Source organism: Tepidanaerobacter acetatoxydans Re1 (assembly GCF_000328765.2).
GTDB lineage: Bacteria > Bacillota > Thermosediminibacteria > Thermosediminibacterales > Tepidanaerobacteraceae > Tepidanaerobacter > Tepidanaerobacter acetatoxydans.
The window spans coordinates 173,014-230,684 of the sequence record NC_019954.2 but is presented as its reverse complement, the minus strand read 5'-3'; the positions used below and the strand labels follow the sequence as shown (position 1 = coordinate 230,684).

The following is a 57,671-nucleotide window of genomic DNA, read 5'->3' as shown; positions in this document are numbered from 1 at the left end:
ATCATATATGCAAGAGTTATTATGATTTTGGTTCTGGGGTCCAAGCGATGGACTATGGAATCTCCTGGAATATATTGTCCTATTGTTATTTCACGCAAGGCCCTTCCTCCTTATGTGTTTTGTGATTTCTGCTCTTGCCTCATCTACCGTTAAAATATCTGTCGATATGTTTTTGCCTCTTTCTTTCAGCTTTATCATCAGTTCAGTTATTTGCGGTATACCCAGACCTTTTTCGACAAGTCCCTCGTAATCCTGAAATATTTCTCTGGGTGTACCTTGGGAAACTATCTGACCGCGGTACATCACTGCCAGCTTATCCACCAGTTTTGCCACATCTTCCATGCTGTGAGAAACAAGAATTACTGTTAGTTTTTGTTTTTGCTTTAGTGTTACAATTTCTTCCAAAATCTCGTCTCTACCCCTAGGATCAAGACCGGCAGTGGGTTCATCCAGGATGAGTATTTCGGGTTTCATTGCCAAAACTCCGGCTATTGCAACCCTGCGCATTTGTCCTCCGCTAAGTTCAAAAGGAGATTTATCCTTAACTTCTTCGTAAGAAAGACCTACCAGATCAAGAGCTTCCTTGACTCTTTCGGTAACTTCTTCTTCAGCAAGCCCCATATTTTTGGGGCCAAAGGCTACATCCCGTTCAATAGTTTCTTCAAACAGTTGATGCTCAGGATATTGAAACACAAGCCCAACTTTTTGCCGAATAGACTTTAGACTGACACCTTTGCTGTGGATATTTATATCATTTATGAGAATTTCTCCGGAGGTTGGCTTTAAAAGACCATTGAGATGCTGAATAAGGTAGATTTACCTGAACCCGTGTGGCCTATTAGGCCCCAGAATTCTCCGTCCTTTACGGTCCAATTTATGTCTTTTATCGCAATGGACTCAAAGGGTGTATTGGGCATATATACATGTGTTACATTTTTTACATCAATTGACATAGGCAATCCACCATTTCTTCAACTGTTAATATATCGCGTCGCACAGGCACATTATCCTTTGTCAGTTTGTAGGCCAATTCTGTTACCTGAGGTACATCAAGACCAAGCTTTTTCAAGCGTTCCACCTGGCTGAATATCTCGTTAGGTTTACCTTCCATAACCACTTTACCCTTTTCCATAACTAAAACCCTATCGGCTTGCACTGCCTCTTCCATAAAATGGGTAATTAAAACTATGGTTTTGCCCTCATTCCGATTAAGCTTTTTAACTGTAGATATAACTTCTTTCCTGCCCACCGGGTCGAGCATAGCGGTAGGCTCATCGAGGATTATACAATCAGGTTTCATTGCAAGTATCCCCGCTATAGCCACCCGTTGCTTTTGACCTCCTGATAAAAGGTGAGGAGCTTTATCGGCATATTCTGTAAGCTCGACAATCTCAAGTGCTTCTTTGACGCGATGCCGTATTTCCTCCGGAGGAATACCAAGGTTTTCCGGTCCGAAAGCCACATCTTCTTCAACAATGGTAGCCACAATTTGGTTATCAGGATTTTGAAATACCATCCCGGCCTTTTGCCTTATTTTCCAGATATCGTCTTGATTTTTTGTGTTAAATCCAGCAACAAAGATATCTCCCTCACTGGGTGTATAAAGGCCATTGAAAAGTTTGGCCAGTGTTGATTTTCCGGAACCGTTAGGCCCTATAATCGCTACAAATTCTCCAGGTTCAATTCTTAAGTTTATATTTTTAAGTGCCAGATCACTGCTGGCGGCATACTGATAATAAACATCCAGCGCAACTATTTCGGCGGCTATTTTCACCGCCCCCTTTACATAAAATATCCTATGAATGTCTTATGCTATTGCTTATACTAATTCTAATATAGCCTTAGGTGCAGCATCACCTTGGCGTGGACCTACTTTCGTAATGCGGACATAGCCGCCATTTTGGTCCTTATATTTTGGTGCAATATTATCAAACAGGTTTTTCACCGTAGTTTCATCAAGCACCTCAGCCAAGACCAGCCTTCTTGCAGCTAAATCATCTTTTTTAGCCAATGTTATCATTTTTTCAGCCATGCGACGAACTTCTTTTGCTCGAGTTTCAGTAGTTTCTATCCTACCGTATTTCAGAAGATCCGTAGTCAAGTTTCTCAGCATCATTTTACGATGTCCGCTTGGCCTGCCTAGTTTTCTCATCTTTTCCCCTCCTTGCTAATCCTCTGGCTGTTTTAACGAAAGATTGAAAGTGCTAAGCTTAGTTTCCACTTCTTCCAAGGACTTTTTACCGAGATTGCGCACTTTCATCATGTCTTCTGCCGTCTTCTGAGTTAGTTCATATATTGTGTTAATTCCGGCCCGCTTTAAGCAGTTATATGACCGAACCGACAAATCCAACTCTTCAATAGGCATTTCCAGTATTTTTTCCCTATCATCCTTTTCTTCTTCTACAGGTGCATCTTCAACTTGAGGTTTTTCAGTCAAACCTGCAAACAGGCTAAAATGGTCCATAAGTATCTTAGCCGCAGCACTGACCGCATCATCAGGTTTTATAGTGCCATTAGTCCAAATCTCCATTATAAGCCTGTCATAGTCAGTTCTTTGACCTACCCTAGTATGCTCCACATTAAAATTAACTTTGTGTACAGGTGTAAAGATAGAATCGATAGCAATTACGCCTATAGGATGGTTGGGTTTTTTGTTTTTATCAGCCGTTACATAACCTTTGCCTTTTTCTAATGTAAGTTCCATAAACAACTTAGCATCTTTTTCCAGAGTAGCAATATGCAACTCCGGATTCATTATTTCTACATCTGCATCAGCAATGATATCCTTAGCTTTTACTTCGCCTTCGTCTTGGGCTTCTATTCGAAGTAGCTTTGGTTCGTCACTGTGCATCATAATTGCCAGTGCCTTGATATTCATTATAATCTCAGTAGTATCTTCGGTAACTCCTGGAATCGTAGAAAATTCATGCTGCACGCCATCAATCTTAATGGAAGTAACAGCAGCTCCCGGCAGCGAAGATAAAAGAACTCGACGCATGGAGTTGCCAAGGGTTGTGCCGTAGCCTCTTTCCAAAGGTTCTACGACAATCCTTCCGAAGGTATTATCCGCACTTGCTTCTATCAATTCAATCCTCGGCTTTTCAATATCCATCATCTAATACATTACCCTCCTTAAAATTAATTATTTTTTGGTGAGGGCTAATCAATTACTTGGAATAAAGCTCGACTATCAGATGTTCCTGAATCGGAACATCAATGTCTTCCCTCTTTGGCAGATACACAATCTCGCCGGTAAGCGTTTCAAAATTTACTGACAGCCATTCGGGAACTACCTTGGATGCTCCTTGTTCAGATACTTCCTTGAAAAAGTTGAGGCTTCGGCTGTTTTCTCTGATTGCTACTACATCTTTTTCTTTTACTTGATACGATGGTATAGTAACCCTCTTTCCATTGACCTGTACATGGCCGTACCTAACAAGCTGCCGAGCTTGAGGTCTTGAAGAAGCAAAGCCCATTCGAAACACTACATTGTCCAAACGGGTTTCGAGCAATCTAAGTAAGTTTTCACCGGTTACGCCTTTTTGACTGACGGCCTTTTCATAGTAATTCCTAAACTGCCGTTCCAAAACTCCGTATATCCTTCTTGCTTTTTGTTTTTCTCTCAGCTGTAATCCATACTCTGAGGGCTTACGGCGTAGTTGGCCATGCTGACCGGGAGCATAACCGCGCCTGTCTATAGCACATTTGGGGGAATAGCAGCGGTCACCTTTTAGGTATAGCTTCATGCCCTCTCTGCGGCATAGACGACAAACCGCATCTTTATATCTTGCCATCTCGTTTATACACCTCCATATATTAAACCCTTCTTCTCTTAGGTGGCCTGCAGCCATTATGAGGAATTGGGGTTACATCTTTAATCATGTTAACTTCAAGCCCTGCAGCCTGCAGTGAACGAATAGCCGCTTCTCTGCCGCCGCCCGGACCTTTAACAAAAACCTCTACAGATCTCATGCCATATTCCATAGCCTGCTTTGCCGCTGATTCCGCAGCCATTTGAGCCGCAAAGGGTGTACCCTTACGGGATCCTTTAAATCCTACAGACCCGGCGCTGGCCCATGTTACTGGTCTGCCAGCCTCATCGGCAATGGTAACTATGGTATTATTAAAAGTTGAATGTATATGTGCAGTTCCTTTTTCAATACGTTTTTTTTTCTTTGCGCCTTCTTGCAGGTTTTGCCATAGTTTTTCACCTCCGGATGTTTTTACTTACGTTTTGCGCCTACGGTTTTATTAGGGCCTTTGCGCGTTCTGGCATTGGTTCTAGTCCTTTGTCCTCTGACCGGCAGCCCCCTGCGATGGCGAATGCTCTATAGCAGCCGATCTCCGTAAGCCGCTTAATGTTGAGAGATACTTCTCTTCTAAGATCACCTTCAACCTTATGACGCTTCTCAATGATGTCTCTAAGTTTTGTAATTTCCCGCTCTGTTAAGTCTTTAACTCGAGTGTCCGGATTAACATCAGCTTCTTTTAGAATTTGCTTAGCTTTTGTATTTCCAATGCCATATATATATGTCAGTGCTACTTCTACACGTTTTTCTCTTGGCAAATCAACACCGGCGATTCTTGCCACTTGTCACACCTCCTTTTGTTTAGCCCTGTTTTTGCTTGTGTTTTGGGTTTTCACATATAACCATTACTCTGCCTCTACGTTTAATTATCTTGCATTTTTCGCATATCGTCTTAACCGAAGGTCTTACCTTCATAGGATTTCCTCCTTTTGCCGTTTTCTACTTGAAGCGGTACTTAATGCGGCCTCGGGTGAGATCATACGGAGATAACTCCACGGTAACCCTATCTCCCGGCAAAATCCTTATATAGTTCATACGGATTTTTCCCGAAACATGGGCTAAAATTACATGCCCGTTTTTTAATTCTACCCGAAACATTGCGTTTGGAAGTGGTTCTAAAACGGTACCTTCAACTTCAATAACATCTTCCTTAGACAAGGTCGCACACGCCTCCTCATATCTGTTCAGATACTTCGCCATCAAGGTTTGTATCTGACAGTTCTTTCAGGGCTTTTTTTACTTCTTCATTATAAATTTTACGTTTATTGCTGCATTTTTCTGCTATAAAGTCTATCCGTTTATTTAGCAGCTTTAAATGCTTTATTTTTTTCTTTTTGGGGTTTTCTACCCTGCGCAAATCCCCATCTACAACATAAACATAGTCATCGTCAATAATATCTATCACTACCATAAACCGCCCCTTGTCACGACCAGCAATAGATTTCGCCAGTTGTCCCAACATAAGTTGCGGCATATAAACACCTACCTAAATCATAGTCAATATTTCAGGCTCACCATCGGTTATCGCTATGGTATTTTCATAGTGAGCCGAAAGACTGCCGTCTTTTGTCACTACTGTCCAATTATTTTCAAGTGTGTATACTTCATATCCTCCCATATTCACCATGGGCTCTATAGCTAAAGTCATTCCTTGCCTTAACCTGGGCCCTTTTCCCGGTGGGCCGAAGTTCGGTATCTGCGGATCCTCGTGCATCTTCTGACCAATACCATGGCCTACATAGTCTCTAACCACTGAAAAATTATGAGATTCTACATATCTTTGCACCGCATTTGATATATCTGAAAGCCTATATCCCGGTTTCGCATAAGCAATACCTTCAAAAAAGCTTTGCTTGGTAACTTCTATAAGGTGCATAGCATCGCTTTTTACATTCCCTACGGGAAAAGTACGCGCCGCATCGCCATTATAACCCTCAAATTCTGCACCAACATCCACACTAATAATATCACCATCTTTAAGGATTTTTAATCCAGGTATTCCATGTACTACCTCTTCATTTACCGAAGTACATATAGCCGCCGGAAAACCTTGATATCCTTTAAAGGTTGGAGTGGCATTTTGGCTTAGAATAAATTCCTCAGCAATTTTATTAAGTTCCAAAGTGGTGATTCCGGGTTTTATATGCTTTTCAATTTCTTCTAATGCAAGTGCCGTAATCTTGCCGGCCTTTCTCATAAGCTCAAGTTCTCGCTGTGATTTAATTATAATCATGACCTTAATTCACCTTTTTTAGTTGGTCTACAATATCTTTGAAAACATCATCAATTGACCTGGATCCGTCTATATTTACCAGCAAATTTTTGCGTTTGTAGTAATCAATAAGCGGAGCAGTTGATGTTTCGTATACTTCTAAACGCTTTTTAACCGTTTCAAGCTTATCATCCTCGCGAATAATAAGTTTCCCTTTGCATTTGTCGCAAACTCCCGGCTCCTTAGGCAGACTAAATTTTACGTTATAGGTTGCGCCGCACTGCTCGCACACCCGCCTGCCGGTAAATCTTTCGATAAGCATGTCTTTATCCACTTCTATGTTCAATGCTGCATCTAATTGAATGCCTTTTTTCTGCATATATTCATCCAAGCTTTCTGCTTGACTTACAGTTCGCGGAAATCCATCCAATAAAAAACCATTCTCGCAATCACTCATATCAAGCCTGGATTTTACCATGGCTATTACAAGATCATCAGGTACTAAAAGCCCTTTTTTAATGTATTCGCCGGCTTGCTTACCTAACAGAGTTTCGTCTGCGATGGCTTTCCTTAAGATGTCTCCTGTGGAAATATGAGGTATACCGAACTTGCCAACTATTTTACTTGCTTGCGTGCCTTTACCTGCTCCCGGCGGACCCAGCAAAACTATTCTCACTTTTGCTCACTCCTATTTTAAAAATCCTTGATAGTGCCTCATAAGCATTTGGGCTTCGATAGCTTTCATAGTCTCCAAGGCGACACCGACAACAATCAAGAGGGCTGTACCTCCAAAGGAAATATTTACTCCTGATATTGCGGTCATAAAATACGGTAGTAAGGCAATAGCCGCCAAGAATATTGCTCCCACCAGGGTTATCCTGTTCATTATACGGCTTATATATTCCGCTGTAGGTCTTCCGGGCCTTAGTCCCGGTATAAATCCACCATATTTTTTCATATTATCTGCCACTTCGACAGGGTTAAATGTAATAGCAGTGTAAAAGTATGTGAAAAATACTATCAATAATGCATACAGCACTGCATATAGCCATCCGCTGGGGCTTAAAAACTCAGCAATACTTGTCATTATTTTGTTATTCGGAAAAAATCCGGCCAAAGTGCTTGGAAACATTAATATTGACATGGCAAATATTACAGGTATAACACCGGCAGCGTTAACCTTGATTGGTATATGGGTTGATTGACCTCCATATACTTTCCTGCCAACAACTCGCTTAGCATATTGTACCGGCACCCGCCGTTCAGCTTCCTGTACAGCTATAACCGCTACAATTACCACCACTCCTAATATGGCAAATATGGCTAGCATAAAGATATTTAATGTTCCTACTTTTAATAAAGAATAAACTTGCAAAACACTAGCCGGCAATCGCGATACAATACCAGCAAATATTAGCAGTGAGATACCATTTCCTATACCTTTATCAGTAATTTGTTCGCCTAACCACATTAAAAATGCCGTTCCTGCCGTCAGGCTTATTATAACAACAATGTTGCTGAGAATGCCGGGCTTCATGGCACTTTTAAAGCCGATTGAAAGGCCTGTGGCCTGGATCAAGCCTAAAATCACAGTACCATACCGCGTATATTGAGCAAGGACCTTACGTCCTGCTTCTCCCTCCTTTGCAAGCTCCTCCCACTTTGGAATAACAATAGTCAAAAGCTGTATAATAATGGAGGCATTAATATATGGCGTTATACTCATGGCAAAGACTGAAAATTGTTTGAATGCACCGCCGGAGATTATATCAAAAAAACCAAGCAGAGCACCCTTTTCAATCATAGCTCGAACTGCATTTGGATCCATACGAGGTACCGGCACAAAAGTTCCTACTCTAAACAGCATTAACATCAATGCAGTAAATTTAATCCGTTTTCTTAAATCCGGTATCTTCCAGGCATTTCTCAAGGCATCCAGCATTTTAAATCACCTCAGCCTTTCCACCGACCGCCTCTATCTTTTCTTGCGCTGATTTCGAAAAAGCATTTGCCTCAACGTCTAATTTGACTTTTAAATCGCCTTCGCCGAGAATCTTGATTCCATCTTTAACTTTCTTGATGATGCCCTTTTCGATTAAGAGCTCAGGGGTCACTTTTGTATTTTCTTCGAAAATATTTAAATCCTCAACGTTTACTACTGCAAATTCTTTTTTGAATATACTTGTGAAACCCCTTTTAGGAAGACGCCTATAAAGAGGCATCTGACCACCCTCAAATCCCGGACGAACACCACCACCGCTGCGAGCATTTTGGCCTTTATGACCTCTTGTGGAAGTCTTGCCATGGCCTGAGCTCATTCCTCTGCCTACTCTTTTGGATTTTCTCTTAGAACCCTCAGCGGGAGAAAGATCATGCAATCTCATTGGCTGCACCTCCTCTTTTCTTAACTATCCTAGTATTTCTTCAACAGTCTTGTTGCGAAGTTTTGCTACTTCTTCAGCCCTTTTCAGCTGCTTCAATGCTACTATTGTTGCATTTACCATATTTCTAGCATTAGCAGAACCTAAAGATTTACTTACAATATCCGTAATCCCTGCCAGTTCAACAACAGCCCTGACAGGTCCCCCGGCGATAACTCCGGTTCCTTCAGGCGCCGGCTTTAGGAGTACTTTACCGGCTCCAAAAATTCCAATGCTTTCGTGAGGAATAGTTCCGTTAAGTATCGGAACATCTATTAAATTCTTTTTTGCATCTTCTATGCCTTTACGAATAGCCTCAGGGATTTCTTGTGCTTTTCCTGTACCTACGCCAACCTTGCCTTTCTTGTTTCCGACAACTACAAGCACGGCAAAGCGGAAGTTCTTGCCTCCCTTTACGACTTTGGCCACTCGGTTTATAGAAACAATCTTTTCTACAAATTCACTTTCTTCGACATTTCTATTCCTATGTTGCAAAGTTCTGCCTCCCTTCTAAAAATCTAATCCGGCTTCCCGGGCAGCATCGGCCAGGGCTTTTATCCGACCATGATATATATAACCGCTCCGGTCAAAGGCCACAGCGTTTATGCCTTTTTCTAAGGCTTTCTTGGCAATAAGATCGCCAACTAGTTTGGCTGATTCTATATTTGCGCCGGTCACGCTTTCTTTAATAGCAGGATCAAGTGTTGATGCTGCCACTAATGTGTTGCCTTCTTCATCGTTGATAATTTGTGCATATATGTGTTTTTCGCTTTTGTAAACACATAAGCGGGGTCTTTCACTTGTGCCAAATGTTTTTTTGCGAACTCTAAGATGCCTTCTTTTCCGGGCAATGTTACGAGATTCCTTTTTTAACATGGTTATCCCTCCCTATAGCTTATTTTGCTCCGGTCTTGCCTTCCTTGCGCCGTACAATTTCATTTTCGTATCGAATACCCTTGCCTTTATAAGGTTCCGGCTCTCTAACAGCTCTTATATTTGCTGCAATTTGACCTACCAAATCCTTGTCAATGCCCTTAACTATAATTCTATTTGGCGCCGGCACTTCAAACTCAATATCTTTTGGCGGGTTAAATTCCACGGGATGAGAATATCCAACGGTTAAAACCAGCTTGTTACCTTGCTTTGCCGCTCTATAGCCTACGCCTTCAAGAACAAGCCTCTTTTCAAAGCCTCCTACGACCCCTACCACCATATTGTTTATTAATGCACGGGTTAAACCATGCAAAGCCTTATGATGCTTTTCCTCCGATGGTCTTTCAACAATTACCTTGGAATTTTCCGCTTTAACTATCATATCTTTGTGAAACTTTCGGCTTAAACTGCCTTTGGGACCTTTAACTGTAATCTGGTTGCCCTCAACAGTTACCTCAACTCCTTGAGGAATATCAACCGGCATTTTGCCAATTCTGGACATATCTTCACCTCCTAGTCATATCTACCATACGTAGCAGATTACCTCGCCGCCGATTTGCTCTTTTCGTGCCTCTTTATCTGTCATAATACCTTTAGATGTAGAAAGAATTACTGTTCCCATACCACCCATAACCTGAGGAATTTCATTCTTATTTGCATATATTCTAAGGCCTGGCTTTGATATCCGTTTGATGCCTGTAATAACTTTTTCTTTGTTTGGTCCATACTTAAGATAAATTTTTATAATCCCCTGCTTGCCATCATCGATAATCTCAAAACCCTTTATATATCCTTCATCTTGCAGGGTCTGAGCTATGGCCTTCTTCATATTTGAACAGGGAACCTCTACTTCAGGGTGACCCACATCACTAGCATTGCGAATGCGGGTTAACATATCTGCGATAACATCTGTCATAGCCAATGAAATAACCTCCCTTCATTTCGACTTACACTCACCAACTAGCTTTTTTTACACCTGGTATCTCGCCGCGATGAGCAAGCTCTCTAAAACATATACGACATACGCCATACTTGCGTAAATATGCATGAGGCCTACCACAAATCTTGCACCGATTGTACTTACGTGTTGAAAACTTCGCTTCTCTTTTTTGCCTAGCAATTAAAGATTTTTTGGCCAAGTCTTTTCCTCCTTCCTTCTATGCAAAGGGCATACCAAGATTTTTCAAAAGTTCCCGGGCCTCTTCATCGGTTTTTGCCGTAGTAACAATTGTTACATCCATGCCTCTGACGCGATCTATTTTATCATAATCGATCTCGGGAAAAATTAGCTGCTCCTTAATACCTAAAGTATAATTTCCCCTACCGTCAAACGCATCGGGAGATACTCCCTTAAAATCTCTTACTCTAGGAAGGTTTATATTAAAGAGTTTATCTAAGAAATCATACATTTTTTCTGCTCTAAGGGTGACCTTAGCTCCAACGGGCATACCCTCACGCAACTTAAAAGCCGCTATAGATTTACGAGCTTTTGTAACTACGGGTCTTTGGCCTGTAATTTGCGTCAAATCTCCGGTAGCTGCTTCAATTGCCTTTGCGTTTTCCCGAGCATCATTAATACCCATATTTATAATAACCTTTTCTATTCGGGGTACTTCCATGATGTTTTTATAATTAAACTTTTGCATCAAAGCAGGTACAACTTCGTTTAAGTATTTATCTTTTAACCTGGACATAATGCTACCTCCCTTCCTGTCTATCTATCCAAAACCTCTTTACATTTTTTACACACACGAACCTTTGACCCATCGGCAAGTATTGCATGACCCACTCGAGTAGGTTTATTGCATTTGCTGCAAACTATCATTAGTTTAGAGGTGTAAATAGGCAATTCCACCCCCATAATTCCACCTTGCGGCATATTAGCCGTAGGTTTTTGATGTTTAGTTGCCATGTTAACGCCTTCAACTATGGCTTTCTTTTTCCTAGGGAAAACTTTTATAACCTTGCCCTTTTTACCTTTGTCTTTTCCTGAAAGAACGCAAACAGTATCACCTTTTTTTATATGAACCTTTTCCAAGAAACACACCTCCTCGTAAAGCAACTTCATGTTTTTCCGATTGGAAAAATTACTCAGGGTTACAACACTTCCGGAGCTAAAGATATAATCTTCATATAGTCCTTTTCACGAAGCTCCCTAGCTACGGGTCCAAAAATACGTGTTCCGCGGGGGTTTTTATCATCGCTTATGATAACTGCGGCATTTTCGTCAAATCTAATATACGAACCGTCACGACGCTGTAAACCCTTTTTTGTTCTAACAATAACAGCCTTAACAACGTCTCCCTTTTTAACAACGCCGTCGGGTGTTGCACTTTTAACTGAGGCAACAATCACATCCCCTATATTGGCAAACTTACGCCCTGAACCGCCTAAAACTTTTATGCACATCAATTCCTTAGCACCTGTGTTATCAGCTACATTGAGTCTTGTTTGAACTTGTATCATGCAAAAACCTCCCTTCTCTACTGGGCTTTCCTTACGATCTTAACCAGTCTCCAGCGCTTATCACGGCTAAGGGGTCTTGTTTCCATGATGGTTACAACATCGCCCACTTTGCACTCATTGTTTTCATCATGAGCCTTGAATTTTTTGGTTCTCTTTATGGTTTTTCCATAAAGCGGGTGTCTCATTAACCTTTCCACAGCAACAGTTATGGTCTTATCCATTTTATCGCTGACCACAACTCCCGTGCGGACCTTTCTCTGATTTTTTCGTTCGGCCATGCATATCCCTCCTTCTTATATCACTTTTGGCTGCCAAGCTTTAGCTTTTCATTTTGTCTTTCCGTGAGGACTGTTTTTATCCGTGCTATGGTCTTCCTAACTTCACGAATCCTCATGGGGTTATCAAGCTGACCGGTGGCTGCCTGAAACCGGAGGTTAAACAGTTCGCCCTTTAAATCCTTTTCCTTTTGCAGCAATTCTTGATCAGTAAGGTCACGAATCTGCTTAAGCTTCATTTAAATCACCGCCCAATTCTAAGCGTTTTACTATTTTCGTTTTTATAGGCAACTTGTGGGAGGCGAGAGTCATGGCCTCCTTCGCTACTTCTTCCGAAACTCCGGCCAGCTCAAACATAATACGACCCGGTTTAACCACTGCCACCCACATTTCCGGAGAACCTTTACCGCTTCCCATACGTGTTTCTGCTGGCTTTTTGGTTACTGGCTTATCTGGAAATATCTTTATCCAGACTTTACCGCCTCTTTTAATATATCGAGTCATAGCTACACGGGCGGCTTCTATTTGCTGACTGGTTATCCATGCAGGCTCTAATGCTTGAAGACCGTATTCGCCATATGTTACCTGATTGCCTTTGTGTGCGTTGCCTTTGATTTTCCCACGCTGCTGTTTTCTAAACTTGACCCGTTTCGGCATCAACATTGTTTGTTTCTCCCCCTTCCTCGGGATTTTGTTTCTGTTTCACCGGAAGGACTTCACCTTTATATATCCAAACTTTAACACCAATTCTACCGTAAGTCGTATGAGCTTCTGCAAAACCATAATCTATATCTGCTCTTAGCGTTTGCAGTGGTATGGTTCCTTCATGATACATCTCGGACCTTGCGATTTCTGTGCCGCCGAGCCTACCGCTTACCATGGTTTTAATGCCTTCTGCTCCGGATTTTAAAGCTCTGGATATTGATTGTTTCATGGCCCTTCTGAAGGATATACGCCGCTCCAACTGTGAAGCGATATTTTCTGCTACAAGCTGAGCATCAATATCAGGATTTTTAATTTCAATTACGTTTATTGAAACCTGCTTATCTGTCATCTTTTCCAGTTCGCTTTTTAGTTCATCAACACCACTACCGCCTCTGCCGATAACCATTCCGGGTTTTGCAGTATTAATTGTTATTCTTATGCGGTTTGCAGCTCGCTCTATTTCAATTTTGGATATGCCGGACGTAAACAGCTTTTTCTTTATATATTCTCTGATTTTAAAGTCTTCTAAAAGCTGGTCGGAAAAATCCTTTTTTGAATACCATCTTGAATCCCAATCTTTAATTATTCCAACTCTTAACCCATGAGGGTGTATTTTTTGTCCCAAATTCTATCCCTCCTTTTCCTTAAGAACTATAGTAATATGGCTGGTTTTTTTGTGTATAGAGGCTGCCCTGCCCTGAGCTCTGGGACGAAATCTTTTTAAGATGGGTCCCTGGTCAGCATAGCATTCGGCAACATACAGGGCATCCATATTCATATCAAAGTTATTTTCAGCATTCGCTGCAGCTGAACGCAATAATTTTTCCAACGGTCGAGAAGCTGCTTTAGGTGTAAATCTTAATATATTTAAGGCTTCTTCCAATTGCTTTCCTCGAATGAGGTCTAAAACGACTCTCACCTTTCTGGGTGCAATCCTCACATATCTGGCCTGTGCCCTTGCTTCCAACTTATATACCTCCTTTACAAGGTTTATCATAACTTTAAAGTATCTTGAACAATTTATTTAAGTGCTGTGGATTTTTCAGTATGGGCCCCATGTCCTCTGAAAGTCCTTGTAGGTGCAAATTCTCCCAATTTATGGCCTACCATGTCTTCAGTTATATAAACAGGCACATGCTTTCTGCCATCATGAACTGCTATAGTATGACCAACCATCTCAGGAAATATAGTAGAAGCCCTGGACCAGGTCTTGACAACTTTCTTTTCCCTTTTCTGATTCATTTCGCTAATTTTAGCTAAAAGTTTTTTCTCAACGAAGGGCCCTTTTTTTGTTGAACGACTCATGAATTTACCTCCCTTCTACTTGCGGCGCTTGACAATATATTTATCCGATGCCTTATTCTTTTTCCTGGTTTTATATCCAAGAGTTGGCTTGCCCCAAGGTGTAACAGGACTTTTCCGCCCAATAGGCGATTTTCCTTCGCCACCGCCATGCGGATGATCTACAGGATTCATAACCACACCGCGAACATGGGGTCTTTTATTCATCCAACGCGACCTGCCTGCCTTACCGATAGAAATATTTTCATGTTCGATATTTCCAACCTGGCCGATTGTAGCTCGGCAGATTTCCGGCACCATCCGCATCTCGCCCGAAGGCAGTCTCAGTGTTGCCATGCCACCCTCTCTAGCCATAAGCTGTGCTGATGTGCCGGCAGATCTTACCATTTGTCCACCCTTGCCAGGAATAAGCTCAACGTTGTGAACTGTAGTGCCCACCGGTATGTTTGCTAATTTAAGAGCATTGCCCGGTTTGATATCTGCATTTTCACCCGATTGAACCGTATCCCCGACAGAAAGGCCTGCCGGTGCCAAAATATACCGTTTTTCGCCATCGGCGTAATGTAAAAGTGCTATATATGCAGTGCGATTTGGATCATATTCTATAGCTGCAACTTTAGCCGGCACACCATCTTTATCCCTTTTAAAATCAATAATCCTATATTTACGCTTGTGGCCACCGCCGCGATGCCTAATGGTTTCTCTGCCCTGCATGTTGCGGCCGGCTTTATTCTTTAAGATTTCTACCAAAGACCGCTCAGGCTCCTTTTTGGTAATTTCCTCAAAGGATGAAACACTCATAAATCTGCGTCCCGGCGTTGTAGGCTTAAACTTTTTTGTAGCCACATTATTCCCTCCTTCTCTGTATCAAATCAAACCCATTATTGCAATAAAACTACAAAACCTATATGGCTTCAAAGAATTCTATAGTTTTACTGTCATCGGTTAAGGTTACTATGGCTTTTTTCCAGTCTGGCCGTTTACCTTCAAATCTACCCATCCGTTTAACTTTTCCTCTTACATTTATAGTGTTGACCTTAGCAACCTTTACCCCGAAAATTGATTCTAAAGCATTTTTTATTTCAGTTTTGTTTGCTTTTCTGTCAACGATAAATACATATTTTTTTTGCTGCTGCATATCCATGGTTTTTTCTGTAATCCAGGGACGAATAATGATGTCATGCGGATTCTTCATCCTGCATACACCTCCTCCACCAGCTCAGCTGCCTCTTTTGTCATGATTAGATTGTCATGATTGAGTATATCGTATGTGTTCAAGGTGTTAACATATGTTGTCTTGACTGAGGGGAGATTGCGTGCAGATTTTTCTACATTTTCATCTTTTGCAGCTATTACTATAAGAGATTTTTTATCTGCATTTAAGTTCTTTAAAATTGAAACCATTTCTTTTGTTTTAGGTGCTTCCATCGATAGACTATCTATTACAATAAGTTCATTTTCGACAACCTTTGCACTAAGAGCTGATTTTAATGCAAGCCTCTTAAGCTTCTTAGGCATAGTTGACTTAAATGAGCGAGGCTTCGGCCCAAAAATAACGCCACCCTTTCTCCACAAAGGTGATCTTATGCTGCCGTGCCGTGCTCTTCCAGTGCCTTTCTGCCGCCAGGGTTTTCGTCCGCCACCGGCCACTTCGGCTCGAGTCAAGGTGTTTGCAGTTCCCTGCCTCTGGTTTGCTAAATAGTTAACTACTGCTCGGTGCATAATATCTGGCCGAACTTCAACGCCAAATACATCATCGGAAAGCTCAATTTCGCCTATCTGCTCTCCCGCTATGTTAAATAAAGTTACTTTTGGCATTGGGCTCCTCCTTTCATGATTATTTTCCGCTCTTTACGGTATTCTTAATAAAAAGCAGCGATTTTTTAGGTCCGGGTACAGAGCCCTTTATCATTAATAAATTTTTCTCCGGATCTACTTTCACTACTTCAAGGTTCTGTACAGTAGACTTTTCTGCTCCTAGGTGCCCCGGCCTCTTATTTCCCTTAAATACTCTGGCAGGAGCGGTAGCACCTCCGGAACCCGGTCTGCGATGGTACATGGAACCGTGAGCCATGGGACCGCGCTTAAAATTCCAGCGTTTTATTCCGCCTGCAAAGCCTTTACCCTTTGATATGCCGGTCACATCTACTTTATCTCCCGGCTGGAAGATATCTGCCTTTATTTCATCGCCAACATTGTACTTGTCTGCATCTTGCATCTTGAATTCTCTCATATAACGTTTGAATGCCAACTGGTTTTTTGTAAATTGGCCTTTTTGCGGTTTGTTCAATCTATTTTCTTTAATATCTTCATAGCCTACTTTAATTGCGCTATAGCCATCATTATTCACAGTTTTCTTTTGAATCACAAGGCATGGTCCTGCTTCAACTAAGGTTACAGGTAAAGCCTCACCCGTATCACTAAAAATTTGAGTCATGCCTAGTTTTTTACCTAAAATGGCTTTTGAAATCATCAAAATCACCTCCCGTTACTACAGCTTTATCTCAATATCGACTCCTGCCGGCAAATCCAGTCTCATAAGAGCATCGACAGTTTTCTGGTTTGGTTGTTTTATATCTATTAGTCTCTTATGGGTTCTGGATTCAAACTGCTCCCGGGCATCCTTATACTTGTGTGGAGCCCGAAGTATGGTTATGATACTCCGGTCCGTGGGTAAAGGTATAGGCCCCGATACTTTGGCCCCGGTTCTTTTAGCCGTTTCTATGATTTTCTTGGCCGATTGATCGAGTATCCCGTGGTCAAAAGCTTCAGACGTATTCTTATCTTTTGATGGGCCATTTATGTCCCTCCTTACGTTCGGATTTATGGATTGTTATACTTATTTTTCAATTATCTCAGTTACTACACCGGCTCCTACGGTTCTGCCACCTTCACGAATAGCAAACCTAAGCCCTGGTTCAATAGCTATGGGTGCTATAAGTTCGACATCCATGACTACGTTATCACCAGGCATTACCATCTCTGTGCCTTCAGGCAGGGTTATGGAGCCTGTTACGTCGGTTGTCCTGAAGTAGAACTGAGGCCGGTAGCCGTTGAAGAATGGTGTGTGTCTGCCGCCTTCTTCTTTCTTTAAGACGTATATCTGGCCTTTGAATTTGGTGTGGGGTTTGATGCTGCCGGGTTTGGCAAGTACCATTCCTCTTTCTACTTGGTCTCTGTTTATGCCTCTGAGTAATACTCCTATGTTGTCTCCAGCTTCTGCGGAGTCTAGGAGTTTCCTGAACATCTCTACTCCGGTTACTACGGTTTTTCTGGTTTCTTCTGCTATGCCTACTATTTCTACTTCGTCGCCTATTTTTACGGTGCCTCTTTCTACTCTGCCGGTGACTACGGTGCCTCTGCCGGTTATTGTAAATACGTCTTCTATTGGCATGAGGAAGGGTTTGTCTGTGTCACGTTCTGGTGTGGGAATGTAGTTGTCTACTTGTTCCATGAGTTCCCATATCTTGCCGCACCATTTGCAGTCTTTTTTGCCGCAGCCGCATTCTAGGGCTTTTAGGGCTGAGCCGGTTACTATTGGTATGTCGTCTCCGGGAAATTCGTATTCTGTAAGTAGTTCTCTTACTTCCATTTCGACTAGTTCTATTAGTTCTTCGTCGTCTACCATGTCGGCTTTGTTTAGGAATACTACAATGTAGGGTACGCCTACTTGACGGGCAAGCAGTATGTGTTCTCTTGTCTGGGGCATTGGGCCGTCTGCTGCTGATACTACTAGTATTGCTCCGTCCATCTGGGCTGCTCCGGTTATCATGTTTTTTACGTAGTCGGCGTGGCCGGGGCAGTCTACGTGGGCATAGTGCCGGTTTTCTGTTTCGTATTCTACGTGGGATGTGGCTATGGTTATTCCTCTTTCTCTTTCTTCCGGTGCTTTGTCGATGTTGTCGTAGTCTACAAAGTTTGATAGTCCCACATCTGATAATACTCTGGTTATTGCTGCTGTAAGGGTTGTCTTGCCATGGTCTACGTGACCTATTGTCCCTATGTTTACATGGGGTTTTTTCCTTTCATATTTCTGCTTTGCCATATTTATCCTCCTTAATATTGTTGTTCTTTTTATTTGTTAATTTTATTTGTTAATTTTATTTATTAATTATTGTATCTGCTATATTCTTTGGGACCTCATCATAGTGAGAAAACTGCATGGTATATATCCCGCGACCTTGAGTTTTTGATCTTAAAGCAGTTGCATATCCAAACATCTCTGATAGCGGCACAAACGCTCTAACTATCTGAGCACCCGATCGTGGTTCCATACCTTCCATTTGACCTCTGCGAGCATTGATATCTCCGATAACATCACCTAAATAATCTTCCGGTACTACAACTTCTACTTTCATAATCGGTTCAAGCAGCACTGGTGAAGCTTTTTTCATACCTTCTTTAAGAGCCATGGAACCGGCGATCTTAAAGGCCATTTCCGATGAGTCAACCTCATGGTAAGAACCATCATATAAAGTAGCCCTTATATCTACAACCGGATATCCGGCTAATACACCGCTGGTAAGCGCTTCACGTATACCTGCATCTACTGCGGGAATAAACTCCTTGGGAATTACACCACCGACAATTTTATTGACAAATTCATAGCCTTTACCTTGTTCCAGAGGTTCTAACTCCAGCCAAACATGTCCGTACTGACCTCGTCCGCCAGACTGTCTTACAAATTTACCTTCGGATTTTACTGTCTTGCGTATGGTTTCTTTATAAGCTACTTGTGGACGGCCTACATTTGCTTCCACCTTGAACTCTCTTAACATTCTGTCCACTATTATTTCCAGGTGGAGTTCTCCCATGCCGGCAATAATGGTTTGACCGGTTTCTTGGTCAGTATAGGTTTTAAATGTCGGATCTTCTTCTGAAAGTTTCTGCAAGGCCACACCTAATTTATCTTGGTCGGCTTTAGTTTTAGGTTCAATTGCTACTCTAATGACCGGCTCCGGAAATTGCATAGATTCTAAAATTATAGGATGATCTTCGCTGGAAAGGCTATCACCCGTTGCAGTATCTTTAAGGCCAACTGCCGCAACTATATCGCCGGTCATAACTTCATCAACTTCTTGGCGGTGATTTGCGTGCATATAGAGAATTCGCCCTATGCGCTCTTTTTTATTCTTCGTAGAATTATATACATATGATCCGGATTTAAGTGTGCCGGAATACACTCTAAAATAGGTCAGCTTTCCTACATACGGATCACTGACAATTTTAAAGGCCAGCGCTGAAAAAGGTTCATCATCACTTGCATGTCTTTCAATCTCTTCGCCGGTTTCAGGATTTATGCCTTTTATCGGCGGTACATCAAGCGGCGAAGGCATATAATACATTATAGCATCTAATAATTGCTGCACTCCTTTGTTCTTATAAGAAGAACCGCAGAGCACCGGTGTTAATCTAACCTCTACACAACCTTTTCTTATGGCGCGGCGTACATCTTCTTCAGGTATTTCTTCACCTTCAAGATATTTCATCATTATTTCATCATCAACATCCGATAGGGCTTCCAGCATTTTTTCTCGGTAATGCATGGCCTTGTCGCGGATATCTTCCGGTATATCTTCTTCCTCTATTTCAGTGCCCATATCATTTTTAAATATATAAGCCTTTTGATGAACCAAATCGACGATGCCTCTGAAATTTTCCTCACTGCCTATAGGTATCTGTATAGGAACTGGATAGGCTCCCAATCTTTCTTTCATCATAGATATAACATTTTCAAAATCTGCTCCGACAATATCCATTTTATTTATATAGGCAATTCTCGGAACCTTGTATTTATCGGCTTGGCGCCATACAGTTTCAGATTGAGGCTCTACGCCACCTTTTGCACAAAAAACAGCTACTGAACCGTCGAGAACTCGCAAAGACCTTTCAACTTCCACCGTAAAGTCCACGTGCCCTGGCGTATCGATAATATTTATACGATGACCTTTCCAATAACACGTTGTAGCAGCCGATGTTATGGTAATTCCTCTTTCCTGCTCCTGCTCCATCCAGTCCATTACGGCTGATCCCTCGTGAGTTTCTCCCATCTTATGAACTTTGCCGGTATAAAAGAGTATCCTTTCAGTTGTCGTAGTTTTACCGGCGTCTATATGTGCCATAATACCTATATTTCTTATCTTTTCTAATGTAACTTGCCTAGGCACAATTTTACACTCCTTTCTTATGCCAAGTCTTTACTGTTCAACGGCTGGCTACCATCTGTAATGTGCAAAGGCTTTATTGGCTTCGGCCATCTTGTGGGTTTCTTCCTTTTTCTTAACTGCTCCACCCATGTTATTAGCCGCATCCATAATCTCTCCGGCTAATCTCTCTGCCATGGTCCTTTCACTGCGTTTTCTGGCATAATCCACCAACCATCGCACTCCAAGTGTCAATCTTCTTTCCTGTCGGACATCTGAAGGAACTTGGTAGGTAGCTCCGCCAACCCTCCTAGGTCTAACTTCAAGAACAGGCATAACATTTTTCATGGCTTCTTGAAAAACTTCTATAGGATCTTTACCAGTTTTTTGCCTGATAATCTCAAAAGCCTCATAGCAGTTCTTCTGAGCCACGCCTTTTTTTCCATCATACATGACTTTGTTAATAAGTTTCGTTACCAGTTTATCGCCATATATCGGATCTTCTTCAACTGGCCTTCGAAATACATGACCACGTCTTGGCATTGTATCCCTCCTTTAACTATTTTTCTTAGGCTTTTTGGCACCATAAAGGGACCTGCCCTGCTTGCGATCTGCCACACCGGCAGCATCCAAAGCTCCTCGGATAATATGATATCTGACACCGGGAAGGTCCTTGACCCTACCTCCTCGAAGCAACACTACCGAGTGCTCCTGTAAATTGTGACCAATACCCGGAATGTATGCTGTAACTTCAATACCATTGGTAAGCCTTACCCTGGCAATCTTTCTTAAGGCCGAATTAGGTTTTTTCGGTGTAGTTGTCTTAACAACGGTACATACTCCTCGTTTCTGGGGTGAGCCTTTAAGGGCCGGAGCCGTAGATTTGTACTCTACTTTCTTTCTTCCCTGTTTTACCAATTGATTTATAGTTGGCAACTTGGCACCTCCTTCCATGTAATTGAATTAATAAGCAAAAATATATATATGCATTAAAAAGATGCCCCTATAGGGGCATCTTAAAAGCAATGCTATGAATTTAAGATTGCAGCAGAGGCTGCCCCTACCTGAATTCCACAGGCATCCCCCAATTCCTTCATAGTATTCACAGCTATAACTTCGATGCCTTTTTCTTTGCATATCCTTTTTAGTTCAGACACTATATGCTCTTCAGCATCTTCAGCTATGAAAACCATACAAACCTGATCCTTTTCGATAGCTTTTAAGGTTTGTTTGGTACCTATGGTTTTTTTGGAGGCCTTTTTTAATTTATCAAGCATTTTCTCGCCCTCCCCCTTTATTTATAAAGAGAGCCAAAAGACACACTCATATATTCTACCATCATAGGTTTTGACTGTCAATAAGTGAGCTTTCATCTGTACTTATTTCTTTTTCCACTTTTTCATCCGGAGTATGAATCTTTATATTTCTGTAACAACCCATCCCTGTTCCTGCCGGTATGAGTTTGCCGATAATTACATTTTCCTTTAAACCTAAAAGCGGATCTGTTTTTCCTTTAATTGCCGCATCAGTAAGTACCCTTGTAGTTTCCTGGAAAGAAGCGGCAGATAAGAAGGAATCAGTAGCAAGAGATGCTTTGGTGATACCTAAGAGCACCCTCTTACCCTCGGCCGGGGCTTTACCTGCAAGAATCATTTCGTTGTTTAACTCTTCAAATTCGAATACATCTATTAACTCGCCGGGAAGTAGTTCAGTATCACCCGGTTTTTCTACTTTAATTTTTCTAAGCATCTGGCGGATGATTACTTCTATATGCTTATCGTTGATATCAACACCTTGAAGCCTGTAAACTTTCAGCACTTCTTGAAGTAAATAGGTTTGCACTCCCCTTATGCCCTTTATCTTCAAAATATCATGCGGGTTTACCGAACCCTCGCATAGTTCATCGCCGGCTTCTACCACCGTACCATTCTCCACGGTTAGTCTTGCTCCGTAAGGAACTTGATAAGTTTTTGTTTCACCTGTTGGAGTTGTAATTTCTACTTCCCTTTTCTTTTTACCCTCAACAATCTTAGCTGTGCCGCCGACCTCAGTAATTACTGCCTGGCCTTTTGGTTTGCGAGCTTCAAATAACTCTTCGACCCTAGGAAGACCCTGTGTAATGTCTTGACCGGCTATTCCTCCAGTATGGAATGTTCTCATAGTAAGCTGTGTGCCCGGCTCGCCTATGGACTGAGCCGCTATAATGCCCACAGATTCGCCTATATCAACAGGTTTGCCCATTGCCATGTTTTTACCATAACATTTTACGCATACCCCGTGTCGTGTTCTGCATGTAAGCACCGAACGGATTTTAACTTCCTTCATGCCTGTTTTAACAATGCGGTTGGCCATGGCTTCGGTTATGAGCTCGTCTGCATGTACTATAATTTCACCTGTTTCAGGATCCTTTATGTCTTCTAATGCATATCGCCCTTCAATCCGTTCTTTGAGGTCTTCGATGATCCCACTACCATCTTTGATTGCTTTTACTGTTATACCATCAGTTGTACCGCAATCTACATCTCTTACTATAACATCTTGGCTCACATCAACCAGTCGCCGTGTCAAATATCCGGAATCCGCAGTTCGAAGAGCTGTATCTGCTAAGCCCTTCCTTGCACCATGTGTTGATATAAAGTATTCCAGCACCGTAAGGCCTTCTCTAAAATTCGCTTTGATAGGCAGGTCAATGATCCTGCCTGACGGATCAGCCATAAGACCCCTCATACCTGCAAGCTGTCTTATCTGCTGTTTATTACCCCTTGCTCCGGAATTTGCCATCATATACAGTGAATTGAAGTGGTCAAGGGAATCCATCAGTGCATCCGTAATTTTTTCAGTTGCGGCAGTCCAAATAGATAAGGTGTTCTCATATCTTTCTTCATCAGAAATGAGACCTCTCCTATATAAAAGTTCTACTTGGTCAACCTTTTCATCAGCCTCGGATAGGATTTTCTCCTTTTCTTCAGGAACTTCTATATCGGTAATGCCGATGGTTATTCCGGCTTTTGTTGCATAATCAAAACCTTTTTTCTTTATCTTATCCAAAACTTGAGCTGTAACCGTAGTTCCATGTAAGCGATAGCACCGTTCAATGATATCTCCCAACTTACTCTTATCAACCAAGCTGTTTAGTTCCAGCTCAAATAGATTTTCTTCTTTTGTTCTGTCTACATATCCTAAATCTTGAGGTATACCCTCATTAAATATTAAACGCCCCGGTGTAGTCTTTATAATCTTGTAACGTTCCTGACCGTCAATATTCCTTTTTATTCTAACATTAACAGGTGCATGAAGACCCACTTCTCCCATTTCATAAGCCAATACCGCTTCTTCAGGCAAGAAAAATATTTCCCTTCGCCTTTTTCGCCGGGTCTTTCTATCGTTAAATAGTATGAACCTAAAACCATATCTTGAGTCGGAGTAACTACCGGCTTTCCGTCCTGAGGCTTCAATATGTTATTTATTGATAGCATTAAAACCCTTGCTTCAGCCTGAGCTTCCGCTGAAAGCGGTAAGTGGACGGCCATCTGGTCGCCGTCAAAATCTGCATTGTATGCGGTACAAACCAGAGGATGTATCTGTATGGCTCGGCCTTCTACCAGTATAGGCTCAAAAGCCTGAATTCCCAAACGGTGCAATGTAGGAGCCCTGTTTAAAAGTACTGGATGCTCTTTGATAATATCCTCGAGCACATCCCAAACTTCAGGCCTTATCCGCTCTACCATGCGTTTTGCACTTTTTATATTATGTGCATGCCCTTCTGATACCAATTTTTTCATGACAAAGGGCTTGAATAGCTCCAAGGCCATTTCTTTTGGTAAACCGCATTGATATAATTTAAGTTCAGGACCGACCACAATAACCGAACGCCCGGAATAGTCAACACGCTTACCTAACAGGTTTTGTCGAAACCGTCCTTGCTTACCTTTTAGCATATCACTTAAAGATTTGAGTGGCCTGTTGCCAGGGCCTGTAACCGGGCGGCCTCGCCGGCCGTTATCAATAAGGGCATCCACTGCCTCTTGGAGCATTCGCTTTTCATTTCTTACTATGATGTCCGGTGCCCCTAAATCTAAAAGTCTTTTTAGACGGTTATTCCTATTAATAACCCTTCGATACAAGTCATTAAGATCTGATGTTGCAAAACGTCCGCCGTCTAACTGCACCATTGGTCTAAGGTCAGGCGGAATTACCGGAATAACTTCTAAAATCATCCACTCAGGTTTATTTTTTGATTTCCTGAAAGCCTCTACAACTTCCAGCCGCCTGAGAATCCTTATCCTCTTTTGGCCTGTAGCATCCTTTAATTCCGTCCTAAGCTCTTTAGATAATTTCTCGCAATCTATTTCAGTCAAAAGTTCTTTGACAGATTCGGCTCCCATTCCGGCTTTAAAAGCATCGCCGTATTTATCCCGATATTCTCGGTATTCTCTTTCATTTAATAATTGCTTTTTCATCAAGGGAGTATCGCCAGCATCAGTCACTACATAAGAAGCAAAATATATTACCTTTTCCAAGGATCGCGGTGACATATCGAGAATCAAGCCAATGCGACTTGGTATTCCCTTTAAAAACCATATATGGGAAACGGGGGCTGCCAGCTCAATATGACCTATTCTTTCACGGCGCACTTTAGATTTTGTAACTTCAACTCCACAGCGGTCGCATATAACACCTTTATATCTTACCCTTTTATATTTACCGCAATGACACTCCCAATCCTTTACAGGGCCAAATATACGTTCACAGAACAATCCCTGCTTCTCCGGTTTAAGAGTTCTGTAATTAATAGTTTCAGGCTTTTTTACCTCTCCTTTAGACCATTCTCTTATCTGCTCCGGTGAAGCAAGACCAATCTTTATGGAATCAAAATAATTGAGTTCCAGCAAGTGTTTCTCTCCCTTCACAACTTGGTTGGGGCTTTAAATATTATCTAATTCATCACCTTTATCCGCATCATCATCATCAAGGTCAATAAACTCCACTTCTATATCAGCCAAGTCAATATTTTCGTCCTCTGTATCATCGTCTTTATCATCATAATCATCATAAATGATGTCATCTTCATTAATTTCATCTGCATCATCCGAGTCTGAGTCTTCATCATTACTATTATTATTTATACCTGACTTTTCTTCATCGGCTTCCATACCCTCTAAGTTTACCTCTAGTACCGTTTCTTCTTCATCTTCATCATCGTCTTCCTTGATTTGTATTTCTCCTGCATCTTCAGACAAAATCTTTACATCAAGAGCTAGGGACTGAAGTTCTTTTATTAAAACCTTAAACGATTCAGGTATCCCTGGTTCGGGCACGTTTTCTCCTTTAACTATAGCCTCGTAGGTTTTTACGCGACCGAGAACATCGTCAGATTTTACCGTAAGCATCTCCTGCAAGGTATAGCTGGCACCATAAGCTTCCAATGCCCATACTTCCATTTCTCCAAATCTCTGGCCGCCAAACTGGGCTTTACCTCCCAGTGGCTGCTGAGTAACCAGCGAGTAAGGTCCAGTAGAGCGGGCATGGATTTTATCATCAACTAGGTGAGCTAATTTGAGCATATACATATAACCCACCGTCACCCGACGATCAAACGGAATACCTGTCCGACCATCCCGCAGCTCAACTTTGCCATCTTCTGAAACATTGGCTTTTTTAAGCGTGCTAAGGATTTCGCTTTCTTCAGCACCGTCAAATACAGGTGTAGCTACATACCAGCCAAGTGCTTTAGCCGCCCATCCTAAATGAGTTTCCAACACCTGACCGATATTCATACGTGAAGGAACACCGAGCGGATTTAGGACTATATCTACGGGAGTTCCATCTGGCAAGAAAGGCATATCCTCCGCAGGCATAATTCGCGAAATAACACCCTTATTACCGTGGCGACCCGCCATCTTATCTCCTTCGGATATTTTTCTCTTTTGTGCTATATAGACCCTTACCAGTTCATTGACACCGGGAGAAAGCTCATCATTATTTTCGCGAGTAAATATTTTTACATCAACTACAATACCATATTCCCCATGAGGAACCCTGAGCGAAGTATCCCTTACTTCACGAGCTTTTTCCCCGAAAATAGCCCTGAGTAATCGCTCTTCGGCAGTAAGTTCAGTTTCACCCTTAGGAGTAACTTTGCCTACCAGAATATCACCGGCTTGGACTTCTGCACCAATCCTGATGATTCCTCGGTCATCCAAATCCTTTAAGGCATCTTCACCAACATTGGGAATGTCCCTGGTAATCTCCTCAGGGCCCAATTTAGTGTCGCGGGCTTCGGCCTCATACTGCTCTATGTGAATCGAAGTAAATACATCATCTTTTACAAGCCTTTCAGAAAGTAATATAGCGTCTTCATAATTGTAGCCTTCCCAAGGCATAAAAGCTACTAAAACATTACGGCCCAAGGCCAGTTCGCCATGATCGGTAGACGGGCCGTCTGCTATAGGCTGCCCTTTTGCCACTCTTTCGCCTTTCTTTACAATTGGCCTCTGGTTGATACAAGTCCCCTGGTTAGATCTTATGAATTTACGAACTCTGTATACATCCAAACTGCCGTCACTATCCCGACGTACCACAATTTCCCGGCCTGTAACCCTTTCTACAACACCGCTGTTTCGTGCGAGAATCATTACACCGGAATCCATAGCAACCTTATGCTCAATACCTGTGCCTACAAGCGGTGCCTCGGTTATCAGCAGCGGAACTGCCTGCCGCTGCATGTTAGAGCCCATCAGAGCACGGTTGGCATCATCGTGCTCAAGGAAAGGAATCAGTGCAGTTGCCACTGATACCAGCTGTTTCGGAGATACGTCCATGTAATCCACGTCTTCAGCGGGAACCACAATTGTTTCATCCGCATACCTTGCAACAATCCTTTTTTGTACAAATCTTCCCTCTTCATCCAAAGGGGCATTAGCCTGTGCAATTATAAATGCATCCTCTTCATCTGCGGTAAGATAATCGATTTCATCAGTGACCACACACCGTTCCTTATCAACTCTGCGATAAGGAGTCTCAATAAATCCATACTGGTTTACCCTGGCGTATGTACTTAAGGAACCGATTAAACCGATATTAGGACCCTCAGGAGTTTCTATGGGGCACATACGCCCATAGTGAGAATGGTGAACGTCGCGAACTTCAAAACCGGCTCTGTCCCTGCTTAATCCTCCCGGTCCCAGTGCACTAAGCCTGCGCTTGTGCGTCAATTCCGCAAGAGGGTTTGTCTGATCCATGAACTGTGAAAGCTGGCTGCTGCCAAAAAACTCTTTAATTGAAGCAACTACAGGTCGTATGTTTATAAGGCCTTGAGGTGTAATAGTATCTACGTCTTGAATAGTCATACGTTCCTTGACTACTCTCTCCATCCTGGCAAGTCCAATACGGAATTGATTTTGCAAAAGTTCGCCTACCGAACGAAGGCGCCTATTACCCAGATGATCAATATCATCAATGCTTCCAATCTTATGAGGAAGATTTACAAAATAATTAACAGAAGCTATAATATCTTCAACCGTTATATGCTTTTCCGTCCTATTGCCTTCAGGACCCGGCTCTTGAGAATAGCCATTACTTACTATCTTGACAACCTTAGGATGATATTCTCCCTGCGTTCTGGATTCCGACCGGTCCGAAGGTAATTCTACTTTTAGTTCTTTTATTTTGAGGGATTCAAGCAATTCAGCCGCTTTGCGGCTAATCTTATCACCTTTTTTAAGGATGATTTCACCCGTTTCAGGGTTTTCCACATTTTCAGCACTTATTTTGCCTGTGATGCGGTCCTTTAGTCGTAGTTTCTTATTAAACTTATATCGACCTACATGTGCTAAATCATATCGCTTTGAATCAAAAAATAATGACTCAAGCAGTGATCTTGCATTTTCAACCGTAGGTGGTTCACCCGGCCGAAGTCGTTTATAAATTTCGATAAGGGCCTCATTCTGATTTTCTGTATTATCCTTTTCAAATGTGCGCAAGATTTTTTCATCTTCACCCATAAGTTCCAATATCTGGGCATTTGTTCCATACCCTAAAGCCCTTAGTAATACAGTAACAGGCATTTTGCGTGTCCTATCGACACGGACATACAAGACTTCATTGGAGTCCATTTCCAGTTCAAGCCATGCCCCTCTGTTAGGGATTATGGTTCCGGAAAATAACTCTCGGCCGTTTTTATCCCGCTGACTGCTAAAATATACCCCCGGGGAACGAACAAGCTGACTTACAATGACGCGCTCCGCACCATTAATAATAAATGTGCCGTTTTCGGTCATAAGGGGAAAATCCCCCATAAAAACCTCTTGCTCTTTCACTTCGCCGGTTTCTTTGTTTATCAGCCGAACTTTAACCTTGAGCGGAACAGCATAAGTTACATCTCTTTCCCGGCACTCATCTTCCGAGTATTTTGGGACAGTTTCAAGTTTGTGATCAATGAATTCCAATACCAGATTGCCTGTAAAATCTTCAATAGGTGAAATGTCTCGAAAAACCTCTCCAAGACCTTCATCAAGGAACCACTGATATGAATCCCTTTGAATTTCAATTAAATCAGGCATCTCCATAACTTCATTGATTTTCGAATAGCTCCATCGGGTGCGATCACCTATGGAAATAGGCTTAACCAAGTTTCCCTCACCCCTTTTTTATAAGTAAAAATAGCCAAAAGCTGTAGCACTATCTTGCTTTTGGTTTTAGGCAAAAATATCTATTATACTATCTCCTAAAACAGGAAACATTATACAATTATATAGAAAAATAAATATTGGCATAGTTTTTGCTTACGATTATGCAGTTTATTATGATACCATATTTTTTCAACTATGTCAATTAATTATCGCACATTTTCGCTAAGGCTAAATGCAAGTTAAAATGAAACACTTTTTAGAAGATATCCCTCCATTATATCCGTTTCGCTCGTTATAATTTGGTTAATATGAAGGTCCTCCATTATAGTCCTGACGATTAAAACCCCCGCCGTAATGATATCGGCTCGCTGCGGCTGAAGGCCTTTAAGTTTGCATCTTTCGTCTGCTGTCATAGACAATAATTTTGAAAAAATATCATCCGCAATCCTCTTATTAAGTACGTAGCCGTGTACTTTTTTTATATCATAAATTTCAAGCTCCTGTGCCATAGCCGAAAGTGTTGTTAATGTTCCCCCAACTCCTATGGTCGTAATAGCATTATTTATCTGAAATTGATTAAAATATCCGGCAAAGCCGCCCAAAAGTCGGCTAATAGCACTATGAGCTTCAACAATATCATCAAAATTTGGCGGGTCGGATTTAAAATACCTTTGAGTCCAACGTACTGCGCCTATTGGCAGGCTTTCACTTTTTTCTATATTACTCTCGCCTACAATCAGCTCTGTTGAATTTCCTCCGATATCTATAACCAAAGCCATCCCCTGTTGCTTAATGCCTGATTTTGCTCCCAGAAATGATAAAAGAGCCTCTTCTTGACCTGATAGAATCTTAATATTAAGCCCAATCCGTTTTGCACTGTTTAGAAAATCATTGCTGTTCTTTGCTTCACGCAGAGCACTTGTGCCAAAAGCCAAAGTCCTTTCACTCTGCAGGGATTTTGCCTTATTTTGAAAATATGTAAGAACTGATAAGGTATCGCTCATTGATTTTTCATCAAGCCGTTGGTTTTGGATAACTCCACGTCCTAAGCGTGTTGTTGCAAGCTCTCGATGTACAGGAACAACAGAACCGTTCAGCACATCTGCTACTAAAAGCCTTATTGAATTGGAACCTAAATCTATCACTGCACATCTCATAATTTAGCTTCCCTTCAAGAAATTTAAAATCCAGGGAATAACCCTGGATAGTTTCTCTTTTAAAATATGACTTAAAATAAATTCGACTTATAATATTTTCCTTCTTCCATATGACCCAGAACCGCGTTTAGATTCATTGTTCTTCTTAATATCAAGAAGTCTCTCCTCGCTGTCCTTTAAAAATTTAGACAGCTTATCCTCAAAACTAAGATCATTCTGCTTAGGCTTTCTATAACTGTTATTGGAATTTTCCTTGGTCTTGCGAATTGAAAGACTCACTTTACCGTCTGAAGAAATTGATATAACCTTTACCTTTATGATGTCATTTTCTTTTAGAAAATCATTGACATCCTTTACAAAACTATCAGCTACTTCAGAAATATGAACCAGTCCCGTAACTCCCTCAGAAATTTCTACGAAAGCCCCGAATTTAGTAATCCCCGTTACTCTTCCCTCTAAAATTTGGCCTACCTCAACAGGCATACTTAAAAAATTCCTCCTTTAAATCTCTTCGATACTGTTAATTATACTTTAACTTTTCACATTCGTCAATCAAGAAACTTATTCTTTTGGACTTTCAACACCTTTATATATGTATTCTCCAGGTTTTACCAGCCCTAACTCGTCGCGGGCAACACCTTCGATATACTCGTCGGTATGTAGAAGACTTATCTCCTCTTCAAGCTCTTCTCTTTGCTCTGTCACCTCTTTCATCCTGGCTTTTAGCTGTGCTTCCTGCTGTGCTAACTTAGTAATTTTGAACTGTTGCATCGCTAAGGTAGATGCCACATATATTAAAAAAAGCAAGAATAGTAAGTGACGGATTTTAAATTTCCTTTTGCCTTTCATGCTCATCAAACCTTCCAAGTGTTCTTGTATTTACACTTCGATGAAAATTCTCAAAGTCCTGCATTATTTCCGCTTTGTTTTTAAAAAAATTCGCCTAGCATCGGAGTATATCCTACCGACAATTCGAAAAAACTTGCACTTATATATTTTATTTATAAATGATAACATCTTTCGAACGATTATGCTTGCCAAAATATCTAACTCAATAAAAAAATAAATTACATATCGACTTATAAAGCGAAGATAAAAAGATAATCCGAGCATAATGCATAAAAAAATGTATCCGCGGACTTGACCTGAACTTACATCCAAAAGTGATGTAAACGTAATAATTGTTATGATTGCCCAAAAACACAAATCCCCGAGGACCGTAAGATAAAGTCCGGGGGAAAGTAAATTTCTTATGCGCCGATATATGTCAAACAACAGTCCTGTAACTAGTCCTATAATTAAGGAAGTCATTATGAGTATGACCTGTGGTTTTATCTCCCAAAGGCTCAATTAAATCATCCCCTGCCGGCTTTATTTTAATAAACGACTGAGTAAACTTTTTTCTTTCTGACCGGAAGTAGAACCCTCATGATAAGTCATAGACTTAACCAAGCCTTCTATAGCAATTACACCGGCATCTAAATTAAGTTGTTTCATATACATCTTTTCACCTTTGATGTTAAGCATCCCCTGGTCGGTTTCCAGCATTATATCTTCATCGGTAAATTTTTCGACATTAATTACACCATCAACATCCAGTGACTCTCTATTTGTCAGCACTATTTTGTGACGGGTATTCTCTTCCACGATAAAAACCCTCCCTTTTATTAAGTTCTTCCATTAATTTTATTCGGGAGGGTTTAAAAATATGTTATTCCCACAGCCTTACAATATTTATGTCTTTAAAATAGTATTTTATTATCTCCTCAGGCTTTTTCCCCTGTTTGGCCATAACATTTGCACCCCATTGGGATAAACCTACGCCATGGCCAAAACCTTTGCCTGCCATAAACACATTATCTCCTTCCACCTTGAAGCTTGTTAAAAGAGTTGACCTCATATCCATGCTCCCAAGGGCAATGCGAAGTTCTGGGGCCGATACCGTGGCATTTCCTATCTTAAGAAATGTAGCCCTTCCGGAAGGTCCTCGCTTAGCTACGCTGACACTGTCGATAGGCCCTGTTTCTAAACCCAGTTTATCTCTGATTGCCGAGCTGACTTCATCTTTTGTAAACGAGGCAGACCAGGTTCTCTTACCTATGGGCCCCACATCTGAATCCGGTGATTTTGTCACTTTTATATACGGAGGCTCTGCATCTTTGAAATTTAAGCCCTCTTTAGCAGTAGCAGTAAGTCCTCCTGCATGGGAGTGAAACCATGCCTTGATATAATTGCCTTTATATGCGGCCACCTCACCCCGTGTCATATTTACAGCCTTTATTACTCTGTCGTTTATATTTTCAGGATTCCATGCCTGTGCTTCTTCAAAATCTGTGGAAATGTCGGCATTGCCATATTTCGAGCCGCCCTTGTCCGATATAAATTCCAGTACATACGTTCTGGCTAAAATGGCTTGAGTTGCCAGAGCTTCTACAGGCCAGTAGTTTTCCATTTCTCCTGCTACGACACCTGCCACATAATCTTCCAGTTTCATTTCTTTGACGCTTTTACTCTGAACATCGTATACGCTAAGCACAGGTTCTTTTCCCGCTCCACGGCTTATTTTGTCAGGAATTTTAGGTGCAGCAGGTTTCTTGTCAGGGCCGGGTTTCTTAGCACATCCTCCGGTATAGATTACAAGCAATACCAATAGCATCGCCAAAACCATCCGCCTCTTATACATATAAAACCTCCTCCTCGTATAATAAAGTCATAGTTTAAAAACTATATTTCTTTTCTATCTCACTATTCTTGTGAGATAATAATTGTACAGATAGAGGTCGTAGTTTTCCTCCTTGAAGCCTAGTCTTCCTTTTCAAGGGTTACGCCTCTTCTTTACATCCATATGCGAATGAGCTGGATAGTACAAAAGTTACTGAATATCTAACGAGGTTGCATCATGTAAAGTAGAGAGGTCCTAGACTTTATCTGTAAATATATTAAAAGCTGGTGATTTTATGTTTTATGTTGGTATTGATATTGCTAAACAAAACCACGAAGCTTCTATTATTGATTCTAATGGTAAGCTTCTTGATAAAAGTATATCCTTTTCAAATTCTCAAGTAGGTTGCAATAAATTAATTGCCTTGCTTGAAAGATTTGAAGCTGATACTTCCAACACTGTTATTGGTATGGAAGCTACTGGTCATTATTGGGTTAGCCTTTATTCATATCTAATTGATCTAGGGTTTACTGTAAATGTTATTAACCCTATTCAATCAGATGCATTTAGAAAGATGTATATTAGGCAAACTAAGAACGACTCTAAGGATTCCTTTATCATTGCTCAAATTATGCGTTTCGATGAATTTTCCACTACTTCTTTAGCTGATGAAGATGTTATGGCCTTACGCCAATTATCCAGATACCGTCTCGCTTTAGTAGATGAATGCTCTGATTGGAAACGCAAGTGTATTGCTCTTTTGGATCAAGTTTTCCCTGAATACTCTAAGCTTTTTTCTGATACCTTTGGAGTAACTTCTAGGGAGCTGCTCTCTAAATATCCTACTCCAGAGGATATGTTATCCATAGATACAGGGACTCTTTCCAAACTTCTATCCGAAGCTAGTAGAGGACGTTTTGGTATTTCAAAAGCTTCTGAAATTCAAGAGTCTGCTACTAATACTTTTGGTATTAACTTTGCAAAAGATGCATTTGCATTTCAAATTAAGCAAATTATTGCCCAAATTAATTTTATCGAAGAACAGCTAAAAGAACTTGAAACTGAAATTTCTACACTCCTTCACCAAACCAATTCAGTTATTACTACTATTACAGGTATTGGTGATGTTCTTGGTGCTATTATTATCGGAGAAATTGGTGATATTTCCCGTTTTGAAGCTGCACCCCAACTTGTTGCCTATGCAGGTCTTGATGTAGCCGTAAAACAATCTGGTGATTTTGTGGGGACACAGACTAAAATTTCTAAACGTGGTTCTCCATATCTTCGTAGGGCAATTTGGTTAGCTGCTACTGTTGCAGCCTTCAAAGACCCAGCTCTGTCAGTCTATTATCAATCACTTAGGGCAAGAGGGAAACATCATTTAACTGCCATTGGGGCTGTCGCTAGAAAGATGTGTAATATTATCTTTGCAGTCCTTCGTGATAACAAACCCTATGTGCCTGATATTAAATAGGATTGGTAAAAACTAACCTGCTTTTACAACCTAAATTTTTTATTCTATATTTAGGTTTATTTGTTTTGCCTAATTTTACATAAGTATTTATGGCAGGTTCTGTCAAGGGATGCTTTTTCCCTTGACGGGTTCTGACAGAAATTTTATAATCACAAAGGCAAAATAAATTAAATTATCTCTTGACTTTTAATAGCTGGTCTTGAAATTTTTGATTTCCGTGGTTTTGTTGTGTATTTATATACCTTTATTCAAATTTAAAACTTCGATTTACTTTATACCTTTAGTATGGTTATTTAAAAAATAAATAATCTCTTACGAGGCATAAAAAAAGTAGACCTGTACAGGCCTACTTTTTTAAAGGGATACTTTTAGTTATTAATACTGTCTTTCAAAGCTTTACCCGCCTTAAAAGCCGGAATACTGGCTGCGGGTATATCGATTTCTTCACCGGTTTGAGGATTACGACCCTTTCTCGAACTCCTCTCCCTGACTTCAAATGTTCCAAATCCAACTAATTGAACTTTGTCCCTTTTTACGAGAGCTTCTTCGACTGATTCGATGAAGGCATTAAGGGCTTTCTCTGAATCCTTCTTCGTTAATCCACTCTTTTCAGCCATCGCGGTAATTAGTTCGGCTTTGTTCACAAGATTCCCTCCCTGATGTTAATTAATTACATATTGGATATTCTTCACTTATTGACAAAATCCTTCTTTCTAAAGGAAATTTACAATTTTTTTTCTTGATTTTTACTTTGCTCCCATAATATATCCATTTCCTGTAAATTCATTTCCTGTAAATTCTTGTCGGATTTTGCCGCTTCTGTTTCAACAAAATCAAATCTGCGTATAAATTTTTTTACAGCATCATTTACAGCAAGCTCCGGTTCTACTTCTAAGAAACGAGCCACATTTACACAAGCAAAAATTAAGTCTCCCATTTCTTCTCTTATTTTGTCACTATTTCCTATATTATATACCTCTTTAAGTTCTTCTAATTCTTCATAAACCTTATCGAATGCACCCTTTACATCGTCCCAGTCAAAACCGACTCTGGCCGCCTTCTCTTGTACCTTGAAAGCCTTCATCAGTGCCGGAAGGGTTTTAGGCAGATTCATCATACTCTGGGCTTCGGTTTTCATATCTTTTTCTTCACGCTTTATTTCTTCCCAATTTTTCAGAACCTCCTCTGTCCCATCTACCGTAATATCTCCAAATATATGCGGGTGCCGTCGAACCATCTTATTGCAAACACCGTTGATAACATCGCCTATATCAAAATCTCCTCTTTCCTGAGCAAGACGGCTGTGAAAAACTATTTGCAGCAAAAGATCACCGAGTTCCTCAACAAGGTCATCTTTATTATTTCTATCAATAGCATCTATTACTTCATAGGCTTCTTCAATGAGAAATGGCTTAAGCGTTTCGTGTGTTTGGGACTTGTCCCAAGGACAACCTGGATTTCCCCTAAGTTTTGCCATTATATCTACTAAATCATCCAATGTACGTTTTGCCAATTAATTTTACCCCCTAAAAACTCCAAATTTGCTCAAAAGCATGATTAGCCGCTGACCGCCGGGCAAAAGTTCTAAGTCCTTTTTCTTAATACCGCCAAAAACAATTAAGGCTACGGCATATATTGCAGCTCCTAAAGCTATCGCCAAAATAGTTGCTTTATTTTGTGTAATGCCGAAGTCCATGAACTTACCATGGGCCAAGTAAACACCGACACCCATTAGGCCGGCGGCAAAAGCAGGTTTAAACACCATATAATTTAAATCTATACCTAAACCGGTCCAGCTGACAACTGCCGTATAATTTAAAATAGACGGTACTAAATAACCTACAACTGTCCCCAGGGCAGCACCTTTTATATTGATAGAAGGAATCCCCGTGAGAAAGTAATTAATAGAAATTTTAATAGCGGCACCAATCAACATATTTTTTACCGGAATCATGGTTTTGCCTATACCCTGAAGTATTCCTGTCGTGGTTTGTGTAAGAGCTAAAAATATAACTCCCCACGAAAGAATCTCTAATGAAAGTCCAGCCTCAACATTATTATAGAGCAGCATTGTTATTGGTTTTGCCAACACATACATGCCCACTGCTGACGGCAAGCCGAAAATTATGCTCATTCTCATGCCTGTTTCAGCTCTTTCGGCAACCATCGACCGGTTTTTTAAAACAACAGCCTCTGAAATAGCGGGCACCAAACTGGCTGAAAGTGCAGTAGTTACAACAACAGGTAAATTTATTAGCGGAACCGCCATACCTGTTAATTGCCCAAAAAGCTCAGTTGCACGCTTGACGGAAAATCCGGCATCCTGCAGTCGGCTGCTGACAATGGCTGCATCCGCCATGCTCATAATAGGACTGATAAGCCCGCCCAGTGTTATCGGAACGGCAAACCAAAATAATCGGTTTATGATATGCGCAAAGCTCTCCAAATTTCCGCCTTCATCAAGATGGACCTTTTTAATCAAGGACCTCTTTCTGTTATAATACACCATAATAAGGACTGTAAGACCCGCAACCGCTCCTACCACCGGCCCGAAAGCAGCTCCTGCAGCAGCATATTCCACCCCGTAAGGCAGTAGTAAATCCGCAAGTATAAACACCGCTACCACTCGACCTATTTGCTCAACTATTTGAGATATGGCCGATGGCGTCATGTCTTGCAGACCTTGAAAAAATCCCCTGAAGCACGACATTATTGAAACAAAAAATATCGCAGGTGCAATGCTTATAATAGGATAAAAGGCTTTGGGATTTTTATAGACTTCTACCGCCAACCACTCGGCTCCGAAAGCTAAAACAAGAGTCAGACAAATTCCAACTCCGGCAAGCACTACCATAGAAGCCCTAAATATTCTATAAGCATTTTTAAATCTGCCCAGTACCACATCTTCTGATACCATTTTAGATATTGCCGTAGGTAGACCCGCAGTAGAAATTGACAGCAATATCAAATATATAGGATAAGCCATTTGATAAAGGCCCATCCCCTCATCTTTTATTAAACGTGCTAAGGGGATTCGGTACATGGCCCCCAATACTTTTACAATAAATCCTGCAGCCGCTAAGATTAAAGCACCCTTTAAAAAAGAATTCTTTTTTTCCGTCAAAAAAAATCCGCCTTTCATTTGAATTCCTTATTATTATATTCTATTCCGGGCAGGTCGGCAATATTTATCGGAAACATCACAATTCGTTTCGTATACAGGTACACCGTTTCTTTCGGTCAAATTCACAAAAAGCAGCAATGAGGCAGAGCTATCCTCGTTTTATCGCTAAATTTGGTAAATTAAACACTAGTAAGGTTATTAAAAATGTTATATAATAGAGTTTAATTATATTTTTTAGGAATTGGAGGTCTAACTAATGGATAAACTAGCTTCCGTAGGTCTTTATAACACTAAAAATGTTTACAAAAATCTATCAGTTGCACGCCTGGTTGAAGAGGCGTTAAAGAGGGAGGAAGGTTTTTTAACTGCAAGCGGTGCATTCAACGTTTACACCGGAAAATATACAGGTCGTTCACCTAATGACAAATTTATAGTTGACGAGCCTTCTGCCCATGACAAAATATGGTGGGGAAATAATAAGCCTATTGACGAAGAGCATTTCGAGAGTATATTGAAACGGCTTTTAGCATATCTCCAAAATCGTGATATCTTCGTATTTGATGGTTTTGCAGGTGCCGACCCCAAATATCGGCTGCCCATTCGAGTAATTAATGAGTTTGCCTATCAGAATCTTTTCTGTCGCCAGCTTTTCATCGTTCCAACAGAAGACGAGCTTGCAACCCACGAGCCGGGATTTACCGTCATATGTGCTCCGGGCTTTAAAGCAAATCCCAAAACCGATAAGGTAAACTCAGAAGCATTTATAATAATCAGTTTTGAAAAGAAGTTGGTTATTATCGGCGGCAGTCAGTATGCAGGCGAAATTAAGAAATCTGTATTCTCAGTAATGAATTATCTGATGCCGCAAGCAGGTGTGCTTTCCATGCACTGCTCCGCAAATGTGGGGAAAGACGGATCTACCGCATTGTTTTTCGGGTTATCAGGCACAGGAAAAACTACCCTTTCTGCAGACCCGAATCGCTTTCTTATAGGCGATGATGAGCACGGGTGGAGTGATGACGGCATATTCAACTTTGAAGGTGGCTGTTATGCCAAATGTATTAATCTTACCAGGGAAAAAGAACCTCAAATCTATGATGCTATAAAATTCGGTTCTGTATTAGAAAATGTCATAGTTGATGAACAAACAAGAATTCCTGATTATGACAGCGATAAAATTACGGAAAATACCAGAGCCGCTTATCCGGTAGAGTATATTCCGGGTGCTGTAATTCCCGGTATTGGAGGCCATCCTAAAACAGTGGTGTTTTTAACAGCCGATGCTTTCGGGGTGCTGCCTCCTATAGCAAAATTGAGCAGGGAGCAGGCCATGTACTACTTTATTTCAGGCTATACCAGCAAACTGGCCGGCACTGAGCGAGGAATCACCGAACCTCAAGCTACTTTTTCTTCCTGTTTTGGATCACCGTTTTTGCCGCTTTCACCGATGGTTTACGCCAAATTGCTGGGAGAAAAAATTGAAAAACACAATTCCAATGTATTTCTGGTGAATACCGGTTGGACCGGTGGAGCATATGGCACAGGTAAGCGTATGAATCTTGAATATACACGTGCCATGATAAATGCAGCCTTGGACGGCAAGTTAGATTCAGTTGAATATGAACCGGATCCCGTCTTTGGCTTAATGATACCCAAATCCTGCCCCGGCGTTCCAACTGAAATATTAAATCCCAAAAACACATGGAAAGATAAAGCTGCCTACGACGCAACAGCCGTTAAGCTTGCGGAAAGTTTTACAAAGAATATTGCAAAATTTTCCGGTATTGCTTCTGAGGTGATAGCAGCAGGACCTCAAAATAAAGGCAAAAATTGTTCCGACATTAACGAAAAAACTGCCAGTTAAAATATTTTTTAATTAAGTACAATAAAAAATAGCAGCCAAGCTGCTATTTTTTATTGCTCCATTTGTTTTGCCAGAAATCCCGCCGCTGTTTCGGCTATTTTAACTTCCATTTCTCCCATACTTATATTTGAGTCCTTGGACAAAAGTATAACCGCACCTATTGGATCGCCTTCGGCAATAATTGGGCAAATTACCTGGCTTGAGTATTTGATTTTACCCTCATCCTCATCCGCGGTAATTCGTACATAATCCTTTTCACTGGTTTTTGGTATAAGGACTGTTTTACGTTCATCCATAATCTTTTCAAGAGCAGGGCTTATGGACTTTTCCATATACTCCTTTTTTGGTGCTCCGGCAACGGCTATAATCGCATCTCTGTCTGAAATACAAATGATATGATCTACAGAATCATGAAGTGAATCAGCATATTCCCTGGCAAAATCGCCTAACTCCCCGATCGGAGAATACTTTTTTAGTATTACTTCCCCTTCCCGATCCGTGAATATCTCAAGAGGGTCGCCTTCGCGAATTCTGAGGGTCCGACGAATTTCCTTGGGTATTACTACCCTGCCGAGATCATCTATGCGCCGAACAATTCCTGTTGCCTTCAATTAATTCCCTCCTCACATTTTCTGGTTTTTCTTTCACATATAGTATATAACATATATGGCGGTTCTATTCATTGAAGGCAGCATATGATTATTTATAAATATTTTTCTATTTTCGATTGCTTTTTCCATTCGTCAAGATATTTATTAAACTCTTCTTCTTTTTTGCTGTTTTCTAAATTAGACTTTATATAATCTTTAGCATCGTCAAAGCTCAAAGACGTCCTTTCTCCTGTAACTTTAATTATGTGATAGCCGAATGTGGTTTTAACAACATCGCTTATCTCTCCGGGCTTTAATGCAAAAGCTGCTTTTTCAAATTCAGGATCCATCTTACCTTTAGAAAAGTAGCCTAAATCACCACCCAATTCTTTAGAACCCGGGTCTTTGGAATAATCCTTTGCCAGTGCAGCAAAATCTCCTCCTGCTTTAATTTCAGCCAAAATCTTTTTTGCCTCATTTTCCGTATCGACCAAAATATGGCTTGCCCGTATTTCCGGCGCCGGCAGCTCAAACATAGTTTTATTATCTTCATAGAATTTTTTAACTTCTTCATCAGTAATCTTAATATCAGATGTTAATTTTTCCTTAAATTGATTTATTACAAGCTGTTCCTTTACTAATTTCTCAAAAGAACTTCTATCCAATTCCTGTTGCTCCAAATATTTATCTAAAGCATCCTTGCCTCCGTGGTACTGCTCTAAGTCACTTATAGCCTGTTTAAATTCTTTTTCGCCCAATGTAATATTGTCCTTTTCCGCTTGCTGCAATATCAATTGGTCGTTTATCATGGATTCCAATACTTTTTCCCTAATCTCTTTTAATACCTTCTTACCTTCATCTGTAGAAAAATCTTGGCCATTAGCTTCTAATGCACTTTTAACCTGCAAAACCTGGCGGTCATAATCGGATTTTAGAATTAATTCATCATTGACCTTAGCAATGACCTCTTTGCCGTCAATGATTTTACCCTGTGTTTCAACTTTCTCTACATTTTGGCATCCTGCCATAGCTATAACACATATTAATAAAAGAATCGAAATTTTAATCGTCCTCATAAAATCCACCTCATCTCCAATTGCTCAGCATTTATTTTACTTATTATATTATATCATATTATTATACTACACTGCATACTTCCTGCATAGCCTTTAACTCTTCCAAAATCTTCTGTAGACGCAGTAAAAGTTTTATCCCTCCACTGCTTCTGGTTTTGACCGCAATTGTGGGAATCTTTGTTCCTATGATATTTACCTGGCTACCCATCACTGTTTTTATTCGCAGCAGCATCTCGGGCGTCAATTTGTTACTATCGTGAAATTTTATGTTAATAATATCGCCTTGTTGTATAATGCTGGCTATCCTGAGCTTAGCCGCCAAAACTCTAATACGCGATATCACAATTAAATTTCTTGTAGGTTCTGGAATGTCCCCAAACCTGTCTTCCACTTCTTCCTCCAAATCATCTACTTCTTCCATGGTATCTACCGATGCAATTCGCTGGTAAATTTCCATCTTTAAGGCCGGTTTGCTTATATACTTATCGGAAATATATGCATTGACATCAAGTTCCAACACAGGCCTTATTTCCTCTTCTTCCTTCTCACCTTTTAGTTCCTTCACCGCTGCTGCCAACAGTTTGGTGTAAAGATCATATCCTATTGCCATCATGTGACCATGTTGCTCGGCTCCAAGAATATTGCCGGCTCCGCGGATTTCCAAATCCTTTAAAGCTATTTTAAACCCGGATCCGAATTCCGTAAACTCACGAATTGCCGAAAGCCGTTTTTCCGCCGCCTCGCTTAATACCTTATCTTTTTTATAAGTCAAATAGGCAAATGCTTGCCGATTAGACCTGCCCACCCTGCCGCGCAATTGATACAGCTGCGAAAGCCCCAGTCTGTCTGCCGAAGTGACAATTAAGGTATTTACATTGGGTATATCAAGCCCGCTCTCTATAATAGTGGTGCATACCAAAACATCATAATCATGCTCATAAAATCCCAGCATTACTTCTTCTAATTCATCCTCATTCATCTGACCGTGAGCTACTGCAATACGAGCTTCGGGCACAAGCCGTTTAAGCTTTTGTGCCTCTTCGTGAATGGTCTGCACCCTGTTGTAAACATAGTAGACTTGCCCATTGCGGGAAAGTTCACGCATTATTGCATCTCTGATAAGTGATTCATTATGTTCTACCACATATGTTTGAATTGGAAATCTGTCTTCCGGCGGAGTTTCTATTATACTCATATCCCTTAAGCCACTCATGGCCATATGCAATGTTCTGGGTATAGGGGTAGCCGTAAGCGTGAGCACATCAACATTTTTCTTGAGTTGTTTTATTTTTTCTTTGTGAGATACCCCAAACCGCTGCTCTTCATCCACTACCAGAAGACCCAAATCCTTGAATTTTATATCTTTTTGCAATAACCTGTGAGTCCCGATAATTATGTCGATTTCTCCGGTTTTCAGTTTCGTTAAAATATGTTTTTGCTCAGTCGGCGATTTGAATCGGCTGATAGATTCTATTTTTACAGGAAAGGGTTTGAATCGCTCAGCAAATGTATGAAAATGCTGTTCGGCCAAAATAGTAGTAGGAACCAGCACTGCTACTTGTTTACCGTCCATTACTGCTTTAAAAGCCGCCCTCATAGCAACCTCGGTCTTGCCATATCCCACATCTCCGCAAAGCAGCCGGTCCATAGGTTTTGGGCTTTCCATATCACGCTTTACTTCTTCAATGGCGGCCAGTTGGTCAGGAGTTTCTTCATATGGAAACATGTCCTGAAACTCCTTCTGCCATGGAGAATCGGCTGAAAATGCAAAACCGCTCACAGACTCCCTTGTTGCATATAATTTTATCAATTCCTCTGCCATTTGTTTTATTGAATCTTTAGCTTTGCTTTTGGCCTTATTCCACTCATTACCGCCCAGTTTATGAAGTTTTGGAGGTGTATCATCCGCACCTACATATTTTTGTATTAAATCCACCTGGTTTGTAGGAACATAGAGTTTATCTCCTCCGGCATACATTAATGTAAAATAATCCTTTATATGCCCCCCTACTTCCAGCGATTCAATACCAAGATATTTCCCAATGCCATGGGTTATATGAACAACATAGTCTCCCACATCAAGCTCATTAAAATCTGTGATCCGTTTACCCTTTGCTTTAGGCCTTGCCTTGGTTTGCCGCTTTTTTGGCCTCCCATATATCTCCGAATCCGAAAAAATAGCCAGTCTTATATTAGGATTGTCAAAACCATGCTCTAATGAACCCGGCATTACTACTACTTGACCTGGCTGTAAAGGTCCGTCTTCATCGCTGTATATGCTAACTTCAATATCTTTTTCTCTCAGGCTTTTAGACAAATACTTCGCTCTCTCTGCAGTGCCGGAAAGCAGCACTATTCTGTAATTTCTACGCTTTAGCCTTAAGATTTCTTCGACTGCTAAATCCAATTTTCCGTAAAAAGAAGGAATTGATTGGAACTGAAAAGAATATAACTTACGAGATTCAAACTCTGGATGTATCTTAGGCAACATAGAAAAATAAACCGTTCTTTGCTGTTTTAATCTTTCCAGTATCTCAAAAGGACTACAGTAAATGTTGGCCTGGGATGCCAGAATTTCGCCTCTTTCCAAGAGTCCTTTGTAAGTTTCCTGCACTTCGAAGGCAGCATTTTTCTGGGCTTCCAAAATTCTGCCCGGTTCTACCAATACTGATATAAGCCGATTTTCAAAGTAATCTAAAATCGTACAAAGCCGAGGATATAAATGTGATATATACAGTTCTGCAGACTCAAAAAAAAGTCCATTGGACAGTTTCCCAATATGTTCCTCAACTTTTTCCGCAAGATGTTCGGCAAGCTCCGGATGTCCCAGAGAATTTAACAAATTCCGCCGCTGCTTTAATTCTTCTGCTATGGCTATTGCAGCCGATTTTGCCGTATCCTCATCATAAACTACTTCTCTTGCAGGGCCTACAAATATTTTGTCGAGTTTATCAATCGATCGCTGATCTTCCGTAAGGAACTCTCGTATAGAATCAATTTCATCATCAAAAAATTCTAAGCGGTAGGGATATTCTTGAGTGAGCGGATAAATGTCAAGAATTCCGCCTCGAACGGCAAATTGGCCTTGAGCCTCAATCATTTCCACGCGTTCGTATCCCATGGCCGATAGCTTAGATACAATATCATCCATAGCAATTATATCCCCAACTTTGAGCTCTAAAGTGAATTTTTTCACAATATCCGGTGCCACCACTTTTGTAAGCAGCGCTTGAATAGGAGCAACCACTACCATGGGTTTTTTCATCAATAAATTTTCCATTACCTTCAACCGTTTTGCCGTAAACTCCGGACTTCGTGCAGCCGTTTCATATGGCAAAACAGAACTTGCCGGAAAAACAGCAACCTCATCGGCACTTAAAAAAAACAAGAGGTCTTCCGCAAGTTTCTTTGCTTCCAGCGAGTCGGCAGTAACTACTAATATCTGCGGGACTGCCCTGTTCTTTAATGCAGCTATAAGATAGGCCCGCTGAGAGTCTGACACACCATAAGCAAATAAATGCGACATACCGCGGCTTAAGTCTTTTACCAATTTTTGAAATTCCGCTATCTCCTCGGTGGTTTTTAAAAGCTGTTTCATCAATATACTCCTGTTAAAATAAAAATAATAATTTTCAGTTAAATACCAAAAAGCCCTTTTCATTCTTTTAAACAAGGGCTGCTGGCTAACTTTTATTATAACCTAACTAAGTAACTATATCAATAAAAGATTAAAGTGATAAAATTACATCTGTGAATGTTGTTTTTTATTCAAACTTATAAATCTCACAAAATGCCTCGGTAAGCATTTTTTCAAAACTGTTTTCCTTTTTACCTTGAAAATCGTTAACTGTTATCTCATCTGCGATAAATTCATGGCTCATATCAAGCCACGAACGCCAAAGATATGTAAGCTCAAAATACTGAATACTCCCTCCATAGGGCGGATCCGTAAAACAATAATCTATGCTTTCATCAGGAATGTCGGAGAGGTTTTGTGCCTTAGTGTTTAATTTCATAAAAGTTTTGCCATTTAAAAGGCCATCGAAGTTTTCTGTCTGATTAAAATAATCACCTATAAGCCTGTTGGTTTCCTCTTTTCCTTGACAAACGCCCCAATGCCACTTGACTCGGTTTTCGAATCTATCCCAGACATTTTCCTCAATCCAGTCGTCCATGCAATAATAAGAATTTGCTGACATCGGCCTTAAGGTTTCACTCTTGAGTTTACTAACATGAAGCAGAGTATTGGAAAAGGCTAGGAGCATAAGCTCTCTTATGTTTTCATCCATGATTTTCTGTATTTCATGATATATAAGTGAAAGGGCGATTAAATTACGCTGTGTAAAAAGTTGATCAACGGTGTTAATACCGTCTTTTTTGAGCCTCATGGTTTCGCGCCCGTCGGGAAATGTATTTTGCGGAACCCAGTATGGTATTTCACGGCTTTCTACAGTTTCTATAAATGCCTTTTCTTCAGGCAAAAGCAATCTTCGTATATGGCCGCTTCGTCCGTGCCCTTTGCTGCATCTTGCTTCAACAATCCAATGGCCTTTAAGAGAAGGGCCGCGAACTACATGTTTTGAATAAAGCGGTGCACCACATTCCGGACAAGGTTCGGCTAGACGGTACATATCCATAATATTACTCTTAAGCTTCGTCTTAATCTTTATAAACTCGGCATCAAACTTCTTTAAATCTACAGGTGAGCGGCAAGTGTTTCCGGCAATAAATACAGCCATAGGATTTAAATCATTGAGCACCGCTTTCCTTCGATGTATCAACGCTTCACACCCTACTACACCACTGCCGCAGAAAGGGTCCAGCACGATTTCCCCTTCCCTTGTAAAATGTTTTATGTATTCAGCCACCACATACCATGGTTTAGCCGCCCAATACTTGTGCATCTTGTATCGCGCACAGTCTTTTTGAGGTGGAACGGCATAGTCTATCGGTGCTTTAATGCTCATGGATCCATCTCCATTGTAACTATTTAATACAGCCATGCGGTAGGAATAAGAAAAAACCATGGAGCTGTCAAAATTCCCACTGCAAGTCCTAAGCTGCGAGCTTCATCCGCACTGAGATTGAGTCTTTTTTTCCCAACACGGCGATGATGCTTGTAAATTAAAAAGCCTACTAATAAAGTAACTAAAATATGCATAAGACCGCTGACAAAATTTGACCAAACAAAGTATGTATCTATATACTTAGCGAGGCGGGCCGTTTCTAACAAGCCCACCATCAACATCCCGCCTAAGAAATCAGCAAAATATCCGAAAAGTGCGGCTCTGAAAGAATATCTCAAAACCATTCGGTTATCTATCTGCGGCTGAATCGTTTTTTCACTGCCAAAAGCTCTGAAGCAATATATCTTAGGATTATTGAGCTTTTTATGTTTTTTTAGATACAGCCAAATAACGGCTGCATCAATTACAAAATTTACAACAAAAACAATGGGAATACGAGCCGGAATAAAGGGAAATACCCATATGGGGAATATAAGATTATAAAGTACAGTCTTGCTTTTTGGAGAAGCGTTATCACATTTGTCTTTTTCAAATAGGGTCATGAAAAATGCCTCCAAAAAATATCCAATCATTATGTTCTTTAGAGCAAGCTCTTGCGGATTTTGGGAATTAGCTCCTATTTCAATTCTCACTTCTTCACAAGAGCTAATTCCGATACGACTAACTGTGTTAAACTATGCCATAGCCTGCTTCCACTGGCCGCCCGAAAATCTCTTGATTACAAGCAACATTCTCACTAACATATCTGCCACAACGGCAATCCATGCACCTATTAATGCCATTCCAAGCACGTCTGCCAATAAATAGCCTAATACAAGGCGAATACCCCAAACACCTATTGTGCTTATATACATGGTGTATTTTGTATCTCCTGCCCCACGTAAAGCTCCTGCTAAAATAAAATAAACTGCAGTAAAAGGTTGAGAAAGTGCCAAAATTTTTAAAGCACTTGCGCCCAGCGACATTACTTGCGCATCTCTTGTAAAGATTTCTATAGCATACTTGCCAAATGAGAAGAAGATTAGCCCAACTAAAGACATTAGGCATACGCTAATAATTGTTGACTGATGAGTTGCTTCTTCCGACAGCTCAGGCTTATTTGCACCTAAACCCTGTCCTACCAGCGTAGTAGTTGCCATTTGAAATGCCATAACAGGCACAAGTCCAAGGCCTTCAATATTTATTGCTATTTGGTGTGCAGCAAACATTATAGTGCCAAATCCTGCAATCAACCGTGCAAACAGCAGAGCACCACCCCTCATAATCAGCTGTTCTACCGCTGCCGGGATACCAATATCCAAAACATCCCGAATTATATTAGGTTCAATTCGATATGAATCGTGAACAGAAATGTGGATAAACTTATCTCTTCTATATACTGCATGAAGTGTAATAATAAATGCTATCATTCTTGAAAGTGATGTAGCTACTGCAGCACCTGCCACTTCCCACCGAGGAAATCCAAGTTTTCCATTGATAAGCACCCAATTACCAAATAAATTAACAATATTTGCTACCATGTTCGAAATCATCGGCGTTACCATATCGCCCGCACCCCTTAATGAGGCTGCAAGCACCATATTGCCTACTGTAAATATGGTTCCTGCCATGATTATCTGCAAATAAATTGTCCCAGGTGCAATTGTGTCAACATCAGCTCCCATTAAGCGTATAATGCTGCCGGAAGCAGGAATTCCCACTGCCGTTATAACAGCTCCCATAATCAATACAATTACAAAAGACTGCCGTGTGACACGACAAGCATAATCCCTGTCACCTGCTCCAGCTGCTCGTGCAACAAGAGCAGTTGTCCCAACTACCAATGCACTAAATACCGAAAAAATAAGCATTGTCGGCTGAGCAGCTAACCCCGTAGCTGCAATGGCCCATGGTCCTAAGACGCCAACCTGAATCATATCTATCATCTGCACCAACATCATAAGGCCGAACTCAACCAGGGCAGGTAAAGCCAATTTAAGTATTGCTCTGCGTATATCGGCAGATGTTTGCGCCTGCAGGAACGAGGAGGCCGTAAAATCCGAATCATTCAATTTTCTTTCCTTATTTTCCTCATTTTCATCAGTTCCGTTTATATCGGAGCCATCGATATCGTCGTATTCACGGTCTGGAGCAAAAAACCCTCGTAACCCTTTTGCTTCGAATAATGACATGTACTGAAACACCTCCCGGAAACTATAAAATAAAATTATAGTATATAACTCTGCAATAGAAGAACATTTTACGCACTATACATACGCTATCCGCAAACACGCCAGAAACCATATGACTTTTTCTGACACATTGGATAAAATTGCCCTCATAAAGCAGAAAATATATATACTATATACTTTATCATTTTACAGTACAAATATTCTTGTGTCAAATAATATCTTCAAACAAAACATGCCATTTTGTAAATTAATGTAACTATTCAGCGGTCTGTCATTCTGCTGTATACTGCTGTCATTCTAAGCGCAGCGAAGAATCTTATTTAATCCTTACAAAGATCCTTCACTACGTTCAGGATGACAAATCGTTTTCATCCCCTTAATAGTAATAATTAATCATTGCTCAGAAGGCCGTCAATCCAATATAAAAAAGATTATCGCCAACTACTTAAAGTAATTATGCGGCACTTCTCAAATTTCAAGCATTGCACTTGTAATAATTACAACTTTAAATAATTTTCTATAGCCCACGCAACACCCTTATCATGATATCCTTTTGGCGTCACTTTTACATGAGGAGGCAGTTTGGGTAAGTCGTCAGAATGTCTTACGAACACCGCATTCTTGGCATAGTTTAGCATGGGGATATCAGTTTCGCCGTCACCTACAGCTAAGACTTCTTCTGGTGCAATACCCAGCTTTTCGCATAACATCTTAAGCCCACGGCCCTTGTCACATGTGCTGCTGTTTATTTCACAAAGATAAGGATATGAACGAGAGCGTTTTAAGTGCGAAAGCTTTTGTGGCCATATTTTATAAATTTCCAGAGCCTTATCTCCGCTCTCGGTGACCAGCATTATTTTAGCAACATTTTCCCTGGTAAGTTCTTCGGGTTTTTCCGCAATTTTTTTTGGGGTTATTTCAAAAACCCCGAGCTTGTCCAATATCCATTCTCTATCCAATGGCAAGTTGCAATGCAGTTCTACATCCTCCTGTTTAAAAATTGTTGTGGCAACACCGGGTATTTTTGTGCTGAATTTAATAACTCCATCTGCCTCATCCTCAGTCAAAAAATCTTTCCATACAATTTGACCTTGCCAATATATTAATGCACCATTGTTTAAAATTAATGCAGTTTCCGGGCCAAGGTTTAAAACTTCCGTTACTTTTCTTACGCCCTTGCGATGCCTGCCGGTTACCAAAGCAATTTTTATGCCGTGATTGATTGCCTTTTTTATATTTTCCTCGTTTGCCGGTGAAATGTTATTCTCACCATCAACCACTGTACCATCAATATCAAGGGCAATTAATTTTATTGTCATTTAGAAATCACCTCATAAAAATATTTCCCTGATTACTTACTTAATTATATAAAATTTCTGTTTTACCTTCTTTTAAATATAATTTCCCAAAAAACAAGTTAGGGATAGCTTGATTTACACTTTATCAAGCTATCCCTATGCATGCACATAACACATATTATAATAATAAGAAGTTATAGTCATTTAAAAGCAAAAGCTTCTTAATCTCTTCTGCATGCTCTTCATCGGCGGTTTCTAATTCCAGCTCAACTTTGGCATATCCGATGGGTATGTCTCTGGTAGAACGATTGTGTGTAACTGATAATACATTAGCACCGGTTTCGGCTACACGATTAAGTAATATGCCCAGTGTCCCAGGTTTATCCGGTATGAGGGTATCGATTAAAATTCTCCTGCCGCTTTTTGCAAGACCTTTGTCGATTATCCTTGACAGCATATTTACATCGATATTACCGCCGCTGATAAGTGCAACTACTTTTTTATTCTCTATATATTCCAGTCGATTTAAAATTGCCGCAACCGAAACTGCTCCTGATCCTTCTGCAATAACCTTGGCTCTTTCCATTAAAAGCAGTATGGCATTTGCTATTTCGTCTTCGTCAACGGTGATAATATCATCTACATAGTGTCTTATTATATTAAATGTAAGTTCACCCGGGGTTTTAACAGCAATACCATCGGCTATGGTAGGCATACCTTCTATGGTAGCTATATGCCCTTGTGAAATAGACTCGGCCATTGATGGCATATTTTTTGCCTGAACACCTATAATCTTAATGCTGGGTTTTATGCTTTTTGCAGCTATGGCAACACCGGATATTAAGCCGCCTCCGCCTACGGGAACCACAATTATATCTGTATCGGGCAAATCTTCAAGAATTTCAAGACCAATAGTGCCTTGCCCTGCTATTACTTCCGGATCGTTGAAAGGATGTACAAATACAGCACCGGTTTGTTTTTGAATTTCTTTTGCTTTTTCATAGGCCTCATCATAAACATCACCATATAGTATAACTTCGGCTCCATAACTCTTAGTTGCAGCAATTTTTGAAAGCGGTGCATGTTTCGGCATTACTATGGTAGATTTGATTCCATAAGATGTAGCTGCCATTGCCACGCCCTGTGCATGATTTCCCGCTGATGAAGCTATAACACCGTTTTTCCTGTCTTTTTCGGGTAAACGGCTAATTTTATTAAAAGCTCCTCTTAACTTAAAAGACCCGGTTTTTTGGAGATTTTCCATCTTAAGATATACGGAACTTTTAGCCATTTCACTGAAAGTCGTATTATGAACCAAGCTGGTCTTGTAAACTGCATTCCTTAAAGAGCTTTTGGCTTCTTGAATATCTTTTAAAGTAATCTCCATAACATTTCACCCTTCAATCTTTCTCTTTTTTCTCTCTGCAGTCCAACTTGTAGTTGATTTTAAGGCTAAAAGTGGCTTAAATGAAAATGGTGTTAAGTATTTCCACTAAGCAGGACTGCTTTATACTTAAACTCGGGTCGTAATTAGTAAGATATATTTTTATTTCTGTGCTATTACTTCAATTTCGATCAAAGCACCCTTCGGCAATCTGCTTACTTCCACGCAGGAACGGGCAGGTGGCTCCTTAGTAAAATAACCTCCATATATATCATTTACCAAGGAAAAGTTATTTAAATCAGTTAAAAAAATAGTAGTTTTTATTATGTTAGAAAAATCCATTTCTGCTGCACTTAATATATTCTTAATATTTTCCATTACCTGAGATGTTTGAGCTTCAATTCCGCCTTCTACTATTTCACCCTTTTTCGGATCAATGGCAATTTGCCCCGATGCAAATAATAAATCTTCCAACATTATTGCCTGTGAATAAGGTCCGATTGCTTTTGGTGCAAGGTTCGTATTAATAACTTTTTTCATTAATAATACCTCCAATTAATTTTTTTATTTATTTAAATACCGATAAACGGTATTTTCGGAAACTTTTAATATCTTTGCCACCGATGCAACAGCACCTTTAAGAAGAAATACACCTTTTTCGTTTAATTGCTGAACAACAGCAGTCTTTTCATCAGGTGAAAGCCTTTCCGGAGGTATAGCCAGCCCACTGATGGTATTATCAATGGTAGCATATACTATTTCATCAATAGAGCAGCTGAGATTCTCAGGGATGCCAAGAAAAGGTTCTGTGCCGGCAGATTCTCTAAAATTATTATTATCGCCATCGGTTTTTATAAAAACATTAATGAACTTTTGGGCTGCAAGTGCATCTGTTAGGTCTATATTTATACACAACATGCCTATTAATTCGTTTTTTTCATCCTTAATAAAATAAGTAGATGAGCGGAGTTTTCTACCATCGGATGATTTACCGGGATAGTTGAGCAGGAAATTTTTCTTTTTATATGAACCTTCCTTCAATAGCTTAAGACCCAAATCTGTCAGCGGGCCGCCAACTTTTCTACCACTTATATGATTATTTTTAATGGCTATGATTGACTCATCCACATTGCTGCAGTCATGCAAAACCACTTCGCAGTTCGGTCCCACTATACCGGCAATGAAATCCACTAGAGGAATATATGCTTTCAAAGCATTATTATATCCTTTTCCCATCAAATCACCTCGATGTAATATATTCTGCTTTTAAGTAAAAAATCCTTCTCATGATAAAAATTTTTTCTCTTAGGAAACATTGTACGATAAATGTGCAAGGTTCTCGACATGCCTTTTTACAGTACTACTTACTATAAAGCTGTAACTAAGTGCTTTTATTTTTCTCAAATTATATACGTAAATATTAGACAAAATGTTAAAACATAAAATTCATGCTCGTTTAATAAATCGTTTCTTACCCGCATAACTTTAAAATAAAGGTCATCCTTTAATAAAAAAAATTTTAAATTTAGGGAGGTATAAAAAATGACTGGTTTTGCTAAAAAACGTTTAATTTCATTGGTGTTAGCTCTGGTTTTCTTATTATCAATGGTTGGAACCGTTTCGGCCCAACAGTTAGCTATCCCGCAAATGCCCGCAGAACAAAAACAAGTTAAAAACTTAATCATGATGATTCCGGATGGAATGGGTCTTCCTCATGTAACCCTTGCACGATGGTATAAGGGCGGAGAACTTTTTACTATGGACCAAATGGCCTGCGGCCTGGTAAGAACCTATGCTTCCGATTCGGCTATAACAGACTCAGCTCCGGCAGCTACGGTAATGGCTACAGGTTACAAATCTCACACCGGATTTATAGGCACGCTTCCAGACATAGCTAATATGCCCGGCCTTGATCCAATCAAGCCTGGAGAAGAAAGGCGCCCTGTGGCTACTATACTAGAAGCCGCCAAACTAAAAGGTCTTGCCACCGGCCTTGTAGCGACTTCTCAAATTCCGCATGCCACTCCTGCAGGCTTTTCCGCTCATTATCCCAATCGCAACAAGTATGAGCTGCTTATAGAACAGCAGGTATACAATAATATCGATGTAGTTTTTGGCGGAGGCTATCAATATCTAGAAAAACGTGAAGACAAAGAAAATCTTATATCAGCTCTAAAAAATAGGGGTTATGAGTATATAACCGAAAGAGATGAACTTTTAACAACAAAAGGCGACAAAGTATGGGGCATGTTTGCTCCTGTAGACTTGGCCTATGACTTTGACAGGCCGGAACATGAACCGACTTTAGCGAAATGACTAAAAAAGCCCTTGAAATACTATCTAAGGATTCCGACGGCTTCTTTCTCATGATAGAAGGAAGTAAAATCGATTGGGCCGCACATGCAAATGATCCCATAGGTGTTATAAGTGATATAATGGCATTCGATGATGCGGTAAAAGTAGCATTAGATTTTGCTTTAAGCGACGGCAACACTGCCTTAATAGTGGCCGCCGATCACTTCACCGGAGGTATGAGCATCGGGAACCTGGATAAAGATTATGATATCCAGCATGTCTCAGCTTTTATTGAGCCTTTGAAAAAAGCAAAAGTTACAGGTGAAGGACTAGAAAAGAAGCTAAATAGCGACAGGTCAAATATTATAGAAGTTATGGAAGAATTTTTTGGAATCTGCGACCTTACAGAAGATGAAATTCACGCCATTGCCACAGTCAAAGCCGGCGCTGTAAACGAAGTCGTAGGGCCCATTATCAGCCGACGGGCATTACTCGGATGGACCAGCCACGGACATACCGGAAATGATGTAGTACTCTACATGTATCATCCAAGAGGCTATAGGTATTGTGGTGTTATTGATAATTCCGATATCAATAAATATATGCAAGACGTTTTAGACATTAATTTAACAGAAACTACCGAAAAATTATTTGTTAATGCTTATGATGCTTTTACTGCTATAGGAGCATCTCTTAAAGTAGATTCAAAAGACCCTGAAAACCCAATTCTTATTGTAAACAATGGTAAAAAAGAGATGAAGTTTCCGGTTAATAAAGATATAGCTATTATTAACGGTAAGGAAATCCAGCTTCCCGGAGTCGTAGTATATACCGGTGAATTTGATGAATTTGATATAAGCAAGTGGTATGTATCTCAAGAAGCTATTGACTTGATGAAATAAAAACTGGTAAAGACAGCTTAAACTACCAAGAATTGATATAAAATATATTCATTTGCACAGCTAAAATCAATTATTTTCCATCAACCTGGACACTATTTGCATCATCTTATCATTCAACTGATCTAAATCTTTCCTATGAATTCTAGATTTCTTTTCTACATATAGCGGTTCTCCAATATTTACTTTGATTTTTCCACGCCTGGGAATATATTTCCCCGCTGGTAATATTTGCCGGGTACCGGATATAGCCACCGGTACCACCGGCACACCAGCCTTCAAGGCAAGATAAGCCCATCCCGGCAGAAAAGGCCTCATTTGCCCGTCCATGCTGACTCCGCCTTCCGGAAAAATTCCGATAACGCCTCCCCTGGAAAGTTGAGACAATGCCTGTTTCATACTTGCAAAATCTCCCTTCTGGCTCTTTACAGGCAGTGCTCCACCGGCACGGACAATTTGACCTACCAGAGGAATTTTAAAAATATATGCTGCCGCAAGAAATGTAATTCTCCTAGGAATACACGCCATAAGCACCAGTGGGTCCAGTATGCTCTGATGATTAGCCACAAGTATGAAAGGGCTCTTTGAAGGAATATGCTCACGACCAAGTACACTTGGATACCCGATTAATTTTAAAAGGCATTGACATAACACCTTAAATAGATAGTACACCGCAAACACCCCAGTAACAAAAAACTACCTTGATATATACCTATGTATTTTTACATAAATGCGGCCTTTTTTACTTCGTCCTCCTACTTCCACTACCTTTGCCCTGCCAAGGCGATTTGCAGAAATTATATCTCCCTCCTTAACAAGTGCGGCCGGGTCTTTTACCACTTTAAAATTCAGCCTGATGTTTTCTCCTTTAATAAAAGGTGCCATCTTTGAGCGAGAAATCCCAAATGCTATGCCGGCAATCGCATCAAGTCGCAGTGATGCTACCGTACTCTTTAGTTCCTTATAAGGTCTTTCCGGCTGCAAAAGTTCTTTTAAAGAAATCTCCTCTACCTCTACTGAAACATTTCTTATCTTTTTAAGATTAAGACCAATGTATTCCATGATTTCTTGTTTTACCACTATATCAGCACTTGTCTTACCTACCAAAATATCTCCCAACTTTTCCCGATTAATGCCCAGTGCCAAGATAGCTCCCAGATAATCTCGATGTCCCGGATGTTCGTCTGAATTCTTAGGTATTATCCTAAGTGCCCCCAAAGGTTCCCTGAATGGTTCATCGAGCATGTCTTCAGGATATGCTACCAATATCTTTCGCTCAGCTTTTTCATAACCACCGTTAAAATAGAATCCCATACCCGGAAAACTTCTTGCTACCATTTCAGCCATCTGCTGCTGTCCGGGATCTAAAAAATTAGATGCCTTTTTTCCCCTATTCTTTCGAGCTATGGTAAAAATATCCCTAATTCTGGCTTCCGTAATTTCCTCATTAATATTATCCAAATGTTCCACCACCGTAATAAATTTGCAATCATCTTGTTATATAAATAATATCATATCATTTTTTAATTCAAACATCCAACACTGTAATCCTTCAATTATTTAATTGCAAAAATGCCCCACTTAAAAAAATTAGCTTTTTATAGCACCCAGATAGATATAACAGCGGTTTTGATTTTTCAACTGATTAAATTGAAAGGATATTGATTAAAAGAATAAGACCGGCCAGACATATTTTATGCAAGTATACATAATGCCATAAATACTTATAAACAATATGAAAGACCATTTAGGGTTGGTTTTATCCTTATATGGTCTTTCGGGTTAGACATATTTATAATTTTTCATAAGTTCTATATACCTTATCGCCTACAACCTCTCTTGGAATTATACCATAGCGATTTTTTATCTTCTTTAAAAGAGATATTAAATGCAAAAGCGTATGCCGCCGGGCACCTAGTTACGTATACTTAATTTGCAACAAGCCTGCACAGTTCTTGCGCCACCTCAGATGTTGTAGCACTGCCACCCAGGTCGGGAGTTAAGCACTTGCCTTCTTTTAACAATTTATAAATTGCACTTTGTATAGAATCGGCCGCCTCAGTTTCGCCAATGGCTTTTAGCATTTCCACTGCCGACATAAGAAGGGCCAAAGGATTTGCTATATTTTTACCTGCAATATCGGGAGCACTGCCGTGGACTGCTTCAAAAATCATGCACTCCTCGCCCACATTCATTCCCGGCACAACCCCCAGACCGCCTACCAAGCCGGCACATAAATCAGAGATGATATCACCGTATAAATTTTCGGTAACTATCACATCAAACTTTTGCGGCTGCTGCACAAGTTTCATGCAGGCATTGTCGACTATCAATTCATCATAGGCTATATCGCTATATTTATCGGCGGCCTTTCGGACTTCTTCCAGAAAAAGGCCGTCGGCTTTTTTCATAATATTGGCCTTATGTACTGCTGTCACCTTCTTGCGGTTATTTTGGTGTGCATACTCAAAAGCCCTTTCGGCGATCCTGCGGCTGGCCTTACGGGTTATTGCTTTTATAGCCTCTACTCTATCCTCATTTATAACATTTTCTATGCCGGCGTACAGGTCCTCGGTATTTTCTCTAAATATCACCATATCTATGCCGGTAAAAGGTGTTTTTACGCCGGGCAGTGATTTTACCGGCCGTATGTTAGCATAAAGGTCAAAGGTCTGGCGAAGGGTAACATTAATGCTCTTAAAGCCATTGCCTATTTGTGTTGTCACAGGCCCCTTTAATGCGATCTTATTGGCTTTAATGCTTTCAATGGCAGCATCCGGCAGGGGATTTCCATAAGCCTTGAGAGCTTTTTGCCCCACCTCCTGCACATCCCACAAAATATCTACTCCTGCGGCAGCAATAACAGTCTTTACCGCCTCGGTAATCTCCGGTCCGATGCCATCCCCAAAAATCAATGTTATTTTATGCATGACAGTTTTCCCTCCTGCTTTTCATGTAGTTTATATACCCGCCACAAAGCAGTATTTCTTTTTCTCTTTCGGTAACATCCAAAATTAGCTCTAAATTCCTGCCTGAAGTTTTATCCGATGCAAGAATTGTCTTCCCGCTTTTAAGCTGGCCAGCTATGTCCTTAATCTGTATTTCATCAAATGCGTTGATTTTATCATAATCTGCCGGATTTTTAAAAACTAAAGGAATGATTCCGCTGTTTATAAGGTTTGCCTTGTGTATGCGGGCAAAGGACTTGGCAAATACCACCTTTATTCCAAGATATAATGGCACTAATGCCGCATGTTCCCTGCTTGAACCCTGGCCGTAGTTTTCCCCTGCTACAATAAAACCGCCATCATTTTCTTTGCAGTTTTTGGCAAAATCCGGGTCTACTCCTGAAAAGCAGAAGTTTGAAAGATGTGGTATATTCGACCTGTATGGCAGCAGTTTTGCTCCTGACGGCATTATATGGTCGGTTGTTATGTTATCTCCCACTTTTAAGACAACTTTCTTTTTTATACTGTCCCTTAAAGGAGTATTTAAAGGAAACGGTTTTATATTGGGTCCTTTTATTACTTCTTTTGATGGATTTTCCTCAGGCCTAAGTATCATGTTGTCATTTATATAGGAAAATTCCTCAACATCTGTAAATACATCTTCTCCCAGCATACCAGGGTTTGTAATCTTGCCATATATGGCAGATATAGCGGCAGCTTCAGGGCTTACAAGATAAACCTTGGCAGATTTTGTGCCACATCTTCCCTCAAAGTTCCTGTTAAATGTGCGAAGGGAAACACCGTTCG

General features: G+C 40.6%; 62 protein-coding genes and 5 pseudogenes (2 of these 67 only partly in view). 3 read left to right on the top strand and 64 right to left on the bottom strand.

The features are described 5' to 3' along the window. The 47 genes and pseudogenes from TEPIRE1_RS01095 to TEPIRE1_RS00870 form a co-directional block, all read right to left on the bottom strand. Positions 1 to 98, bottom strand: partial view of an energy-coupling factor transporter transmembrane component T family protein gene (locus TEPIRE1_RS01095; RefSeq protein WP_013777354.1) — the beginning only. The gene continues 697 nt to the left of window position 1, outside the view; 98 of the gene's 795 nt are visible here — the first part of the coding sequence; it begins with the start codon at positions 96 to 98; its stop codon lies beyond the left edge, outside the window. After that, a pseudogene (locus TEPIRE1_RS01090) lies at positions 91 to 953 on the bottom strand (energy-coupling factor transporter ATPase). Before TEPIRE1_RS01090 ends, TEPIRE1_RS01095 begins: the two are co-directional and overlap by 8 nt. Beyond that, a complete protein-coding gene (locus TEPIRE1_RS01085) occupies positions 938 to 1,774 on the bottom strand; it encodes an energy-coupling factor transporter ATPase (RefSeq protein WP_013777352.1) in 837 nt (278 codons plus the stop codon). Before TEPIRE1_RS01085 ends, TEPIRE1_RS01090 begins: the two are co-directional and overlap by 16 nt. 45 nt (positions 1,775 to 1,819) lie before the next feature. Further along, positions 1,820 to 2,152, bottom strand: a complete 333-nt coding sequence (gene rplQ, locus TEPIRE1_RS01080; protein ID WP_013777351.1) for a 50S ribosomal protein L17 — start codon at positions 2,150 to 2,152, stop codon at positions 1,820 to 1,822. Between the two features lie 15 nt (positions 2,153 to 2,167). Continuing rightward, positions 2,168 to 3,115, bottom strand: coding sequence for a DNA-directed RNA polymerase subunit alpha (locus tag TEPIRE1_RS01075; RefSeq protein ID WP_013777350.1), 948 nt, complete (start codon positions 3,113 to 3,115; stop codon positions 2,168 to 2,170). Positions 3,116 to 3,167: 52 nt separating this feature from the next. Next, entirely contained in the window at positions 3,168 to 3,794 is a 627-nt protein-coding gene (gene rpsD, locus TEPIRE1_RS01070; protein ID WP_013777349.1) for a 30S ribosomal protein S4, read from the bottom strand. Positions 3,795 to 3,816: 22 nt separating this feature from the next. Then, a complete protein-coding gene (rpsK, locus tag TEPIRE1_RS01065; protein WP_048894700.1) occupies positions 3,817 to 4,191 on the bottom strand; it encodes a 30S ribosomal protein S11 in 375 nt (124 codons plus the stop codon). A gap of 32 nt (positions 4,192 to 4,223) precedes the next feature. Then, positions 4,224 to 4,591, bottom strand: a pseudogene (gene rpsM, locus TEPIRE1_RS01060) (30S ribosomal protein S13). A gap of 19 nt (positions 4,592 to 4,610) precedes the next feature. Then, positions 4,611 to 4,724 (bottom strand): 50S ribosomal protein L36, encoded by a 114-nt coding sequence (gene rpmJ, locus TEPIRE1_RS01055; protein ID WP_013777346.1) that lies wholly within the window; start codon positions 4,722 to 4,724, stop codon positions 4,611 to 4,613. A gap of 24 nt (positions 4,725 to 4,748) precedes the next feature. Further along, positions 4,749 to 4,967, bottom strand: a complete 219-nt coding sequence (gene infA, locus TEPIRE1_RS01050; RefSeq protein ID WP_013777345.1) for a translation initiation factor IF-1 — start codon at positions 4,965 to 4,967, stop codon at positions 4,749 to 4,751. A gap of 16 nt (positions 4,968 to 4,983) precedes the next feature. Next, complete coding sequence (locus TEPIRE1_RS01045) at positions 4,984 to 5,283, bottom strand: KOW domain-containing RNA-binding protein (RefSeq protein WP_013777344.1); 300 nt, start codon at positions 5,281 to 5,283, stop codon at positions 4,984 to 4,986. A 12-nt stretch (positions 5,284 to 5,295) separates the two neighbouring features. Continuing rightward, complete coding sequence (map, locus tag TEPIRE1_RS01040) at positions 5,296 to 6,042, bottom strand: type I methionyl aminopeptidase (protein ID WP_013777343.1); 747 nt, start codon at positions 6,040 to 6,042, stop codon at positions 5,296 to 5,298. Between the two features lie 4 nt (positions 6,043 to 6,046). Continuing rightward, positions 6,047 to 6,697, bottom strand: a complete 651-nt coding sequence (locus TEPIRE1_RS01035; protein WP_013777342.1) for an adenylate kinase — start codon at positions 6,695 to 6,697, stop codon at positions 6,047 to 6,049. Between the two features lie 12 nt (positions 6,698 to 6,709). Next, the gene (secY, locus tag TEPIRE1_RS01030; RefSeq protein ID WP_013777341.1) at positions 6,710 to 7,963 is read right to left on the bottom strand and encodes a preprotein translocase subunit SecY; all 1,254 of its coding nucleotides are present in this window, start codon (positions 7,961 to 7,963) and stop codon (positions 6,710 to 6,712) included. Position 7,964: 1 nt separating this feature from the next. Continuing rightward, positions 7,965 to 8,405, bottom strand: a complete 441-nt coding sequence (gene rplO / locus TEPIRE1_RS01025) for a 50S ribosomal protein L15 (protein WP_013777340.1) — start codon at positions 8,403 to 8,405, stop codon at positions 7,965 to 7,967. 24 nt (positions 8,406 to 8,429) lie between these two features. Beyond that, positions 8,430 to 8,936 carry a 30S ribosomal protein S5 gene (gene rpsE, locus TEPIRE1_RS01020; RefSeq protein WP_013777339.1) on the bottom strand — a complete coding sequence of 169 codons (507 nt, stop codon included), beginning with the start codon at positions 8,934 to 8,936 and terminating at the stop codon, positions 8,430 to 8,432. A gap of 15 nt (positions 8,937 to 8,951) precedes the next feature. Continuing rightward, the gene (gene rplR, locus TEPIRE1_RS01015; protein WP_013777338.1) at positions 8,952 to 9,317 is read right to left on the bottom strand and encodes a 50S ribosomal protein L18; all 366 of its coding nucleotides are present in this window, start codon (positions 9,315 to 9,317) and stop codon (positions 8,952 to 8,954) included. 19 nt (positions 9,318 to 9,336) lie between these two features. Beyond that, a complete protein-coding gene (rplF, locus tag TEPIRE1_RS01010; protein WP_013777337.1) occupies positions 9,337 to 9,876 on the bottom strand; it encodes a 50S ribosomal protein L6 in 540 nt (179 codons plus the stop codon). 21 nt (positions 9,877 to 9,897) lie between these two features. After that, a complete protein-coding gene (rpsH, locus tag TEPIRE1_RS01005; RefSeq protein WP_173391423.1) occupies positions 9,898 to 10,290 on the bottom strand; it encodes a 30S ribosomal protein S8 in 393 nt (130 codons plus the stop codon). Between the two features lie 37 nt (positions 10,291 to 10,327). Beyond that, the gene (locus TEPIRE1_RS01000) at positions 10,328 to 10,513 is read right to left on the bottom strand and encodes a type Z 30S ribosomal protein S14 (RefSeq protein WP_013777335.1); all 186 of its coding nucleotides are present in this window, start codon (positions 10,511 to 10,513) and stop codon (positions 10,328 to 10,330) included. 18 nt (positions 10,514 to 10,531) lie between these two features. Then, positions 10,532 to 11,068 carry a 50S ribosomal protein L5 gene (gene rplE, locus TEPIRE1_RS00995; RefSeq protein ID WP_013777334.1) on the bottom strand — a complete coding sequence of 179 codons (537 nt, stop codon included), beginning with the start codon at positions 11,066 to 11,068 and terminating at the stop codon, positions 10,532 to 10,534. A gap of 20 nt (positions 11,069 to 11,088) precedes the next feature. After that, entirely contained in the window at positions 11,089 to 11,412 is a 324-nt protein-coding gene (gene rplX, locus TEPIRE1_RS00990; protein ID WP_013777333.1) for a 50S ribosomal protein L24, read from the bottom strand. A gap of 59 nt (positions 11,413 to 11,471) precedes the next feature. Next, on the bottom strand, positions 11,472 to 11,840 hold the full coding sequence (rplN, locus tag TEPIRE1_RS00985) for a 50S ribosomal protein L14 (RefSeq protein ID WP_013777332.1): 369 nt from the start codon (positions 11,838 to 11,840) through the stop codon (positions 11,472 to 11,474). Positions 11,841 to 11,857: 17 nt separating this feature from the next. Then, complete coding sequence (gene rpsQ, locus TEPIRE1_RS00980) at positions 11,858 to 12,118, bottom strand: 30S ribosomal protein S17 (RefSeq protein WP_013777331.1); 261 nt, start codon at positions 12,116 to 12,118, stop codon at positions 11,858 to 11,860. Between the two features lie 20 nt (positions 12,119 to 12,138). Continuing rightward, the gene (gene rpmC, locus TEPIRE1_RS00975; protein ID WP_013777330.1) at positions 12,139 to 12,354 is read right to left on the bottom strand and encodes a 50S ribosomal protein L29; all 216 of its coding nucleotides are present in this window, start codon (positions 12,352 to 12,354) and stop codon (positions 12,139 to 12,141) included. Then, positions 12,344 to 12,778, bottom strand: a complete 435-nt coding sequence (gene rplP, locus TEPIRE1_RS00970; protein WP_013777329.1) for a 50S ribosomal protein L16 — start codon at positions 12,776 to 12,778, stop codon at positions 12,344 to 12,346. Before rplP ends, rpmC begins: the two co-directional genes overlap by 11 nt. Continuing rightward, positions 12,750 to 13,445 carry a 30S ribosomal protein S3 gene (rpsC, locus tag TEPIRE1_RS00965; RefSeq protein WP_013777328.1) on the bottom strand — a complete coding sequence of 232 codons (696 nt, stop codon included), beginning with the start codon at positions 13,443 to 13,445 and terminating at the stop codon, positions 12,750 to 12,752. The genes rplP and rpsC overlap by 29 nt, the downstream gene beginning before the upstream one ends. A 3-nt stretch (positions 13,446 to 13,448) precedes the next feature. Continuing rightward, entirely contained in the window at positions 13,449 to 13,787 is a 339-nt protein-coding gene (gene rplV, locus TEPIRE1_RS00960; RefSeq protein WP_013777327.1) for a 50S ribosomal protein L22, read from the bottom strand. Between the two features lie 53 nt (positions 13,788 to 13,840). Beyond that, the gene (gene rpsS, locus TEPIRE1_RS00955) at positions 13,841 to 14,125 is read right to left on the bottom strand and encodes a 30S ribosomal protein S19 (RefSeq protein ID WP_013777326.1); all 285 of its coding nucleotides are present in this window, start codon (positions 14,123 to 14,125) and stop codon (positions 13,841 to 13,843) included. Between the two features lie 15 nt (positions 14,126 to 14,140). Continuing rightward, positions 14,141 to 14,968 (bottom strand): 50S ribosomal protein L2, encoded by an 828-nt coding sequence (gene rplB, locus TEPIRE1_RS00950; protein WP_013777325.1) that lies wholly within the window; start codon positions 14,966 to 14,968, stop codon positions 14,141 to 14,143. 58 nt (positions 14,969 to 15,026) lie between these two features. Continuing rightward, on the bottom strand, positions 15,027 to 15,317 hold the full coding sequence (gene rplW, locus TEPIRE1_RS00945) for a 50S ribosomal protein L23 (RefSeq protein ID WP_013777324.1): 291 nt from the start codon (positions 15,315 to 15,317) through the stop codon (positions 15,027 to 15,029). After that, positions 15,314 to 15,940, bottom strand: a complete 627-nt coding sequence (rplD, locus tag TEPIRE1_RS00940) for a 50S ribosomal protein L4 (RefSeq protein WP_013777323.1) — start codon at positions 15,938 to 15,940, stop codon at positions 15,314 to 15,316. Before rplD ends, rplW begins: the two co-directional genes overlap by 4 nt. 19 nt (positions 15,941 to 15,959) lie before the next feature. After that, positions 15,960 to 16,592: a 50S ribosomal protein L3 gene (rplC, locus tag TEPIRE1_RS00935; protein ID WP_041591467.1), complete on the bottom strand. Its 633-nt coding sequence runs from the start codon at positions 16,590 to 16,592 to the stop codon at positions 15,960 to 15,962. 21 nt (positions 16,593 to 16,613) lie between these two features. Next, a pseudogene (gene rpsJ / locus TEPIRE1_RS13295) lies at positions 16,614 to 16,921 on the bottom strand (30S ribosomal protein S10). 40 nt (positions 16,922 to 16,961) lie between these two features. Beyond that, the gene (gene tuf, locus TEPIRE1_RS00930; RefSeq protein ID WP_013777320.1) at positions 16,962 to 18,167 is read right to left on the bottom strand and encodes an elongation factor Tu; all 1,206 of its coding nucleotides are present in this window, start codon (positions 18,165 to 18,167) and stop codon (positions 16,962 to 16,964) included. A gap of 55 nt (positions 18,168 to 18,222) precedes the next feature. Beyond that, positions 18,223 to 20,289, bottom strand: a complete 2,067-nt coding sequence (fusA, locus tag TEPIRE1_RS00925; protein ID WP_013777319.1) for an elongation factor G — start codon at positions 20,287 to 20,289, stop codon at positions 18,223 to 18,225. A 48-nt stretch (positions 20,290 to 20,337) separates the two neighbouring features. Next, positions 20,338 to 20,808: a 30S ribosomal protein S7 gene (rpsG, locus tag TEPIRE1_RS00920; protein ID WP_013777318.1), complete on the bottom strand. Its 471-nt coding sequence runs from the start codon at positions 20,806 to 20,808 to the stop codon at positions 20,338 to 20,340. Between the two features lie 12 nt (positions 20,809 to 20,820). Beyond that, complete coding sequence (gene rpsL / locus TEPIRE1_RS00915; protein ID WP_013777317.1) at positions 20,821 to 21,201, bottom strand: 30S ribosomal protein S12; 381 nt, start codon at positions 21,199 to 21,201, stop codon at positions 20,821 to 20,823. Positions 21,202 to 21,293: 92 nt separating this feature from the next. Then, positions 21,294 to 21,542 carry a L7Ae/L30e/S12e/Gadd45 family ribosomal protein gene (locus TEPIRE1_RS00910; RefSeq protein WP_013777316.1) on the bottom strand — a complete coding sequence of 83 codons (249 nt, stop codon included), beginning with the start codon at positions 21,540 to 21,542 and terminating at the stop codon, positions 21,294 to 21,296. A 64-nt stretch (positions 21,543 to 21,606) separates the two neighbouring features. After that, positions 21,607 to 25,079: pseudogene (locus TEPIRE1_RS14350) on the bottom strand (DNA-directed RNA polymerase subunit beta'); the annotation flags it as partial. Between the two features lie 111 nt (positions 25,080 to 25,190). Beyond that, on the bottom strand, positions 25,191 to 28,895 hold the full coding sequence (rpoB, locus tag TEPIRE1_RS00900; protein WP_013777314.1) for a DNA-directed RNA polymerase subunit beta: 3,705 nt from the start codon (positions 28,893 to 28,895) through the stop codon (positions 25,191 to 25,193). Between the two features lie 239 nt (positions 28,896 to 29,134). Further along, positions 29,135 to 30,052 (bottom strand): Ppx/GppA phosphatase family protein, encoded by a 918-nt coding sequence (locus TEPIRE1_RS00895; protein ID WP_013777313.1) that lies wholly within the window; start codon positions 30,050 to 30,052, stop codon positions 29,135 to 29,137. Between the two features lie 87 nt (positions 30,053 to 30,139). Then, on the bottom strand, positions 30,140 to 30,535 hold the full coding sequence (locus TEPIRE1_RS00890; protein WP_013777312.1) for a S1 RNA-binding domain-containing protein: 396 nt from the start codon (positions 30,533 to 30,535) through the stop codon (positions 30,140 to 30,142). 78 nt (positions 30,536 to 30,613) lie between these two features. Beyond that, a complete protein-coding gene (locus TEPIRE1_RS00885) occupies positions 30,614 to 30,901 on the bottom strand; it encodes an FtsB family cell division protein (protein WP_158505932.1) in 288 nt (95 codons plus the stop codon). A gap of 63 nt (positions 30,902 to 30,964) precedes the next feature. Then, complete coding sequence (gene yabQ, locus TEPIRE1_RS14345) at positions 30,965 to 31,402, bottom strand: spore cortex biosynthesis protein YabQ (protein ID WP_013777310.1); 438 nt, start codon at positions 31,400 to 31,402, stop codon at positions 30,965 to 30,967. A gap of 21 nt (positions 31,403 to 31,423) precedes the next feature. Beyond that, a complete protein-coding gene (gene yabP, locus TEPIRE1_RS00875; protein ID WP_013777309.1) occupies positions 31,424 to 31,699 on the bottom strand; it encodes a sporulation protein YabP in 276 nt (91 codons plus the stop codon). 64 nt (positions 31,700 to 31,763) lie between these two features. Beyond that, entirely contained in the window at positions 31,764 to 32,735 is a 972-nt protein-coding gene (locus TEPIRE1_RS00870) for a SpoIID/LytB domain-containing protein (RefSeq protein ID WP_013777308.1), read from the bottom strand. 274 nt (positions 32,736 to 33,009) lie between these two features. Between TEPIRE1_RS00870 and TEPIRE1_RS00865 the strand changes: the two genes are divergently transcribed. After that, on the top strand, positions 33,010 to 34,188 hold the full coding sequence (locus TEPIRE1_RS00865) for an IS110 family RNA-guided transposase (protein WP_013777307.1): 1,179 nt from the start codon (positions 33,010 to 33,012) through the stop codon (positions 34,186 to 34,188). 368 nt (positions 34,189 to 34,556) lie between these two features. Here TEPIRE1_RS00865 and TEPIRE1_RS00860 read toward each other — a convergent pair whose 3' ends face one another. From TEPIRE1_RS00860 to TEPIRE1_RS00850, 3 genes are all read right to left on the bottom strand, one after another. Next, positions 34,557 to 34,832, bottom strand: a complete 276-nt coding sequence (locus tag TEPIRE1_RS00860; protein WP_013777306.1) for an HU family DNA-binding protein — start codon at positions 34,830 to 34,832, stop codon at positions 34,557 to 34,559. An 80-nt stretch (positions 34,833 to 34,912) separates the two neighbouring features. Further along, the gene (mazG, locus tag TEPIRE1_RS00855) at positions 34,913 to 35,701 is read right to left on the bottom strand and encodes a nucleoside triphosphate pyrophosphohydrolase (protein WP_013777305.1); all 789 of its coding nucleotides are present in this window, start codon (positions 35,699 to 35,701) and stop codon (positions 34,913 to 34,915) included. Between the two features lie 6 nt (positions 35,702 to 35,707). Continuing rightward, complete coding sequence (locus TEPIRE1_RS00850) at positions 35,708 to 37,312, bottom strand: putative polysaccharide biosynthesis protein (protein WP_013777304.1); 1,605 nt, start codon at positions 37,310 to 37,312, stop codon at positions 35,708 to 35,710. Positions 37,313 to 37,568: 256 nt separating this feature from the next. On the opposite strand from TEPIRE1_RS00850, the gene pckA reads away from it, so the two are divergent. Continuing rightward, a complete protein-coding gene (gene pckA, locus TEPIRE1_RS00845; RefSeq protein WP_013777303.1) occupies positions 37,569 to 39,176 on the top strand; it encodes a phosphoenolpyruvate carboxykinase (ATP) in 1,608 nt (535 codons plus the stop codon). Positions 39,177 to 39,226: 50 nt separating this feature from the next. Here pckA and spoVT read toward each other — a convergent pair whose 3' ends face one another. The 10 genes from spoVT to TEPIRE1_RS00795 all read right to left on the bottom strand — a co-directional run bounded on the left by spoVT (position 39,227) and on the right by TEPIRE1_RS00795 (position 51,958). Further along, a complete protein-coding gene (gene spoVT / locus TEPIRE1_RS00840; protein ID WP_013777302.1) occupies positions 39,227 to 39,787 on the bottom strand; it encodes a stage V sporulation protein T in 561 nt (186 codons plus the stop codon). 92 nt (positions 39,788 to 39,879) lie between these two features. Next, the gene (locus TEPIRE1_RS00835; protein ID WP_013777301.1) at positions 39,880 to 40,842 is read right to left on the bottom strand and encodes a peptidylprolyl isomerase; all 963 of its coding nucleotides are present in this window, start codon (positions 40,840 to 40,842) and stop codon (positions 39,880 to 39,882) included. Between the two features lie 61 nt (positions 40,843 to 40,903). Next, a complete protein-coding gene (gene mfd / locus TEPIRE1_RS00830) occupies positions 40,904 to 44,440 on the bottom strand; it encodes a transcription-repair coupling factor (protein WP_013777300.1) in 3,537 nt (1,178 codons plus the stop codon). Between the two features lie 166 nt (positions 44,441 to 44,606). Then, entirely contained in the window at positions 44,607 to 45,809 is a 1,203-nt protein-coding gene (locus TEPIRE1_RS00825) for a DNA methyltransferase (protein ID WP_013777299.1), read from the bottom strand. A 23-nt stretch (positions 45,810 to 45,832) separates the two neighbouring features. Beyond that, positions 45,833 to 46,411 (bottom strand): hypothetical protein, encoded by a 579-nt coding sequence (locus TEPIRE1_RS00820; RefSeq protein ID WP_013777298.1) that lies wholly within the window; start codon positions 46,409 to 46,411, stop codon positions 45,833 to 45,835. Between the two features lie 132 nt (positions 46,412 to 46,543). Then, entirely contained in the window at positions 46,544 to 48,040 is a 1,497-nt protein-coding gene (locus tag TEPIRE1_RS00815; protein WP_013777297.1) for an MATE family efflux transporter, read from the bottom strand. Positions 48,041 to 48,537: 497 nt separating this feature from the next. Next, positions 48,538 to 49,359 (bottom strand): Cof-type HAD-IIB family hydrolase, encoded by an 822-nt coding sequence (locus tag TEPIRE1_RS00810; protein ID WP_013777296.1) that lies wholly within the window; start codon positions 49,357 to 49,359, stop codon positions 48,538 to 48,540. 157 nt (positions 49,360 to 49,516) lie between these two features. After that, entirely contained in the window at positions 49,517 to 50,725 is a 1,209-nt protein-coding gene (gene ilvA, locus TEPIRE1_RS00805; protein WP_013777295.1) for a threonine ammonia-lyase, read from the bottom strand. A gap of 159 nt (positions 50,726 to 50,884) precedes the next feature. Beyond that, a complete protein-coding gene (locus TEPIRE1_RS00800; protein WP_013777294.1) occupies positions 50,885 to 51,262 on the bottom strand; it encodes a RidA family protein in 378 nt (125 codons plus the stop codon). Positions 51,263 to 51,286: 24 nt separating this feature from the next. After that, positions 51,287 to 51,958: a helix-turn-helix transcriptional regulator gene (locus TEPIRE1_RS00795; RefSeq protein ID WP_013777293.1), complete on the bottom strand. Its 672-nt coding sequence runs from the start codon at positions 51,956 to 51,958 to the stop codon at positions 51,287 to 51,289. A 306-nt stretch (positions 51,959 to 52,264) separates the two neighbouring features. Between TEPIRE1_RS00795 and TEPIRE1_RS14340 the strand changes: the two are divergent. Further along, positions 52,265 to 53,919 (top strand): annotated as a pseudogene (locus TEPIRE1_RS14340) (alkaline phosphatase). Between the two features lie 66 nt (positions 53,920 to 53,985). On the opposite strand, the gene TEPIRE1_RS00785 reads toward TEPIRE1_RS14340, so the two are convergent. From TEPIRE1_RS00785 to TEPIRE1_RS00770, 4 genes are all read right to left on the bottom strand, one after another. Then, positions 53,986 to 54,588 carry a lysophospholipid acyltransferase family protein gene (locus tag TEPIRE1_RS00785; RefSeq protein WP_144080662.1) on the bottom strand — a complete coding sequence of 201 codons (603 nt, stop codon included), beginning with the start codon at positions 54,586 to 54,588 and terminating at the stop codon, positions 53,986 to 53,988. 24 nt (positions 54,589 to 54,612) lie between these two features. Beyond that, complete coding sequence (locus TEPIRE1_RS00780) at positions 54,613 to 55,386, bottom strand: YlmH family RNA-binding protein (protein WP_231848345.1); 774 nt, start codon at positions 55,384 to 55,386, stop codon at positions 54,613 to 54,615. Positions 55,387 to 55,844: 458 nt separating this feature from the next. After that, positions 55,845 to 56,846 (bottom strand): isocitrate/isopropylmalate dehydrogenase family protein, encoded by a 1,002-nt coding sequence (locus TEPIRE1_RS00775; RefSeq protein ID WP_013777289.1) that lies wholly within the window; start codon positions 56,844 to 56,846, stop codon positions 55,845 to 55,847. Then, positions 56,839 to 57,671, bottom strand: the 3' portion of a protein-coding gene (locus TEPIRE1_RS00770) for an aconitate hydratase (RefSeq protein ID WP_013777288.1). 1,105 nt of this gene lie beyond the right edge of the window; only the last 833 of its 1,938 coding nucleotides appear in the window; the start codon falls outside the window, past its right edge; the stop codon is at positions 56,839 to 56,841. The genes TEPIRE1_RS00775 and TEPIRE1_RS00770 overlap by 8 nt, the downstream gene beginning before the upstream one ends.

Excerpts from the sequence above, each read along its gene's own strand:
- rplQ (WP_013777351.1), bottom strand. The coding sequence starts at position 2,152 with ATGAGAAAACTAGGCAGGCCAAGCGGACATCGTAAAATGATGCTGAGA.
- rplR (WP_013777338.1), bottom strand. The coding sequence starts at position 9,317 with ATGTTAAAAAAGGAATCTCGTAACATTGCCCGGAAAAGAAGGCATCTT.
- secY (WP_013777341.1), bottom strand. The coding sequence starts at position 7,963 with ATGCTGGATGCCTTGAGAAATGCCTGGAAGATACCGGATTTAAGAAAA.
- TEPIRE1_RS00910 (WP_013777316.1), bottom strand. The coding sequence starts at position 21,542 with ATGCTTGATAAATTAAAAAAGGCCTCCAAAAAAACCATAGGTACCAAA.
- rpsQ (WP_013777331.1), bottom strand. The coding sequence starts at position 12,118 with ATGGCCGAACGAAAAAATCAGAGAAAGGTCCGCACGGGAGTTGTGGTC.
- TEPIRE1_RS01075 (WP_013777350.1), bottom strand. The coding sequence starts at position 3,115 with ATGATGGATATTGAAAAGCCGAGGATTGAATTGATAGAAGCAAGTGCG.
- ilvA (WP_013777295.1), bottom strand. The coding sequence starts at position 50,725 with ATGGAGATTACTTTAAAAGATATTCAAGAAGCCAAAAGCTCTTTAAGG.
- map (WP_013777343.1), bottom strand. The coding sequence starts at position 6,042 with ATGATTATAATTAAATCACAGCGAGAACTTGAGCTTATGAGAAAGGCC.
- rplW (WP_013777324.1), bottom strand. The coding sequence starts at position 15,317 with ATGAAGAATCCGCATGACATCATTATTCGTCCCTGGATTACAGAAAAA.
- rpmJ (WP_013777346.1), bottom strand. The coding sequence starts at position 4,724 with ATGAAGGTAAGACCTTCGGTTAAGACGATATGCGAAAAATGCAAGATA.
- TEPIRE1_RS00870 (WP_013777308.1), bottom strand. The coding sequence starts at position 32,735 with ATGTATAAGAGGCGGATGGTTTTGGCGATGCTATTGGTATTGCTTGTA.
- TEPIRE1_RS00800 (WP_013777294.1), bottom strand. The coding sequence starts at position 51,262 with ATGAAAAAAGTTATTAATACGAACCTTGCACCAAAAGCAATCGGACCT.
- TEPIRE1_RS00825 (WP_013777299.1), bottom strand. The coding sequence starts at position 45,809 with ATGAGCATTAAAGCACCGATAGACTATGCCGTTCCACCTCAAAAAGAC.
- rplE (WP_013777334.1), bottom strand. The coding sequence starts at position 11,068 with ATGTCCAGGTTAAAAGATAAATACTTAAACGAAGTTGTACCTGCTTTG.
- pckA (WP_013777303.1), top strand. The coding sequence starts at position 37,569 with ATGGATAAACTAGCTTCCGTAGGTCTTTATAACACTAAAAATGTTTAC.
- TEPIRE1_RS00815 (WP_013777297.1), bottom strand. The coding sequence starts at position 48,040 with ATGTCATTATTCGAAGCAAAAGGGTTACGAGGGTTTTTTGCTCCAGAC.
- rpmC (WP_013777330.1), bottom strand. The coding sequence starts at position 12,354 with ATGAAGCTTAAGCAGATTCGTGACCTTACTGATCAAGAATTGCTGCAA.
- TEPIRE1_RS00890 (WP_013777312.1), bottom strand. The coding sequence starts at position 30,535 with ATGCCTGTTGAGGTAGGCCAAATTTTAGAGGGAAGAGTAACGGGGATT.
- TEPIRE1_RS01045 (WP_013777344.1), bottom strand. The coding sequence starts at position 5,283 with ATGCCGCAACTTATGTTGGGACAACTGGCGAAATCTATTGCTGGTCGT.
- rplN (WP_013777332.1), bottom strand. The coding sequence starts at position 11,840 with ATGATACAAGTTCAAACAAGACTCAATGTAGCTGATAACACAGGTGCT.
- TEPIRE1_RS00865 (WP_013777307.1), top strand. The coding sequence starts at position 33,010 with ATGTTTTATGTTGGTATTGATATTGCTAAACAAAACCACGAAGCTTCT.
- rpsG (WP_013777318.1), bottom strand. The coding sequence starts at position 20,808 with ATGCCAAGACGTGGTCATGTATTTCGAAGGCCAGTTGAAGAAGATCCG.
- TEPIRE1_RS00885 (WP_158505932.1), bottom strand. The coding sequence starts at position 30,901 with ATGAAAGGCAAAAGGAAATTTAAAATCCGTCACTTACTATTCTTGCTT.
- TEPIRE1_RS00835 (WP_013777301.1), bottom strand. The coding sequence starts at position 40,842 with ATGAGGACGATTAAAATTTCGATTCTTTTATTAATATGTGTTATAGCT.
- TEPIRE1_RS00775 (WP_013777289.1), bottom strand. The coding sequence starts at position 56,846 with ATGCATAAAATAACATTGATTTTTGGGGATGGCATCGGACCGGAGATT.
- rpsD (WP_013777349.1), bottom strand. The coding sequence starts at position 3,794 with ATGGCAAGATATAAAGATGCGGTTTGTCGTCTATGCCGCAGAGAGGGC.
- TEPIRE1_RS00820 (WP_013777298.1), bottom strand. The coding sequence starts at position 46,411 with ATGACCCTATTTGAAAAAGACAAATGTGATAACGCTTCTCCAAAAAGC.
- rplO (WP_013777340.1), bottom strand. The coding sequence starts at position 8,405 with ATGAGATTGCATGATCTTTCTCCCGCTGAGGGTTCTAAGAGAAAATCC.
- rplP (WP_013777329.1), bottom strand. The coding sequence starts at position 12,778 with ATGTTGATGCCGAAACGGGTCAAGTTTAGAAAACAGCAGCGTGGGAAA.
- rplD (WP_013777323.1), bottom strand. The coding sequence starts at position 15,940 with ATGCCAAAAGTAACTTTATTTAACATAGCGGGAGAGCAGATAGGCGAA.
- TEPIRE1_RS00895 (WP_013777313.1), bottom strand. The coding sequence starts at position 30,052 with ATGAGATGTGCAGTGATAGATTTAGGTTCCAATTCAATAAGGCTTTTA.
- rplF (WP_013777337.1), bottom strand. The coding sequence starts at position 9,876 with ATGTCCAGAATTGGCAAAATGCCGGTTGATATTCCTCAAGGAGTTGAG.
- mfd (WP_013777300.1), bottom strand. The coding sequence starts at position 44,440 with ATGAAACAGCTTTTAAAAACCACCGAGGAGATAGCGGAATTTCAAAAA.
- rpsS (WP_013777326.1), bottom strand. The coding sequence starts at position 14,125 with ATGAGTCGTTCAACAAAAAAAGGGCCCTTCGTTGAGAAAAAACTTTTA.
- rpsH (WP_173391423.1), bottom strand. The coding sequence starts at position 10,290 with ATGACAGATGTTATCGCAGATATGTTAACCCGCATTCGCAATGCTAGT.
- tuf (WP_013777320.1), bottom strand. The coding sequence starts at position 18,167 with ATGGCAAAGCAGAAATATGAAAGGAAAAAACCCCATGTAAACATAGGG.
- TEPIRE1_RS00795 (WP_013777293.1), bottom strand. The coding sequence starts at position 51,958 with ATGGGAAAAGGATATAATAATGCTTTGAAAGCATATATTCCTCTAGTG.
- TEPIRE1_RS00810 (WP_013777296.1), bottom strand. The coding sequence starts at position 49,359 with ATGACAATAAAATTAATTGCCCTTGATATTGATGGTACAGTGGTTGAT.